Origin of the sequence: Thiorhodospira sibirica ATCC 700588 (assembly GCF_000227725.2) — a bacterium.
GTDB lineage: Bacteria > Pseudomonadota > Gammaproteobacteria > Ectothiorhodospirales > Ectothiorhodospiraceae > Thiorhodospira > Thiorhodospira sibirica.
The window spans coordinates 3,816-54,681 of the sequence record NZ_MU255057.1 but is presented as its reverse complement, the minus strand read 5'-3'; the positions used below and the strand labels follow the sequence as shown (position 1 = coordinate 54,681).

Below are 50,866 nucleotides of genomic sequence, written 5' to 3'. Positions count from 1 at the left end.
AATGGCGAACGTTGAGGATGGGTGTTTCATCGGGGATCCGGTCACCAAGGCGCAGACCTGCAAATCGGCGCAGGCTCTCGATTTCGTAGAGCGCGTCTTCCATCCCCGGATCACTGAGGTTGTAGAACCGCTGCATGCAATGAATCCGGAGCATCATCTCCAAGGGATATGGAGGACGGCCAACGCGCCCCTTGGAGTAATGCACCTTGAGCTTCTTGACCAGCACAGACCAGGGAATGTGTCTGTCCATTCGCTCAAGGAACAGCTCACGTCGCGTCTTGCGCTTCTTATTCTGGGACTCAATGTCAGCAAAGCTCATCTGATCCATGGGGCAAATCTTACCACCTATCAATTTACTCACGGGCACGAAAAGCCGGCAGCGGCAGGTCGTTTTGCAGACAGCGCATCAGGTAGCGCAAGCCACGTGTGAACCACGAAACCAGGCTGCGGGCAAGCTTGCGGAAGCTCCAGAGGTTCGGATCGTCCTGTGCTTGGTTTTTTTCGAGCGGGGTCGGAGGGTGACACGCCTGTTCGCGCCCAATGCGCACACACCCATACATCGCCAAGGCCATGATCAACACCCGGCGTTCCAAACGATCCGCAGGGCGCAGGTGCGAATCCCCCCAAGCCAAACTCCTCGCCCCCTTGAACGTCGGAGAACATCGGCTCGATGCCCCACCAGTACGCGCGCCCGGGTCGGAATCGCATCCATGGCAATCATCCACGGCTCCGGATGACCGGATTCATGCACAATTCCCAGGTGGGTCACCACCCCAGAGGCGAACAGGCGCACACCCGGAAAATATCCTTCCCGCACACCCTTGGCCAAATCCCCGGTCGTGGTCTCCGCCACGCCGGTGTCCACCCGCAGATTCCCCTTCAAGCGCAACCGGTAGCCCCATTCGTGCGCATGCAACCACGCGAACAACGCCGCCGATGGGTAGAACCGATCCGCCAACAGCAGCACCCGCGCCCCAGCCGGCAGCCAAGCCAACACCGTCTCCAGGAGGGCTTTCTGGCCCGCACAGCCGATGTTCGCCGCGCCTTGCCTGGCCCACCAAACCAACGGCAACGCCCGCTCGCCCACGCGCAAGGCCAACACCAGCAACGCCATCCGATCCCCCAAATCGGTTTGATCCAGACTCAGGCACACCGTCTGATCGTGACGGGCCGCCTGCGCCAGTTCGGCCATCGCCAACGGCTGCATGATCTCGGTTGGACACACCAACGGGTTCTTCAGCAACCGTCTCAACCACTGTTCGCGCATGTCTTGGCGCTCGGTCTCCAGCGGCAACACATTGCTCAACTCCACCGTGTTGGCGGTTTGCGCTTCGATCATCGCTCCGACCACCAGCGACAGTTTCCTCACCACCGTCAGGCGCAGCCCCGGATGCGGCTTTGCGCAGTCCACGTTCCACCTCTTCTGCCAAGTGTTTGATGCTTCCCATGCCCTCCCCCATGACCTCAGTTCAGCCAACCCTCAAAGTTTGCCATAAAAGTGATAGGTGGCAAGGCACATCACCTTTGACCTGAACCGTCTGAACCAAGTCAGCCTGATCATGCAAGGCGGCGAGGGCTTACCGATGACGCAAACCCATTCTAAGAACCGTCAAGCTCCACTATGGCCCGATCCATTTACGGCAACTGTTCCTACAATTGATCCAGCAAATTGATGCCTTCGCCGGTGATGCCGCTCTGCTGCAAGCCGCCGGTTTCAATGATCAGGTCTATCGTTTATTAGCGATGGCCTTACAGCCGGAAGTGTTCCTGAAGCAAACGGATTATCTAGCGGCGCAGCGCGTGGACACCCTGGCGGCTTTTGAGCGCTATGTTGAAGAACATCTTCAAAAACCTGTGGCGCTGACCGAAATCGAGCGGATGCTCGGCGTTTCGGCGCGTGCTCTGCAATACGCCTGCCTCAAGCGCCACGGCTGTTCGCCGATGGCGTATATCCGCAACCGCAAACTGGATTATTCCTACCAATACTTGTTGCAGAGCCAAAACGATATCAATCTCGCCAAACTCTCAGCGGAATTGTATTTTTCCATTCAATCCAAATTTTCCCGCTATTTCCGCGAACGCTACGGCGTTTTGCCGTCGGAATTCATGGCCAGTCGCAGCCAGAAAAAATAGCAACGTGCCAAGCAACACTACTCAAGCATTGACCCAAAAAAACACGCAATTTCGTTTTTTGTGTAAGCGGATTTCGTTTTAGAGGTATATCAAGAACCCACCAATCAATAGACTGGCTCCCTTGATTTTTGTCATCGATCTGGAGCTTTGATATGCACACCCCAAACCACCCCATTTCACTGCATGCCGTTGATCAGGAAGTCATTGTTATTGATGCGGTGCTGAGCAACGAAGCATCACTGCTGGATGCACTGCCCCTTGGTGGTTATGTGCACCTACTGGATGACACTGCCGATGCCATCACCCAACTGGCAGAAATTGTGGCGCACTACCCCGGCTTAAAAACACTGCACTTAATCAGCCACGGTGCACCCGGTGCTATTTTTTTAGGCCATCACACCCTGTGTTTGGATACCCTCCCACAACACACCCACTTGCTGGGAAGCCTGCGCCAGTCTATGGCACCGGATGGCGAATGGCTGATTTACGGCTGTGAAGTCGCGCAAGGCGATACCGGTCGTGCGTTGGTAGCCGCATTACAAACCAAAACCGGCTTGAAGATTGCCGCCGCCAGCCACAAGGTGGGGCACACGGATTTAGGTGGTGATTGGGTGCTGGATGTGATGCCAGCCACCTTGCACAGTCAGCCACTGGCGTTAAATGAATGGCGGGGGGTGCTTAATGGTGGCCCTGAGTTGGATTTGGATGGTTTTGATACGCCAGAAATCACCAGTTATGAAGTGAATTACATGGCGGACGCTCGCCCGAACTTTCATGACCTTGCATTCTTCACACATTCTGTCGAAGAAGCCAATAGCCGAGGGCTGACTCATTACGGCGAATTGCGGATCAGTTTTGATAAAACAGCTTTCACGGATGAACATGATGAGTTGTTAAAACTGGGTGAGGTAACGCTGACTTGGAACGCAGGAGCTACCGAAGCAACTGGAAGCGACATCGCTTTCACAGTGGGCAGTGACGATTACTTGTATTCCATTGCCGTGGTGGGTGATATTGCGACCATCACCTTCAAAGGCGATGGTGGAAGCCTGACAGCTAACCAGGTTGAATTCATTCTCGACAACATTTACTACACCAACACAAAGCAATTCCCAACCGGCGGCAATCGTATTTTTACTCTGAACTTGACCGATTCACTCAATCAGAATCCAGCAGAAACCACTTTTACCGTACTGTTTGGGCAGCAGGCAACGCCGCCAACGGTGGATTTGAATGGCCCCGGCAATCAGATGGGGGGTGACAGAGGGCATTTGGCACACCATCAACTTCCAAACTGCTACGGATGCTATGACGTTCACGGCATCCAACACCGTCAACATTCCTGACCTAAATCCAGCAGACCGGCTGGGAGAGCTGAAAGTCAGCTTTACCTTAGCTAACTTTGTCGATGGCAACAGTGAATCCTTGGGTATCGCCAGCACCCTTGTTACGATAGTCAGCAACCTTGGCACCACTTCGGCCACTTCTTCGCCTGTAAATTTCCAGGCAGGTGGGCACAACTTCACTTACTGCTCCTAAAAACCTAAACAAAGTTGCTTATGCGATTTTTAGGCACTTCGCTCTCCGTTGATAACACCCTTGCGGGCGAGCAACTGGAGTCCTGGTTGAGCAGTCCCAACCGAATGGCCGGTCAACACCGGCAACATGGGCGGTTTCAGCCGTCGAAACCCAGCTTGCGCCATAAAAGTGGCCTCGGCGTTCATCCTGAACAGAGAACAACTTTGCGATTCGACTTCGACCCCGACCATGGAACGCGAAACCTTCGCGCTTGTAGATAACCTATCTACAGTAGGAAATTTTGATGAAGAATGAAGAAAAAATCAAGAACTGTTTTTTGCTCCATCAGCGTCACGGGCGGTGTCGCCACCGTCACTTTTGTTGAGCAGGGCCAAACCGGTGTCATTGCCGGACAAGCCGAGGCGCTGCGGGCACCCCCACAGGCAACGACCGCCTTTTCGATGTCAGATTGTTTGAGCAAACCAACCAAAGCGCCAGCGATTTGGCACGGTTCACGGTGGTGTTTCCGGATACCACACCGCCGGTGTTCCAAAGCGCCGAAACCAGCAGCGATGGCACCAAGATCATCCTGACTTATAACGAAAACCTGATGAATACAGTTGGCGGCAAGCCCGCTGCAAGCACCTTCACAGTGCTGGTCGATGGTCAGGAACGCACAGTTACAAATGTTGTAGTCACAGGCATGACAGTTGAGTTGACGCTGGTGAGTCCGGTTACTGAAGGTCAAAGTGTAACCGTCGCCTACACAGACCCTACAGCCGGAAATGATGCAAGTGCTATTCAGGATTGGGCAGGTAATGATGCGGTATCGCTGCCAGCAACGCCGGTTACTAATAATGCACCTACCCCTTTAACCCTGGATTTGAACGGCCCGGCAGCAGGTGTTAACCGCACCGTCAATTTTGACCCGGCTCCAAATGCCATGACCTTCACCACAGGCATCAATGATAAAAATGCCTTGGGAGGACAACTGGTGGGTGAACACCAAATCGAGACCTTTGGCAAGGTAGAGATTGTTTTCAACAAAAACCACTTCACCGGTACCGACTCGCTCACCCTCTTTGATAGTAGCAACAACACCAATCCCATTGCCATTAACAACATCGGTGGTTTGACTTGGCCGGCAAGCGGGCAGACGAATGTCGCATTCACGCTGGGCGGTGAAAGCTTTGGTTATTCGCTGTTCAGCACGGGTAGCGGAAATTGGACGCTGGTGCTGAACACCGCCAACAGTACCATCCCCATGACCTCGGCCAGAGTGGAGTTGTTGCTGGATGCGCTGGTTTACTCAAACACCGCTTCTCCTGCACCCACCTCCGGCACCCGCCCCTTCACGGTCAAGCTGTATGAACCCGGTTTGAGTAACGTACATTCCACGGCCAACCTCACCGTGGACTTTGCGCCCGCCGACACCACACCACCAGTACTCCTAAATGCGGAAACCAGCACCGATGGCACTCGGATTTTCTTAACCTATGATGAGCTGCTGGATGCAACCCATACCGCAGCATCCGGTGATTTCAGTGTGATGGTGGGCGGGGGTGCCTTATCCCGTCGATAGCGTTAGCGTAATTGGCTCTACGGTTGTTCTTACACTGGGAACGCCCATTCCATACGGTGAATCCGTTGCAGTGTCCTACACCGACCCAACCGCAGGCGATGATCCAAACGCTACCCAAGACTTAGCAGGCAATGATGCCGCAACCTTTCAGGCTTTGCGCCCATGTGCGATCATCCGCATCCGCCCCACGGTCAAGCCAATCTGCCAATGCTTGCCCCAGTGCATTTAATGTTTGCCGCTCTCCAGCGAGTCGTTCGACGATGATCCAGTCATTCCAGGGCACATGCAAACCCCAGTCAGGATTATCAATATCGCTGTTGGGTAGCCGGTAATGGAGTGTCGGGCGGGCGTTGACACGCTCATCAGTGACCACCTGCCTGACACGTTCGGCATCCAGATAGGCAAACAGCGGCAGTAAATCCAGCGCCCGGTTGCGCGTAGGATTGGCAGCAAGATAGTCGTCGATCAACTGATCCTGCGAGGGCCAATAGCCCGGATCAATCACGTGACGCAGGTAGTCCCTTGCAAAAGGATCGGCAAAAAAGGTCAGGCGGCGTGTCCAGTCCACAGCACAGCGTTGACTTAACCAATCAGACAGCAACAAAAATGCTTTGAAATACCTTACGATGACCGATGTTTCCAAGCTGGGCAACTCAGGATTAAATTGCAGCCCAAAGGCATGCAATGGGTGGTCGTGGGTACCGCAGGCACCCGCATCACGCAAGGCTTTAATTAGCGCTTCAACTTCGCCAAGACGCTCCAGTGGCAACGGTGGACTGATAATTTCCAGCGGAACGAGTGGCTCGGACACGCGAAGCAACAGATGTTCGATGGTATCCTCAATCGTCTCACTCAAATCCTCGCTGTTACGGTCGCGCCGTCCCAGTCTTTTTAGCAGAGCAAAGTCGATCTCAACCCGCCAGTCACCGGCAGGATCGTTGCAAATGCGCGCATCATAGCGCCCGGTATGCTCAATAGTCCCGTTGATTTGATCAGCAACCAGCGCAATGGCATCGGCTAAAGATAGGCCGTTAAACTCGATTTCTATGCCAACGCGACGAGGTTGACCCTCATCAGTAACTAGGTTTGGCGGCATGCGTAGGTAAGCAGTTCTCATTATTCCATCGCGGCGAGCGCAACCATCATGCACAGCACGATCAATCGGCCCTGTTCGCGTCCTCCATTTATAGTGAGTGATTTCAAAAGTACAGGCTTTTTTCCTGAGATGTTGCCTGACGGCAGTGATCTTTAATACCGACAAGCAAAGTCCGGAGAATATCCGGACCTTATTGCTTAGCAATCGATCAAGATACGGGCGAAATGGTCGGCGTGTGGTTATGGATACGGCCATTTTTAATCACCTTCTCTGAATGACACCGCATGGCTTTTTACGCTTTAGAACCCATCACCTCTATATCTTACCCCATTCAACACTACCATTTGGAGAGCTACCCGTTTTTAAACCACTAGCTCAAAGGCATTGAGCTGTTCCGAGGCACCCTTGAAAAATTTTTGCCTGCCCCTATCTAAGCGCTAACCGGGGATGTCAGAGCGGTATCGTGGCGATGCCGCTTGTCGCAAAAACAGATGATATTCCCAGTCAACACAGTGTTTATTGAGATATTTCAAGAGGTGATTACCATGACGATGATGCGCTATGAACCTTGGAGTTTGATCAATCAACTGACTCGTGAACTGGACCGGGTTTACAGCGGTAAAGGCGGCGCTGAGGAAAGTGCTGCAACCAGCGATTGGGTGCCAGCAGTGGATATCCGCGAAGAAAAAGATGCCTATATTCTCTATGCCGATGTCCCCGGTGTCGATCCCAAAGCCATTGAGATCCACATGGAAAACGGGATATTGAGCATCAGTGGCCAACGCAGCTATGAAAATGTCGAAGAAAAGGAAAACTTCAAGCGGGTCGAGCGGGTCAGAGGCAGCTTCTATCGCCGCTTCTCCTTGCCGGATACTGCCGATGCGGACAAAATCAGTGCCCGCAGCACCAACGGCGTTTTAGAGGTGCGCATTCCCAAACAGGAGAAAATCCAGCCTCGCCGTATTCAGGTTGAAGGATAAACATAGCAATACCGACAATGCCGGGCAAGCCATCGCTTGTCGGCACCAAAAAACCAAAAACGTGCAAGATCGGCGGGCGTTACATTGGCGCCCGCCGTTTTTAATGCGGATAAAACGATCGGATACTTTTATGCCAACGCGGGGAAGCGCTGGCTAAGGCAGCTGATGATTTGTGCTTGTACCTGTGCCAGGGGCAGGTTGGCGTCAATGCGGATGATGCGGTGGGGTTCGGCGTGGGCGCGCTGTTGGTAGGCGGCTTGCACGCGGGCAAAAAAGGCCAGGGTTTCCTGTTCAAAGCGATCCGCCGCTGCGCGCTTTTGGGTACGTTGCAACGCCGTGCTGACCTCGGCATCCAGCCATAGGGTGAGATCCGGACGGAGCGGGCCTTGTACCCAGTCTTCCAGGGTTTGAATGCGCGCCAGGGGAATTCCCCGCCCACCGCCCTGATAGGCATAGGTTGAGTCGGTGAAACGATCACACAACACCCAGGTTCCCTGGGCCCGCAGGGGTTCGATGGTGTGGCGCAGGTGCTCGGCACGGGCCGCAAACATCAACAGCAGTTCGGTATCGGCATGCATGGCCGGGTAATCCGTAGACAACAGCAAGCCACGCACCGCCTCGCTAAGCGGCGGGCCGCCGGGTTCTCGCGTGGTGACGACGCTGACGCCACAGCGCTGCAAGTACTGCTGCACCCCTGCAAGGTGAGTGCTTTTGCCAACACCTTCAATGCCTTCCAGAGTGATCAAGGGTGCAGTCATGCCGGATTCGCCTAAAGGGTTTGTTAAGGTCTGTGGTGCCGTCAAGTCCGCCCACCAATGTGTGAAAAGGCCATCATTTAGGCATAACCACTGCTTTGCAGGCGCAGTTCCCAGGAGCGAATTTCTTCGCGGGTGTAATCCAAAACCTGCCGGCTGGCGACTTCACGATGCTGATCAAGCAATAATCCGCCCAGTTCATCAGCCAGTTCCTCGGCACACACGAGCATGGCATCAAAGGCCATGACCCCATCCCAAGGCCCCGGCAGACGTAAGATCAAGGCCAAGCCTGGGGTGGTGAAGGTGGCCATTTCGTAGGGATTGAGCGCGCCCGGTTTAACCATGCTGGCGACACTGAACAAGGTCATGCGCTGCTGGTGATGCTCGACCATGCGATGAAAAATGTTCATCTCGCCATATTCCAGCCCTTGCTGGCGCAACACTCGCACAATATCCGCACCATGAAAGTGTGCGGTCAAATGGGCACTGACATGCAGCGCCAGAATCTTTTCCGGCTCTTGTCGCGTGATACCTACGGTGGGCGCTTTTCCGATCTCTCGCGGGGGTGGCGAAGGCGCAAGGGGTTTGCGCCCTGGTGTCGGTGCGACAGGGTCAGGGGTTGCGGCTTTAGGCTTCACCTTGGCGCGGGCCTTGATCTGGATTTTGATGGCGGGCGCATCGGGATCTGTCGCCGCCGGTGCCGGATTCGCTGCGGCCCTGACGATCGGCGCAGCCGCGCTTTCGTCGGCATCAGAGCGCCGTCGTCGCCCCAAGATGGAAGGCTTGGATTTAGCCGTCACCGGTGCAACCGGTTCTGGCTCCCGCTCAAGCGGAGCATCGCCCAGCACCGGCTCACGCCGCCCGTCGCTGGCCTTGATGTGGACTTGTGCGCTTTCGTCAGCTGCAGGCAACGCCGCATCGTCATGCTCACGTTTTTCTTTTACACGGCGCAACCAGCCCACCAGATAAATGGCAGCCATGATCAACAGGCCAATGCCCAGCAAGAGCCAACGTAGGGAAGAGTCCATATACCACCTGCTATCAACAATCTCAAAGCCACAGGGCTTTTGGTCTTTGAATACGAAAAAAATCCCACCGGCGGTGGGGGATAAGCGGCTAGCATTGTACTGCCCGCCACAATCTGCGCATCCGCGCCAGCTGCATTCTAGCCATGCCATCTAATGCGCCGCAACAAAAATCCCTTCGCTGTCCATGATCTGACCAGCGCGCTGATAAAGGCACGCACGGTGTGTCAGGGCGCCTGCTCCGCGCACAGTGGTACAAAGCGGGCTTGCAGCAGGTGCGCCAGTGCATGGGGATCAAGCTCAAGCTGTAAACCTCGGCGACCGGCGCTGACGAAGATCGTCGAAAAATCCTGGGCCGAGTGGTCGATATAGCTTGGCAGGCGTTTTTTCTGACCCAGCGGACTGACCCCGCCGAGCACATAGCCTGTGGTGCGCGAGACCAGTGTCTTGTCGGCCATGCCGGCCTTTTTCGCCCCGGCAGCGCGGGCCAAGGATTTGAGGTTGAGCATGGCGGCGACCGGCACCACAGCCACCGCCAGTGCCGCAGTATCGAGTTGTACCACCAAGGTTTTGAATACCCGCACGGCGGGCAGGCCGAGTTTGTCGGCGGCCTCTTGCCCATAGGCCTGAGTGGCCGGATCGTGGACGTATTCGTGCAGCGTGTAGGGGATGGCTGCCTTGTTGAGTTGCACGATGGCTGGTGTCATCCGCTTTGCGCGAGAAACCCCGGCCTTTAAGCCGCCCGTCTCGCTTCCTCCGTTTTGGGTTGAGGTTGAAAGGTGTAACCATAGCCGTCAGCGCGCTGCACCACACGACAATGGCGGTGGGAAATACCCTGAACCACGCCGTGCGCGGTCTGGATATTGAAACTTCCTGATGCGCGTACCGCGACGCGCCCGCTATGGGTTCCTGCCTTTTTGCCCGTCGCAACCTGGGCAATGACACGATCCCCCGTCTGAAACCCTTTAATGCGTTTCTGGCGGGTCAGGTAGCCACGCGGGAAGCCAAAGCGGGAGAGCAGGGTGCGTTGATAGCTGCCGCGCCCGGTGGCTTTGATAGCCAACGCGGGTCTGTTCCAGCCATGGAGCGCGTCTATTTCACCCACGCAGGCAGCATCCAGTGCATGGGTTTTGGGTATCTCTAGGCGGCGGCGGTTGTATTTGGTGCGCCCGCCCGATCCGGTAGTTACGGGTAAGCCCGTTGCTTTGAGATGATTGAACAACGCCCAGCGAGTGGCATTGACGGCAGCGGCATCTTGCAACGGGGTTTTGACATGGGTCTGAATGCGGCGCAGCACTGACGGCCTATCTTTAAGATAGACATCAATGTCTTGATTGCCTTTCTGTTGATTACAGTGGGTGCAAGCCAGCGTGAGATTGCTAACACGATCTGATCCGCCTTTGCTGCGCGGGATAATGTGTTCAATTTCCAGCGGGACATCTTTTGCACCACAATAAGCGCAGGTGCGATGCCATTTCTCCAACAGATATTCGCGTAGTTCATAACCAGCCAGTTCACCTTGCTGATACTCAACCCCGCTGATTTCCGGTGTTTGCATGGCTTGAGTATCGAAGCGCACCAGCTCTTGACGGATGCAGGTGAGCGGTGCCAGCCGTTGCAGGCGTTTTACCCAACTCAGTGTTGTCTCCAGGCGATGCCGCAAGCTAGGTGGTAGCCAGCCTTTAGGTTTAGCGCGATTAAGGAACCGCGGCGCACGATAGCGGGTTTTGCGATTGCGGCGGTTACGGCGTATGGCACGGCGTGCGGTCAATGCGTCACGGATGGCAGCGCCGCGATGGGTAAGTTCACCCAACCAAAGCACGACTGCTTCGCTGCGCACTTCGCCGGTATCAGGGTCTATATTTTCTACTTCACGCACCAACGCCAGGCCGGTCGTTTTGCTACCCGGATCAAGCTGCAAGCGCAGGGGTTGCGCCGTCCCGCCGATGCGGTCTTTTAGGCGGATGGTGAAGGGATGCAACCGCACTACCACGGCACGATTGCGCTGTAAGAGCAAGCGCGCCCGCTTTTCTGAGCAGGGCATCAGCGGTTGCTGCTTTTTATCTAAAACAAACACGGCCATCGTATTCTCCCATATCAATACCCTTACGGGCCTAGTGACGAAACCTTGCGGCTCGCTCCCCTCGGGCATGTGCATCACCGGCTCCCGCTTGCGCGGCGGCTAAAACCTTCGGCGTTTTACCTTTCGCCAGCATGATCCCAACCTTCCAGAGTCCGGGACTGAGGAAGCATCCCGGAGTGGGTCTTAACGACCTGTGATGCACGTAGCGGGTTTGCACCGCTTGCCCTGGTCAACCGAGCTTGCTTTCACCTGCCTGCGTCGCGGCAGGCAGGCAAGCTCCGCCCTTTAGGGCGGGGTAGTTGACCCGCTTTTCCGTGTCAGGCCAGCGCCATGTCGGCGGCTTCGTTGATGTCTACCGTGACCAGACGTGATACGCCCGGTTCGTGCATGGTGACGCCGATGAGTTGTTCGGCGAGTTCCATGGTGGCTTTGTTGTGGGTGATGAAGATGAATTGCACTTGGGCCGACATTTCGCGCACCAGCTTGCAAAAACGCCCGACATTGGCTTCATCCAGCGGGGCATCGACTTCATCGAGCATACAAAAGGGGGCCGGATTGAGTGAGAAGATGGCAAAGACCAGGGCCACGGCGGTCAGGGCTTTTTCACCGCCAGACATCAGGTGAATGGTGGACAGGCGCTTGCCGGGGGGGCGCACCATGACCGCCACACCCGTGGTCAGCAGGTCTTCGCCGGTCATTTGCAGGTGTGCCTGGCCGCCGCCAAACAGACGCGGGAAGGTTTCCTGAAAGCGTTGGCTGACCTGCTCGAAGGTGTCACGAAAGCGGGCACGGGTTTCCCGGTCGATTTTCTGGATGGCGTTTTCCAGGGTTTCCAGGGCTTCATGCAAATCTGCATATTGCGCATCCAGATAGGTCTTGCGTGCGGCTTGCTCTTTATATTCCTCAATCGCGGCCAGATTGATGGCGCCCAGACGCTGGATTTTGGTGCCCAGTTGTTCCACCTTGAGTTGCCAGTCGGCAATGGTGGCCTGCGGGTCTAAGGTTTGCAGGAGTGTATCCAGGGTAAATGCGGTTTCGGCCAGTTGTTCTTGCAGGGTCTGGCCGCGTACGGCTATCTCCTGACAGGCCATGCGCAAGCCCTCAAGGACGCTGCGCTGTGTCTCGACCTCGGTTTCGGCAGTGGTGCGCTGGCGTTCCAGGGTGCGCAGCTGTGCCTCAATCCCTTGTACCGCTGCCCGCGCCTCATTGAGGCTACGTTCCAGGCTGACATGCTGGCTCAGCAGCTCGTCTAGTTGTTGCGCTTGCAGTTGTTCGGCCTGCGCGTGTTCTTCGCTAAGCTGCTCACTCAGGCGGTCAAGCTGTGCCTGCAGTTGTGCGGCCTGGGCCTGCAAGCGTTGCAGGTTTTGCGCGGTGGCCTGATGGGCGCTGCGGCTGGATTCTAGCTGCAAGGCCAGCTGATGGAACTGCTCGCGGTGCTGCTGGGTATTGGCGCGCGCCATGCTAAGGCGCTGGCTGAGTTGCTCTTTTTGCGTTTGCAAGGCGCTGCGCTGATGGCTGAGTGTTTCCATTTGGGTGACGGCGGCATTGCGGGCGTAGGTGGCCTCCTGCAGACTTTCCAGGGCCTCGCTGAGGCTTTCTTGCAGTTCCTCGCGCTCATCATTCAGGCTTTGCAGGCGCTGCTGCATTTGTTCCAGGCGGCTGTGACGCTGCTGCAGCTGGCTGTTGAGTCCGGCCAGCTGATGATGTGCCTGATTGATCTGGAGTTGTAGCTGTTCGCGGCTGGTCTCCAGGCTTTGCTGCTGGGCGCGGGCCTGTTCGAGGGTTTCTTCCAGCGTTTCCTGTGCGGCGTGCAGGCGGCTCAATTCTGCTTCCAGCGCTTGAATCTGTTGTTCCCGCGCCAGCAGCCCACGATGCGCATCGTGGCCCCGCGCTACCCGCAGCCAATCATGGCCAAGCCACAGACCATCCGGGGTGATCAGGGATTGTCCCGGTTGTAACGCCGGGCGAAGCTTTTTGGCCTGATGGACATCGCTCACCGTATAAATCCCATTCAGCCAGGTGGCGAGCACTGCCGGCCCTTGGGTCTGGCTGAGCAAGGAAGGGGTCTCAAAGCTGGCCGGTGGGGCGCTGAGCGATTCGCGCTGGCGCGGTTCAGCGGTGCTGGCCACCGCGCTTAGGCTGCCTTGTTCCAGATCATCAAGCGCACCGAGCAGCGTGTCGAGCTGGGTCACGCACAAAGATTCCAGATAATGCCCCAGGACCATCTCCAGCGCGGCTTCCCACATTGGCGGGACGCGAATCTGCTGCCCCAGACGGCTTGCCGTTTCTAAGCCATGACGCTGCAGCCACGGGGTTAGCTGCGCATCGCCCAGCCCCAAAGCAGCCTGTTGCAAGGTGTGCAAGGACGCCAGACGTCCGCGTGCCTCTTGTCCCTGACGGCGGGTATCATCCAGGCGCTGACTGACGGTCGTTGCCCGGCGGCGTTCATTGTCCAGACTGTCGAGCAGCGCTGCCAGTTGTTCATCCAGCTGCGTTTGCGCCTCGGCGGCCTGTTCTACCCGCGCCTGCAGGGCATTGATTTCTGCCTGTACCGCCTCGGTGTGCAGGGCCTGGCCTTCATCGTGCAGACGCTGTAGACGGTTTTTGGCCTGATCAATCTGGCGCTCCAGTTGTTCCATGCGCGCCCGTTCCACTTGGGCCACCCGCGCCGGTTCAGCGGCCTGTTCATTGAAGGCATCCCAGCGGTGTTGCCATTGATCCATCTCGGCCTGGGCATTTTCCAGATGTTCTTGCAGTGTTTCCATACCCGCCTGGGCCTGGGCATGGGCGGCGTCTAGCTGGGTGATCTGTTGCTGCAAGGCTTCCAGCCGTGTCTGATCCTGGTTGCGATGCTGCTCAACCGCCTGCAAGGCCGCCTCGGTCTGCTGCTGTGTCTGCAATTGCTGTTCGTGCAGTTGCCGGGCATGTTGCACCGCTTGCTCGGTGCGGGCCAGCTCGGTACCTACGGCATAGTAGCGTCCCTGGATGTCGGTATAGACCTCGTTGGCCTCCACCAGCGCCGCCCGCTGCTTTTCCTGCTCGGCTTCCAGGTGGCGCTGCTGGGCCAGTGCGGCATCCTGCTTGGTCTGCTCGCTTTGCAAGGTGCGCTGTCGTTCATCGGCCTCATGCTGCAGTGCCTGCAGGCGCAAGGCCAGCAGTTCCGCCTTGGTGCGCCGCTCTTCTTCTTTGAGCACGGTAAAGCGTTCGGCGGTGCTGGCCTGGCGTTGCAAATGCTGTAATTGCTTGCCAACCTCCTCGCGCACATCATTGAGGCGTTCAAGGTTTTCGCGGGTATGCCGCATCCGGTTTTCGGTTTCCCGGCGGCGTTCTTTGTAACGCGAGATACCCGCCGCCTCTTCCAGATACACCCGCAATTCCTCCGGACGGGCCTCAATCAGGCGCGAGATCATGCCCTGTTCAATGATGGCGTAGCTGCGCGGCCCCAGTCCGGTGCCCAAAAAAACGTCGGTAATATCGCGGCGGCGGCAGCGCGTATGATTCAAAAAATACTGTGATTGCCCGTCGCGGCTGACCTGACGGCGAATGGATATCTCACTGTATTGCGCATAGGCCCCGCCGAGGGTGCCGTCGCTATTGTCAAAGATCAGCTCAATGCTGGCCTGTCCGACCGGCTTGCGGGAGGCCGAGCCATTAAAAATGACATCTTCCATGGAGTCGCCGCGCAGATTCTTGGCAGAAGACTCCCCCATCACCCAGCGCACTGCATCAATGGTATTGGATTTGCCGCAGCCATTGGGGCCGACAATGCCGACCAGATTGCTTGGCAGGCTTAGGGTGGTCGGATCAACGAAGGACTTAAAGCCGCTTAGCTTAATCTTGCTCAGACGCATCAGTAGGCAGGCTTAGGACGTAGCACACGGCGACCTTTCGAGAATGCAAAAGGCGTGGGGGTAGGGATTGCGTTCATCGGCGGGCTGCGGCTCACAGACGATTTCCTGCCAGGTGTCATCCAGCGGCGGAAACCAGGTATCACCATCTTCAAAGCCATGCGCAATGCGGGTCAAATAGATACGCTGCGCAATCGACAGGCCCTCTTGATACAGCTGCGCACCGCCGATGATAAACACCTCCTCGGCCGGGGCTGCCTGTCCCAGCGCCGCCGCCATCGAAGACACAAAATGACACCCAGGCACAGCGTGGCGCTCCGGGTGGCGGGTAATTACGATATTTTTGCGTTCCGGCAAAGGCCGCCCGATGGACTCAAAGGTCTTGCGGCCCATGATGATCGGCTTGTGCAGGGTCAGGCGCTTGAAATGCGCCAGATCGTTGGGCAAGTGCCAGGGTAATTGATTACACCGACCAATCAACCCGTGACAATCCATCGCCACCACGAGGGCGATACGGGGAGCCTGTGTGTCATCGGAGTTATGCATAAATAAAGGTATCGTTGACCGCCAAAATTTTGATGAAATAGCCTGACATTACACGGCAATCGGCGCTTTGATGGCCGGGTGTGCCTGATAGTGCTGCAAGCTGATATCGCTGTATGTAAAGGCAAACAGATCCTCCACCGCCGGGTTGAGCACCAGCTGTGGCAAGGGGAAAGGCTCGCGGCTCAGTTGTTCTTTGACCTGGGTGAGATGGTTTTGATACACATGCAGATCGCCGAAGGTGTGGATAAACTCCCCGGCTTTTAAGCCGCAGACCTGGGCCATCATCTGCGTCAGCAGCGCGTAGCTGGCGATATTAAAGGGCACTCCCAGAAAAATATCGGCGCTACGCTGGTACAGCTGACATGACAGCCGCCCATCCGCCACATAAAACTGAAACAGCGTATGACACGGCGCCAAGGCCATGCGCCCCTGTTTGACATTTTCTTGCGGGCTTAAGCGTTCATCGGGCAGATCGGCGACATTCCAGGCACTGACCAGGAGGCGTCGTGAATCGGGGCGTTCACGAATCTGCTGCAGCACCGCAGCGAGTTGATCGATGGTCTCCCCCTGTGGGGTCGGCCAGGCGCGCCATTGCCGTCCGTAAATCGGCCCCAGCGCACCATGCTCATCCGCCCAGGCATCCCAGATATGCACGCCGTGCTGTTGCAGGGTTTCTACCTGCGTCTCCCCGCGCAAAAACCACAACAGCTCATGCACCACCGCCTTGAAATGCACCTTTTTGGTGGTCAGCAGGGGGAATCCCTGCGCCAGATCCATGCGAATCTGCCGCCCAAAGACACTGTAAGTCCCAGTGCCGGTACGATCCGCCTTAAAGCAGCCTTTATCCAGCACATCACGCAATAAATCCAGATAAATGTTCATGGTTAACCGACCTTTGAGGAGGGTAAGGTCGTTGGCGTGCGGCCTTTGTGATAGGCCCACCACAAAAGCGCCACCCCGGCCAGCATCATCGGCAGGGTGAGCAACTGCCCCAAGGTAAGCCAGTTCCAGGCCAGATAGCCCAGATGCAGATCCGGCTCGCGCACGAACTCAACCACAAAACGAAACAGCCCATAAGCCAGCAAAAATAATCCGGATACCGCACCTAAGGGGCGCGGCTGGCGCGAAAAAATCCATAAAATGGCAAACAGCGCCAGCCCTTCAAGCGCGGCCTGATAAAGCTGTGAGGGATGGCGCGGCATCCAGTCAGCCGCCGGGAAAATCATCGCCCAGGGAAGCTCTGTGGTTTTGCCCCATAGCTCGCCGTTGATCCAGTTGCCCAAACGCCCGGCACCCAAACCGATGGGAATCAAGGGGGCGACAAAATCCGTCAGGCGCAAAAAAGGGATTTGTAAATGACGCGCATAGGCCCAGGCCACCAGCAGCACTCCCAAAAGCCCGCCGTGGAAGCTCATCCCGCCCTCCCATATGCGCAGAATGATCCACGGCGCTTGCCAAAAGGCGTCAAATTGATAAAACAGCACATAGCCCAAGCGCCCGCCCAGAATCACCCCCAGCACCCCATAAAACAACAGATCGCTGATTTTTTCCGGCGGCAGCGGACTAAAGGGCGCTTGGGCACGGCGATACCCCAACCACCAAAAAGCGAGAAAGCCCACCACATACATGATGCCATACCAGTGAATTTGCACCGGCCCGGCAGCAATAGCAATGGGATCGATAAACGGATGCGTCAACATAGAATGTATCTTAGAAAAGCCTGACAACTCAGGAGAAGTGGATGGGCCGCCGGCCAGTCAGCGTTAGCGCACACAGCGGCGCGAGAACAACACAGACACACTGCCAGCAAGGCCGTACTCACCGGCGCTGGACTGATTGCACCGTTGAGTGGCGAAAATTTTGCCTGATTCAGACAGGCTTTGTCCAATGCTTGCATGGCCGTGGTGGGTGTCGGTGTCTGGCGTATGGCCCAAGCTATCCTTGGATGCGTGGAGCAAAAAACAGTTCTTGATTTTTTCTTCATTCTTCATCAAAATTCCCTACTGTAGATAGGTTATCTACAAGCGCGAAGGTTTCGCGTTCCATGGTCGGGGTCGAAGTCGAATCGCAAAGTTGTTCTCTGTTCAGGATGAACGCCGAGGCCACTTTTATGGCGCAAGCTGGGTTTCGACGGCTGAAACCGCCCATGTTGCCGGTGTTGACCGGCCATTCGGTTGGGACTGCTCAACCAGGACTCCAGTTGCTCGCCCGCAAGGGTGTTATCAACGGAGAGCGAAGTGCCTAAAAATCGCATAAGCAACTTTGTTTAGGTTTTTAGGAGCAGGCAATCTAAGGCATAATGCGCGGGTACTGGCCGCTGGCTGGCCAGTCCCCTTCAGCCTTGGAATCGAAGTGTAATGAAACGACGCCATCTCCGCCTTAGCCTGATTACGCTGCTTGCACTGGTCTTGATAATGCTCAGTGTCTGGCAGTTGTTGCGCCCTTTTCAGGCCGTTTCCATAGAATATTTTAGCGTGGGCCAGACCCCGATCACGCTGTTTGCGCCTGAGCCTGCTCCACAGCAGGCCCCGGTGGTGATCATTGCCCATGGTTTTGCCGGTTCGCAGCAGTTGATGCAGCCCTTTGCCCTGACCTTGGCGCGCAATGGCTACCAGGCGCTGAGTTTTGATTTTCCCGGTCATGGACGCCATCCCGTACCGATTGCCGGGGAACTGGCCGATTATGAGGCGCGCAGTCAGATGCTGGTAGCGGCCTTGACGGAAGTGGTGGACTTTGCGCAAGCGCTGCCGGGGGGTAATGGTGAGCTGGCCTTGGTGGGTCATTCGATGGCCTCGGATACGGTGATGCGCTATGCCAGCGAATACCCTGCGAAGATCAATGCCACCGTCGCGGTTTCGCCCTTTTCTGATCACAGCCGCCATGATGCCCCGCGTAATCTTTTAGTGGTGTATGGCGCCCTGGAGCCGCAGGGGTTGCAAGATCTGGGTGCAGCGGCCGTCGCCCATGCCACCCCTGATGGGCAGGTGCAGGCGGGTATCACCTACGGTGATTTTACTGAAGGTACGGCGCGCCGTCTGGCCTTGGCCAATGGCGTAGAGCATATTGGTGTGCTGTATAGTCCAGTCGCTTTGCAGGAAACGCTGGATTGGCTTAATCAGTCGCTGACCATCACCCCTGGAGATGGCTTTATCGACCGGCGCGGGCCGTGGCTGCTGCTGCTGTTGATGGGGCTGTTGCTGCTGGCGCGCCCTTTGGCAACCTTATTACCCAAGATTGCGCGTACGCCGTTGGGCAGTGGCGTGGATCGCTGGCGGGTGTTCTGGCCGCTGGCCCTGCTGCCGGCGATTTTTACCCCGCTGATCTTGTGGCCCTTGCCCAGTGTGCCGCTGCCCATTCTGATTGGGGATTATTTATTCCTGCATTTTGCGCTGTATGGCGCGCTGACCTGGCTGGGTCTGTTGTGGGCGGGCAAACTGCGCCAAGGGGTCTGGTTCAGCCGCCGCCGTCTGGTAGGCGCGATGTTGGCTGCCGGGGCTTATGTCACCTTGTCGGTGGCCTGGGTGATGGATACCTTTGTCGCCTCGTTTATGCCGATTCCGGAACGGCTGTGGCTGGTGATCGTGCTGTTCGGCGGCACTTTTTTGTTTTTTGCTGCCGACGAATGGTTTACCCGAGGCGCGGTGACCTTGCGCGGGGCCTATGCCTTGACCAAGGTGCTGTTTGTGCTGTCCTTGATTGCGGCGACTCTGCTCAGCCTGGAAGAACTGTTTTTCTTGATCATCATCATCCCGGCGATGGTGCCGTTTTTCATCGTGCATGGCCTGTTCAGCCGCTGGGCCTATCGACGCAGCTATCATCCGCTGGTCGGGGCCTTTGCCAATGCGCTGGCCTTTGCCTGGGCAATTGCCCTGACCTTCCCGCTGGTCGCCCGCTAAGGCGCATATTCTGATGGCTCAGCTTTTGCGCGCTACCTTGGTGGTCGGCGGGATGACCCTGATTTCGCGCCTGTTTGGCTATGTGCGCGATATGGTGCTGGCGGTCAATTTCGGCGCCACCGGGGCCACCGATGCCTTCTTTGTGGCTTTTCGCATTCCCAATTTTTTGCGCCGCCTGTTTGCCGAAGGGGCCTTCTCGCAAGCCTTTGTGCCGGTGTTTGCCGAGTACAAGACCCGTCATGGTCAGAATGCCTTGCGCGATCTGATTGATCACGTCAGCGGGATGCTCACCCTGGTGCTGTTTGTGATCACCGTGCTGGGGATGCTCGCAGCGCCCGTGTTGATCATGATCTTTGCGCCGGGCTTTTCCGGTGACGATGGCCGCCGCGAACTGGCCATTGAGATGCTGCGCATTACCTTCCCTTATCTGTTGTTTATCTCCCTGACCGCGATGGCCGGGGGCATTCTCAATAGCATGGGGCGCTTTGCCGTACCCGCCTTTACCCCGGTGTTTTTGAATCTCTCGCTGATTGGCGCGGCGCTATTCGCTGCGCCCTGGTTCAGCGAACCGGTCAAGGCCCTGGCCTGGGGGGTGTTTATCGCCGGGGCGGTACAGCTGGGTTTTCAAATCCCCTTTCTGCTACGTCTGGGGCTGTTGCCTCGACCCCGCTTGCGCCGCGCCCATGCCGGGGTGCGCAAGATCATGCGCCTGATGCTCCCGGCGATTTTTGGCTCCTCCGTGGTGCAGATCAATCTGCTGATTGACACCCTGATCGCCTCCTTTCTGGTGGCGGGCTCCATTTCCTGGCTGTATTTTTCCGACCGCTTTGTGGAACTGCCACTGGCCATTTTCGGCATTGCCATTGCCACGGTGATTCTGCCGCGCTTGTCGCATGAGCATGTCAGTGATGATCCAAAGGCGTTTAGCCGTACCTTGGACTGGGCACTGCGGCTGGCGGTGCTGATAGCCATCCCGGCGGCCTTGGGCCTGATCCTGCTGGCTGGCCCGATTCTCGCCAGCCTGATTCAATATCAAGCCTTCACCGCCTTTGATACCCGGATGGCGGCGCTTTCACTGATGGCCTATGCGCTGGGCCTGCCCGCCTTTATCTTCATCAAGGTACTGGCCCCCGGTTTTTACTCTCGCCAAGACACCAAAACCCCGGTCAAGATCGGCATCATCGCCATGCTGGCCAATATTGCGCTGAATTTTGCCATTGTAGTGCCGTGGGTCTGGCTAGAAATTCCCGGCGCACACGCCGGACTGGCCTTAGCCACCGCATTATCGGCCATGCTCAACGCCGGGCTTTTGCTAGGGTTGCTCTATCGGGATCGGATCTACCAACCGCAGCCGGGCTGGCGCCGCCTGGGGCTGGCCGTTGCCTTGGCAGGTCTGCTGATGGCCTTGGCCCTGTGGTGGCTCAGCCCGCCACTGGCACAGTGGGGACTCTGGCCCGCCTGGCAGCGCGTCGTCACCTTGTTTGGCCTGATCGGACTGGGCGCACTGAGCTATCTACTCACCCTGCTGCTGCTTGGCCTGCGCTGGCACGAATTCAGCCCCCAGCGCCTCGAATCCCCCACACATTAGATAGTGTCGTCACAAGATATCAGTTCAAAGCGCCCGGCAACGGATTTGTGCAGTGGCCACAAAGGAGGCGGTATTTTTTGCGGTAGCCCTGCATAATGTAGTGGGAAGTCCTCACCGCCCTACAAACCCTCGGCCTCGCCCAACACGACGGCACCCACTGGTTCTAACCGTGGAGCGCCGAGTTGTACTCGGCAGGTCGGGCAACCGGAACATGGATTAAAAACCAGCCGAGTAAAACTCGGCGCTCCCGCTTAGAAAGACTCTCCCCCTGCCAAGGGGGAGTCCCGCCGCCGGCGGGGAGGGGGTCAAAATCACCCATAACCACCCCGCCCCTGACGGGGCACCCCTCCTTCAAAAGGAGGGGAGTTTTTTGAGGCGGCAGCTGGAGCTGTGCGTTCCCGGTGCGGAGCTGGCGCTCCCTGCCGTTTATGGCATTAACCGAAAGTGATTGACTTGGGCGTTAAGCTCGCTGGCCAGATGCGACATTGTTTCACTGATTTGGGCAATATGACTAATGGCCTGACTGGTGTGTTTGCTGGCGCTGACCATTTCGCGCAAGGCAATCGTCACCTGGGTATTGGCGGTGCGCTGTTGCTGTGAAGACAGGGCAATTTGTTGTGCAGCGCTGTTGCTTTCATGGGCGCTGTGCAGCAGGCTTTCAAAGTGGGTGGCGCTGTGCTGCATGGCGCTTAGACCGGCGCCGATGGTTTCAACGCTGCGCTGTGAATTGATTTCCAGGCGGGCAATGGCCTCTTGGACATGTTCAATTTTTTGCTCGATCTCATGGGCAGATTGGCTGACATTATCCGCCAGGCGGCGAATTTCACTGGCAACCACCCCAAAGCGGCGTCCTGAATCGGTGGTGTCTGCAGCCTCCAGGGCGGCATTAAAGGCAATCAGTTTGGATTGATCGGCAATGGCATGGATGATGGACATGATTTTGCCAATTTCGTTGGAACGCACCCCCAAGCTCACGATGTCGTGTAGATTGGCTTGGCTGTCTTGCTGAATCATCTGCATTTTATCCATGACTGACTGCAGCCCCTGCTGACCGTCCTGGGCGTTTTGATAGGTGTTGTCGGAGATTTTGGCCAAGACGCCAGCATGTTCCGCTACCTGTGAAGAGGAGGCTGACAACTGCTCCATGGTTGCGGTGATTTCGGCAATGGATGAGGAGGTCTGAGTGGAGGTGGCTGCCTGGTCTTTGATGGCGGTGGCGATGGACTGCGCGGAATCATCCAGGGCTTTGGCGTGTTCCATAAGCCTGGCAACCAGTTGGTGTAACTGGATGCGCATGGTATCGGCAACCTGGGCTAGATCGGCGATCTCGTCAGCTTGGCTGTCCTGGATGGGGATGCGTAAATCGCCTGCAGCAATTTCGCGCATGTTCCGCGCCAGTTTCTGGGTACGCTGCTGAATATTTTTCACCATCATGAAGGTGAGCAGGATACCAAAGGCCAGCAGCCCCACGGTGACGGTAATGGCGGAATTGCGCACCTGCTGCAGGGTGGTGATGTAATGGCTGCGATCTTTGGCCAGTTCAATGACGCCAATGGCCTGGCCAGAAAAATCATGCACCGGCATCACATACACCGCCAGCGCCTGCCCGTTGATCTGCTCCTGAATGAATTGCTCCTCGCCGTGCAATGCCCGCCGCAGTCGAGGTGGATCGAGCAGGGGTTGGGCATGTGCCGAGGTGGCGAAGGTGTGTATCTCTTGGGCGGTGATTAAGTGCAAGGCGGCATCTACGCCGCGCTCGGTTGCAAATTGGCTAAAAAAATCCTGCCCCAACGCCAAGCCAAACTCCACGCTCCCCAAGTGCTGCCCCTGTTGATCGTACACCGGCACCACACTACGCATCCCCAGACCGGCGACGCCCACTTCCAGACCGGTGATGGTGCGTTGTTCCTGATTGGCTTTGACCACGGTGGCGCGAAAGGAAGATAGATCATCGCCAAAGCGGGTTGGCATGTGCAAGCGTAGAAAGGAGGTGGCGGGCGGGGTGTGAAACTGAAACTGCTCTAAGCCAAAACGCTGTTGCAGCTGCGTAAAGACCGGCAGCAGCATATCGCTCAGCGCCTGCCGGTCACCGGCCGCAAAAGCAGCTTGAACCCTCGGCTGCTGGGCAATGCTGTAAGCCAGCATTTCCCCGGTGCGCAGCTGGCCATGCATCCGATGGCGGATGTCCTGGGCCAAGGCCTGTAGTTCGCGCTGTTCTGCCTGGCTTATGATGGTGTTGAGGCTGCTGAGGTTAAGCACCGTCAACAGACCTGCACCCAGCACAAATAGACCCAATCCCAGACTGATTTTCCCCAATAGGCGCATTTTATTCAGCATTGCTGGAGTTTACCCATCAAATTGCGCGTCCCTGCACAGCATGATATGCGGCGGATTTGCGGTTTTGCGTGAGGTCAATCGTGTCTTGCCGCTCAGCCGGTTTTTTTCAGCCAGTTGCGGGCATTGCGAAACAGGCGCAGCCACGGGCCATCATCGCCCCACTGCGGCGGATGCCAGGAATATTGCACTGTGCGAAATACCCGCTCGGGATGGGGCATCATGATGGTGACGCGCCCGTCACGACTGCACAGGCCGGTAATGCCCAAAGGCGAGCCGTTAGGATTGGCCGGGTAGTGTTGCGTGGGTTCGCCGCCGTGATTGACATAACGCAGGCTGACCAGATGTTGCGCCAGGGCATGGGCGGCATCTTCAGGCTGGGCAAATTCAGCCCGCCCTTCGCCATGTGCCACCGCCACGGGCAGTTTGGAGCCTTCCATGCCGCGCAACAGCACCGACGGACTTTCCAGAATTTCGACCATCGACAGGCGTGCCTCGAACTGCTCGCTGCGATTGGCGACAAAGCGCGGCCAGTGATCCGTACCCGGAATCAGGGTGTGCAGCTGGGAGAGCATCTGACAGCCATTGCACACACCGAGGCTGAAGGTGTCCGGGCGGGCAAAGTAGCGGCTGAACATCTCGCGCAGTTGCGGGTTGAGCAGAATCGACTTGGCCCAGCCCCCACCGGCACCCAGCACATCCCCATAGGAAAAGCCACCGCATACCGCCAGACCGCGATAGTGGGCCAGATCCACGCGGCCGCTGAGCACATCGCTCATATGGACATCCACCGGCTCAAATCCGGCCCGTGCAAACGCCGCCGCCATCTCAATCTGCCCGTTGACCCCCTGTTCGCGCAAAATCGCCACCGATGGCTTGCGGGCTTTGAGAATCCACGGCAAGGTGATGTCTTCTTGCGGATCGAAGCTTAACACCGGGGACAGGCCAGGATCGTCGTTTTCATCCAGGGCGTCAAAGGCTTCTTGCGCGCAGCGCGGATCATCGCGCAGGCGCTGCATCTGGTAGCTGGTCTGCGCCCACAGCCGCTGCAGGCTTTTGCGTTCGGCGCTGTAAAACACGCTGTGACCGATGAAAAAGCTCAGGCGCTGGGTCTCATTTAAGGTGCCGATGACGTGGCTGTGATGGCTCAGATCGGCTTCACGCAACAGGGCCAGCACCTCTTCGGTGTCGCTATGGCGGACCTGCAAGACCATGCCCAGCTCTTCGCTAAACAATGCGGCAATGGGATCATTGCCCAGATCGTCTAAATGAATATCCAGCCCGCAATGCCCGGCAAAGGCCATTTCACAGACACAGGCCAGCAGACCGCCATCAGAGCGGTCGTGATAGGCCAGCACCAGGCCCTCACGGTTCAGCTCCCACAGGGCTTCCAGACTGCGTTTGAGCATGTCGGGATCATCCAGATCGGGCGGATAATGGCCCACTTCGTTATAAACCTGCGTCAGTGCCGAGGCGGCAATGCGGTTACGCCCCTTGCCCAGATCAATCAGGATCAGGTCGGTATCGCCACAATCGGTGCGCAGTTGTGGCGTAAGCGTGTGGCGCACTTCAGCCACCGGCGCAAAGGCGGACACCACCAGCGAAACCGGCGCGGTCATTTCGCGGCTGTCCTCATCCACCGTCCACACGGTTTTCATCGACAGCGAATCCTTGCCTACCGGGATGGCAATCCCCAGCCGGGGACAAAGTTCCTCGGCGACGGCGCGCACCGTATCAAACAAGGCGGCATCCTCACCCGGATGACCGGCGGCGGCCATCCAGTTGGCGGATAAACTCACCCGGCTCAGCGTGTTGATTGGCGCTGCGGCCAGATTGGTCAGCGCCTCGCCAATGGCCATGCGTCCGGAGGCCGCCGGATGCACCAGGGCAATGGGGTGACGCTCGCCCATCGCCATGGCCTCGCCGCTATAGTGCCAATAATCGGTCAGGGTCACGGCCACATCCGCCACCGGCACCTGCCACGGGCCGACCATCTGATCACGCGCCACCAGGCCCGTGATGCTGCGATCGCCGATGGTGATCAAAAAGGTCTTGGCAGCCACACTGGGCAAAGACAACACCCGCTGCACCGCCTCGGCAACCTCAATGGCCTGCGTGTTAAATCCCGGCTTGCTGAAGGTCTGATGCTGCACCTCGCGCAGCATTTTCGGCGGTTTGCCAAATAAAACCTCCATCGGCAAATCCACCGGGCGATTGGCAAACAGATCATCGCTAAGGTGCAACACCTGCTCCTCGCTCACTGTGCCGATGACCGCAAAGGGGGCGCGTTCCCGCGCGCACATGGCGCTGAACCGTTCCAGTTTATCGTGGGCAATGGCCAGTACATAACGCTCTTGCGCCTCGTTGCACCACAACTCCATCGGTGACAGCCCCGGCTCATCGCTGGGAATATCGCGCAGCTGTATGCAGCCACCGCGTCGGGCGTCATGAATGATCTCCGGCACCGCGTTGGACAGCCCTCCGGCGCCCACATCATGAATCGACAAAATGGGATTATCCGCCCCCAGCGTACAGCAGCGATCAATGACCTCCTGACAGCGGCGCTGCATCTCCGGATTACCGCGTTGCACCGAGGCAAAATCCAGCGCTTCGGCACTGCTGCCGCTGGCCATCGACGAGGCCGCACCGCCGCCCAGACCGATCAACATCGCCGGGCCACCCAGCACTACAATGGGCGTCCCCGGCGGTAAAGCCTGCTTGTCGACATGTTCAGCGCGCAGACTGCCCAGCCCACCGGCAATCATGATCGGCTTGTGATAGCCGCGTAATTGGCTGCCAAAGGCCCCCGGCACCAGGGCTTCATAAGTGCGAAAATAGCCCGCCAGGGCTGGACGGCCAAACTCATTATTAAAGGCTGCGGCCCCAATGGGACCCGCCAGCATGATCTCCAGGGCGCTTTCGATGCGTGCCGGACGGCCATAATCCACCGTTTCCCAGGCGTGAACAAAGTCGGGGATGCGCAGATTCGACACCGCAAACCCGGTCAGCCCGGCCTTGGGCTTGGAACCCCGTCCGGTCGCGCCCTCGTCGCGAATCTCACCGCCAGCACCGGTGGCCGCCCCCGGAAAGGGGGAGATAGCCGTGGGATGGTTATGCGTTTCCACCTTCATCAAAATCGGCAGATCCAGCGCCTGCTGGCGATATACCCCATCGGCCTCCGGCATGAAGCGATAGCCATGATGCCCCTCAATCACCGCCGCATTGTCTTTGTAGGCCGACAAAATCCCCGCGGGATGACAATGGTGGGTGTGGCGAATCATGTCAAACAAGGAGCGGCTCTGGGCCTGGCCGTCGATAATCCAGTCGGCATTAAAGATCTTGTGGCGGCAGTGCTCCGAGTTGGCCTGGGCAAACATCATCAATTCCACATCCGTGGGATCACGCCCCAGGGTTTCATACGCCTGCGCCAGATACTCGATTTCATCGGCAGACAACGCCAGCCCCATGTCCTGATTGGCCTGGTGCAGAGCCTGGCGGGGCTGCTCGCCCAAGGCAATGGTGGTCAGCGGACGGGGTTGATGGTGAGTAAACAGACCCTCGGCCTGTGCCACGTCCGGCAAAACGCTTTGGGTCATGCGATCATGCAGACAGGCCGCGATGGCCTGCCACTGTTGGGCGGACACATCGGCTGCGCCGCTGAGCCGGTAGGCGATACCGCGCTCAAGGCGCGCCACGCTACCGACCAGGCCGCAATGATGGGCAATTTCGGTGGCCTTGCTGGACCACGGCGACACCGTGCCCAGCCGTGGCACCACGAGAAAATACGGACCCTGTGCGGGCAAGGTGGCGGGTTGGCCGCCATAGTGCAATAACTGCTCCAGGCGCGCAGTGGCCTCCTGAGACAGCGCAGACACCCCCGCGCTCAGTTCGACAAAATGCTCAAAACGGGCGTTGAGGGCCACAACGTCCGGTGCTACGGCCTGCACGCGCTGCAACAAACGCGCTGCACGAAAAGCAGACAATGCGCCACTGCCTGAAAAGATCAGCATGGATGACCTCGTTGGGGCAAGCGCCTCATGCGCTCACCGGTTAAATGCCAAAATCCACTGCGTTCGACCCTGAACGCAGCCACAAACCCATGATCAGTGACGGAAATGCCGCATCCCGGTAAATACCATCGCGATATCATGCTCATCGGCTGCCGCAATCACCTCGGCATCCCGCATCGAGCCACCGGGTTGAATCACGGCGCGGATACCGGCCTGATGCGCGGCATCAATGCCATCACGAAAGGGGAAAAAGGCATCCGAGGCCATCACCGAACCGGCCACCTCCAGCTTTTCATCCGCCGCCTTGATCGCGGCAATGCGCGCCGAATACACCCGACTCATCTGCCCAGCGCCGATGCCGATGGTCTGTTCATCACGCGCATAGACAATCGCATTGGATTTCACAAACTTCGCCACCTGCCAGGCAAACAGCAGATCACGCAACTCAGCCGCCGTAGGCTGACGCTGGCTGACACATTGCAGATCAGCCGCCTCCACCCTTCCCAGATCACGCTCCTGCATCAACACCCCGCCGTTAATCCCCCGGTATTCCCAGTGGCTTAGGTCGCTGGATGGCGCGTTCAGCGCACCGCAGGCCAACACCCGGACATTGGCCTTGCTCGCCAGCACCGTGCTGGCCTCGGGCGTGATGTCCGGGGCAATGATCACCTCGACAAACTGGCGTTCGATGATCGCCCGCGCCGTGGCCTCATCCAGCGGCTGATTAAAGGCAATGATGCCGCCAAAGGCCGAAGTGGGGTCGGTCTGGTAGGCCCGCTCATAGGCGCGCTGCAGGCTCTCTGCCACCGCCACGCCGCAGGGATTGGCATGTTTGACAATCACACAGGCCGCTTGAGTAAACTGCCGCACACATTCCAGAGCAGCATCCGTGTCAGCAATATTATTAAATGACAGCGCCTTGCCCTGTAGCTGGCGCGCTGTTGCCACCCCCGCACAGGACGGCGAGAGGTCGGCATAAAAGGCCGCCCGCTGGTGCGGATTTTCACCATAGCGCAACACCAGGGCACGCTCATATTGCAGATTCAGCGTGCGCGGGAAATCCTCCCGATTGCCACACGGCTCCATGCTGCTCAGATAATTCGCCACTGCACCGTCATAGGCGGCGGTATGTGCAAAAGCCTTGACCGCCAGGTGAAAACGCAGCGCCTGCGGCAGACCCTGATGTTCATCCAGATGTTGTAACACCGCCGCATAATCCTCCGGATCAACCACCACCCCGGTAAAGCTCTGATTTTTCGCCGCTGCCCGCACCATCGCCGGACCGCCGATGTCGATGTTTTCAATCGCCTCCTCCAGGGTGCAATCGGGCTTGGCCACCGTCTGGATAAAGGGATACAGATTCACCACCACCAGATCAATCGGCGCAATATCATGCTCACGCATCACCGCATCATCCACATCATAACGGCCCAAAATCCCTCCGTGGATGCGCGGATGCAGCGTCTTCACCCGACCATCCATGATCTCGGGAAAGCCGGTATGACTGGAGACCTCAGTCACCGCAATCCCGGCCTCAGACAACAGGGTCGCAGTCCCCCCCGTGGATAAAATCTCAACCCCACGCGCCTGCAAGGCACGGGCAAAGTCAGTGATACCGGTTTTATTGGAAACGCTCAGCAGCGCACGTCGTATCGGAAGCAATTCAGCGGTCATGACGCTCTTTAGGATAAGGTTTGCAAAGAATGATGAGACTTAAGGATAGAGCGATCTATTGTAACAGGAACACGCGGCAAACACGCGCCCGCTGATGTCGGGCCTTGCCACCTATCACCTATAAGTCAGCGTATAGACCTGCCTGTCACATCATGAACTCATCAGCCTTGACCCCGGTGCGCTGTTTCAACGCAGCCCTGATCTCGTCCAGGGTGGCCGTCGGGCTGGCTCCATTTTTGTAAACACCCTCTGTAGTGATCTCAAGTCAATGCGCAGTTTTTGAGCAGTTATCACCCTGCCTGGGCTATACTCAAGAAGACACCTTCGTTGACATGGGGGCTATTCATAATGCGGTTTTTATACACCATGGCGGGCTTTGTGATTGTGGTACTCAGCATCCTGTCCAGTCCGCTGCGTGCGCTGGATCTGGGGCAAGGCAATGCTGCCTTTACGCACTTGCCACAGTATCAGTCCTATCTGCAAAACCACGACGATTCCCTAATGACGGAATACGGCGGCGCGGTTCCACATGACAAGCATGATGGCATCAACCCCTTGCCGCAGGGCTATCGTCATGCCCAGCCTTATCTGAAAAACCTCTGGCTGGGGTATCCCTTCAGCTATGAATATAAATGCGCCCGTGGGCACACCTTCGCCATCAAAGACCTGACGCATATTGATCGGGTGAATCGCTAAAGCGAGCAAGCCGGGCTGCCTGCCACCTGCTGGAACTGCAAAACCAACACCATGCCGCAACTGCTAAAACACTACGGCGAAGGTTTTTGGGCCTCGAATTTCCATGATTACCGGCAGATGCACGACGCCGATCACCACACCATCGGCTGTACCAATTGCCACGATCCGCAGCAGCAAATGCGCCTGACCATCACCAGTGTGCCCCTTGATGAGGCACTCAAGCGACAGGGCCGTGACTGGCGTCAGGCTTCGCATCAAGAGATGCGCTCTTTGGTCTGTGCGCAATGTCATGTGGAATATTACTTTGAAACCCGCGAGCACGGCGTGGCTGCAAAACCGCATTTTCCGTGGGACAAGGGCATGAATCCTGAAGATATTTATCAGTTCATGGCCGACGGTCAGCCAGATCGCGATGGCTTTGCCGGACAGTTTGCGGACTGGATCCATGCGGTCTCCAAAAGTCCGATGCTCAAGGCGCAACACCCTGAATATGAAATGTTTCATGACAGTATTCATGCTCAGGCCGGAGTATCCTGTGCTGATTGTCACATGCCACGCGTGCGTAACGGGCCGGTGGTCATTACCTCGCATCACTGGACCTCGCCACTGCGCAGCGAGCAGATGATCCAGTCGGCGTGCCTTGGCTGCCATCAGGATCAAACGCCTGCTTTCTTGCGATCCCGCGTGGAATATCATCAGAAGCGCGTCTGGCGACAGTTGAATATTGCCCAGGAAAAATCAGTACGCGCCCACGAAGCGGTGCGTTTGGCGATGGAATATCCCGGCCTCGATAAGGCGCTATTGGCCCAAGCGCGGGAACATGTGCGCAAGGGGCAATGGTTTTGGGATTATGTGGCTGGGCCTCAGTGGCATACTGATCGTTGGGTTACTGGCAGGCATGAGCACCGCCGCCCATAAATTCACCACCCAGGATGCCTTTTGCGCCAGCTGCCATGCCTACGAAAAAACCGCCTGCAACATCTGCGCTATGTGCAACAACACTGACGGGCCTGGAAAAACATCGCCACGGACAGGGGATATTTCAAGCTTTTTAAGGCGCCGGGTCCACTGCCGGGGCGGGGGCGCGTTGCAGCAACATTCCCGGATGGGTGCGCAGGTCTTCGCTGAAGGCATGGAGGTTGTCGGTAACGCCGCGCAGGTTTTCCAGGATGGCGGCGACATCGCCTTCATGGGAGATTAGCGTGCGTTCCGCCTGTTGCATGACCCGCTCAAAGCCTTGCAGGGCCTGGTTGAGGCTATTGATGGACTCATTGAGCTTGGGGTTTTCGCTCAAGGTGCGAAAGTTTTGCACGGCGGCCTGTAATTCTTTGGGAACCGCTTGCAAGGCCGGTGAGGCCAGCAGGGTGTTTAATTGTGCCCCGGCCTGATTAAGCTGGGCAGCCACGCCGATAAATTCGTTGCTGAGGCGTTCTGGATTAAAGCCGCTGACCAAACCATCGAGGTTTTCCAGCAGTTCGTTGAGATTGCCCAGGGTGCCTTCAATATCAAAGCCTTCCAGGCGCCGCAGGATCCCCTCGGCCTGTTGCATGAAGTGGCCAACGGTACTGGGGGCGGAAGGGATGTAGTAGTCATAGGGTTGCCAGTCAACCTCCAGCACCGGGAAGGCGTTGGGGTCGAGAAAATCCAGCTCGAGGAAATTCAGGCCGGTGACCCCCATGCCGGTGATGCGCACGCGCAGGCCGCGATCAATATAGCTTTGCAGCGCCTTGGCCTCAGTAAATTCGCCCATTGCCCCCAATAAATCGCGACGCACCACGGTTTGCACCATCACATATTGACGCCGCTCAATCAGTGGCAGGTCTTGCTGGTAGCGGTTGTAGCTAAAGCCGATATGACTGATCTCGCCAATCTTTACCCCACGCAATTTCAACGGTGCGCCGATATCCAGCCCCTGCACCGAGCTGTCGAAATAGGTTTCCAGCACCAGGGTGGGGCGCAGCAGGGCGCCCACGCCGAGTAATACGAGGATGGCTACGCCTACCCCGATAGACGACAGAATAAATAGCCCTAAACGGAAATAATTAGCTCGTGAACTCACGCATGCTGCTCCTGACCTAAGCGTGGATTGAAAAATTGTCTGACCCAGGGATGGGTGCTGGTATCGCGCAGGGTGGCGGGGTTCCCCTCGGCGACAATGCCTTTGGTTTCTTTGTCCAGCATAATCACCCGATCGGCAATGGTGAAGATGCTGGCCAGTTCATGGGTGACGATGATAAAGGTGATGCCCAGGGTTCGCGCCAGGCGTAGAATCAGTTGATCCAGCTCGGCTGAGGTAATGGGATCAAGGCCGGCTGAGGGTTCATCGAGAAACAACACCGCCGGGTCGAGTGCCATGGCGCGGGCAATCGCTGCGCGTTTTTGCATCCCGCCGCTGATCTGTGAGGGCATGTGCTGTTCAAAGCCTTGCAGACCGACCAGCCCAAGTTTCATGCGCGCAATCAGCTCACGCGCGGCCAGCGGCAGTTGGGTGTGCTCCTCCAGCGGCAGGCAGACATTCTGCAGCAAGGTCATGGAGCCAAACAGCGCCCCGCTTTGATACATCACGCCGATATTGCGCAACACCTCGCGCCGCTTGTCCTCCGCTTCATCATGGCCCATATCCTGACCATTGATGCGAATCTGTCCCGCCAGAGGCGCATACAGGCCGATGATGTGCTTGAGCAGGGTGCTTTTGCCGCTGCCGGAGCCGCCGAGAATCACAAAAATCTCGCCACGGGCGACGCGAAAGGAGACCTGATCGAGCAGAATGTGCGTGCCAAAACCGATGCGCAGGGCATCGACCTCAATAACCGGTGAACTTGACGTGGCCTTTGGCCTTGGTGTGGATGCGGGTGTTGACACTTAGATCCCTAAATGGAAAAACAAGACGGCGAACAAGCCATCCGCGATGACGATCAAGATGATGGCGCTGACCACCGCACGGGTGGTGGAAATGCCTACAGCGGCGGCGCCAGTGCCCGTTTGCAGGCCATACAGACAGCCCACCCCGGCGACCAGCAAACCAAATACTGCCGCTTTGAACAAACCCCCGAGAAAATCATTCAAGGCCAGCGCGGCCGCGACCTGATTAAAGTAGGTGGTGAGCGGCACATCAAAACTAAGCATCACCACCGCCCCGCCGATCAGGCCGATCATGTCCGCAAAAATGGTCAGCAGGGGCGCAACAATGACCCCGGCCATGATGCGTGTGATTACCAGAAATCGCACCGGATCAAGCCCCATCGTGGTCAGGGCGTTGATCTCTTCATTGACTTTCATGGTGCCGATCTCGGCGGCAAACGCCGAAGCTGAACGCCCTGCCAATAAAATCGCGGTCATCAACGGCCCAAGCTCACGAAACAGCGATAAGGCCAATAGATTAGCGACAAAAATCTCGGCCCCAAACTGGCGCATCGCAATCGCCGACTGAAAGGCCAGAATCACCCCTAGCAAAAAGGCAATCAGCGCCACAATCGGCAGGGCTTTGACGCCCGCCTCTTGCATGATGGCGAAGGCATCGTTCCAGCGCACACTGCGCGGATGACGCAGCGCATACATCAGCGCCGCGCTGCTATGCCCCACAAACAGGATATGGTCATAAAGATGCTTACCCACATCATGCAGCGAGTCACTCCATCGCTGGCGCCAGGAGCGCTCCGGATTGGCCGGATTCACCGGCTGGGCCAGTTGATTAAGATCGAATTGCGCCAGCAAGCGGCTTGCTGTTTCCGGGAGGTTTTCCAGGCGCACCGGCGCACCGTCCTGGCGCGGCTGGATCGTCAGATCAATCAGCAAGCCAATCCCGGCACTGTCGCAATACTCAAGCCGTGAGCCGTCCACAATGATGGTCGTATCAGGATGGCGTTGCAGCAGTGCCTGCGCCTGTGGCCAGAGTGCTGCAAGGGTGTAGACATCCAGATGTCCTTCGAGAAAAACCCGCAGACCGGAAGGCTCGGGCTGGGCGCGCAAGTGCGCTGCAGGGCGTGTTATGCTCACAAGCTCAGCAAGTCCCGTCTAAATGCGTGGAATGGCGATGGTAATGCGTGTCCCACGGCCTTCCTCTGAAGTAATCCAGAAGCGTCCGTCAAACTCTTTGGTAATCAGATAGGCCTTGGTCAGGCCCACACCCGCCCCCATGGTCGGCTTGTCTTTGGTGTTCTTGGCGCGATAGCCATAATCCACCACCTGCTCAATCTCATCGGCGGGAATCCCCCGTCCAGTATCCTCAATCACCAGACGCAACTCACGGCCATCATCCAAAAGCCCCATCAGGATATTACTGCCCGGCGGTGAATATTTGCGTGCATTGGCCAGCAGGTCGCGCATCACGTCTTTGAAGACATCCGGCAGACTGATCATCGGGCTATCCACGCTTTGCAGGCGAAGCATCACCAGATAATCGTTATCGCCGCGTGCGGCGGGGTTGTAAACCACGCGAAAGGCTCTTTTGCTGTTGCGCTGCGTGGCGGCAAAGAAGTTCATGAACTCTTTTTCCAGATCGTGAAGGTTATAGCTCAGCCAGCCAGCAGGCTTTTGCAAGCGCTGGCGGATTTCTTCGATGCGCTGGCGCAAAATATCGACAATGGAATCAATGTTTTGTGAAGAATCCTTGACCTCTTGCACCTTGGACAGCTGAGGATACTGATCCAGCAGCCGATCCCGTTCAAAGTGGATGAGGCTCAAATTTTCCTGGAGACTGTTAATCTGTTCGAGAAATTTAGGCTTGTCCGTCAACGAATCCTTGATGCTCATACACAGCTCAATGCTCTTGCTAAGGGCATTTTTTTTATCGGAAACGATTTCCAGCAATTGCAGCTCCAGCGCAAGAATATTGATGATATTCAAAATGCTGTGCATGCTGATAAAAAAATTGGCCTCCGCGCCAAGGTGTAACTGCTTGGTAATTTCGACTTGCATTTGAGACGATCTCGGTTCGTTGAATAAAAGCAGGATAGATAGGCGCATCGACACAACGTGATGGCACACCTACCGCCCTGAGAACCGGCAACGTGCCAGCCCCCCGCACGACATCACATACGCCAGTGGCTACCTGTTGCCAGCGACATTAAAGTCAAGCCTTTTACCTGCCACCCGCAAAGATATTGCCGCGATGTTGCGTGTTATTGTAGAAGACTTTGAGCCGCTTCTAAAGGATAGTGATGCTTGCATGGACGATTGAGCCGGTTAAAACCGGCTCAAAACTGCGCTAGTCCAAACCTAGCGCCAAGGATGCCGCGCTTTTAGCGCTCGGTGTGGGTGTTGGGTATTTTGTGAGCGGAGGATTGCTGGCAGGGCTGGGATGAGGACGGGCGGTCGCAGCCAGCGGCGCATTGGCAGGTGCCTGTGCGTATCCGCCGCCAGCGTAGCAGCAGCCAAAGACAGGCGATAAGTACAACGCCAGCCATCAGCAATCCTTCCAGCCAGCCGAGTGCAGGTGGCTGAAGCAGGGGCGTGGTGTCCATCAGTGGATGTCCTCCTCAGTGGGCGTGTGTCGGTTCAACGGGCGGCCTTGGGCGGGGCGTGGGCCAGAGTCCGATGATCAACAGCAGCGCCAGGGTGAGCAGCCAGAAGGCCATCATCATCTGCACCGCATCCAGGGCAAAATGGACGCCGGTGGTATAGATGGCGCTGGCCACCAGCAGGCCCAGCACGGTCGGGAAGATCACCGAAAAAACCATCCAGCCGGTGGAGGCCGTCTGGATGCGCACCATGATGGCAGTGGCCAGACAGGGGGGGTACAGGGCGAAAAAGATGATCAGGGATAGCGCCACCAGCGCAGCATCAGCATGTTGCATGGCTCCCCCCATCCGTTGCTCCAGGGTCTGACTGCTGCCTTCTTCGGCCTGGAACAAGACCCCCAGCGTGGCTACCGAGCTTTCTCGGGCGGCAAAGGAGCTGAGCAAGGCGACGTTAATCTTCCAGTCAAAACCGGCCGCCTGCGTTACCGGCTCCAGGGCCCGGCCAACACGCCCCAGCAGGCTGTTGACAATGCGGGTTTCCTGCATTTCCAGACGCACCATGCGCCGTTCCTGATCCAGGGTGCGCAGGCTACGTTGCATAGCCCGCACGTCCCGATCTCCGCCGCCGGGGCGAATGAATGCAAAATATTCGGGGTAGCGACTTTGAAAACGCTGATCCAGGGCGGCAATCGCCTCGGCATTTTGCAGATTCATGCGACGGGCACGGTATTGCGCGGCAAGATTGAGCGCGGTGAGCAGGTAGTCGGCATCCTGAAACCGGGCGGCATGCGGATTGTCTGCAATTTCGGCATAAAAGGTCTGTAAGGCGCTGTTGGCGCGTTGTTCAAAGGCGGCGCGTTCGTCTGCTGACAGACCGGGCAGGTTCAGTAATACAAAAATCACCACCGCCACCGCCAGCACCACCGTTCCCACTTTTTTGACATACAGCCAGGTGCGCTCCAGCGAACGGCGTACCACGCCTTGCACGGTGGGCAGATGATAGCGCGGCATCTCCATGACAAAGGGCACGGTTTCCAGCGGACGCAAGATGGAAAAGGTGAGCAGGCGTGCTACCAGCAGGGCCACCATCACGGTAATGGTGGCGATAAAAAACATCATCAGGGCCTTGTGCTCGACAAAGAAGATGCTGATGAGCAGGGTATACAGCGGCACCTTGGCCAGGCAATTCATATACGGCACGGTGAGAATGGTGGCCAGGCGCGCCCGGGGGTCGGGAATGGCGCGGGTGGCCATCACGCCGGGCACGGCACAGCCTCCGGCAAATACACCGCCCAGAATAAAGGGCAGGGTTGATTGTCCGTGCAGGCCGAAACGGTGCAGGATACGGTCCAGAATAAAAGCAATGCGCGCCATGTAGCCGGAATCTTCCAGAATCGCAATCAGCGCAAATAAAATCAGAAAGATCGGCACATAATTGAGCAGGGTGTTGACGCTATCGACCAGCCACAGGCTAAAAGAGCGGCTTAGAGGGTCATATAAAAATCCGGCGGCAGGGAGCCATTCGGCCAGCTGGTTGCGAATGCCCGACAGTAGCGGCCAGGTGTAGTGGGTCAGCTCATAGCCTTGCACAATGGAGGCGTAATAAATCAGATACACGGTCGCCAGCAATACCACCGGCGCAATGGCACGATGTAACAGGACCCGATCCACCCGCTCAGAAAACGACACCTTGGGCGGCCGGGCCGAGGCGATGCAGGCGGCCTCAATCTCGCGGGCATGGCGGTCGCGCTGAATGATGATGTGATCTCCCACGCTGATGCCCTGCTGTGCGGTGAACGCGGTGGCCTGTTGTTTGATCTCCGCCAGCAGCGGCGCGGCAGCCTCCTTAAGCTGGCTGTGCAGCTGCGTTTGCAATTCCTGATCGCCTTCCAGCAAACGCAGCACCCGCCAACGCGAGGCCATCTGTGCGGGCAGGGCCTGTTGTATGGTGCGGATAGCCGCTTCCAGCGGGCCATAATCGGGCAGGTATGGTGCCTCGGTGTGTCCCTGTTGCAGGGTGTGTGCCATGCACTGCTTGAGCTGCTCCAGCCCCTCGCCGCGTCGCCCCACCGTCTCGACCACCGACACACCCAGTAATTCGGCCAGGCGCCTGGCATCCACGGCCTGCTGATGGCGGCGCGCCACATCACTCATATTGAGCACACACACCAGCGGCAGCCCCATCTCCAGCACCTGCAAGGTCAGCGACAAGGAGCGGCGCAACTGTGAGGCATCCAGCACATTGACGCTCAAGCGCGGCGGCGAATTTAGCAGATACTGGCGCACCACTCGTTCCTCCGGTGAGAACGCCGTCAGGCTGTAGGTTCCGGGTAAATCCACCAGGGGCAGGCGCTGCGTGGCCAATTTCAGATAGCCAGTCTTTTTCTCGACCGTGACCCCCGGATAATTGGCAATATGCTGGCTTAAGCCGGTTAATTCATTGAATAGGGTCGATTTACCGCAGTTGGGCTGGCCAATCAGGGCAATGGCGGGGGCATCAGGAGCGCTCATGGAGATTTTGCTTAGCGTTGGGAGAGTAAATACATCGTAAAATGAGAATCAATAGCTATTTTGTCATTAAAAAAGAGCGACAGGCCTGCTTAGGGGCTTGTCGCTCCTTCTTTATAGCCTCATCAATCAAGGAGAGGCGCTGGACATGGCGAGGTTTTCTGTCACCAGAGCGGCTTCGCTGCACAGGCAGACATGAATGTAGCTGGCCTCCTGGCGGCGGATCGCGATAAAGCTGTCGCGCTCCCCCACCCGCAGCTCCAGCGGATCGCCCAGCGGGGCCATCCGCACCATCTCCACCTGTGCACTGGGTAATAAGCCCATATCCAGCAGGCGCTGGCGCACCGCGCCTTGGGCGGTAAGGCGCACAATGCGACACGGGTGTCCTTGCGGCACACGATCCAGAGTGTACTCAGCGCAGCTCATGGGCCTGCACCCAGATCACTGCCTCATGATGCAAGGGCTCGCCTTTGTGCTCGGTCCCCTCTGGACTCAGATCGACGGCAGCAAATCCCCAAAAACCGGCATGTGGCACCGTGAAATAGAAAATTCCCTGTGCATCGGCCCGTGTCACAAACGTCTCAAAGGCCGGCGAGGGAAATTGCAGGATGCCCTGAGGATTTAAACGGTTTGCGTCTAAGACCACCGGATGATTCATAAACTCCACCTCAATCTCGGCCCCTGGCACCGGCTCGCCCTGATACAGTACCTGGGCGCTGAACAGCATTCCGGCATACAGCGCATAGGGCTTGGTCAGCGGCACAATTTCCGCCGTCAGCCCCAACGGTTCATCCCAGCCTGAAGGAACGCCGCCGCGATTGACAATGGTTTTGGTGAATTGCTGGATATAACCTTCGCCTTCTTCATGGTACGGCGCAGGCACCAGGGCAAAGAGGTAATCGCCATTGCGCCGCACCGGGACCTGTGCCTCGAAGGCCTTGCCCTGATTATGCGCACCATTCCAGGTGATGGGCTTGAGGGTGCTCAACAGATCAGTTTTCTCCGTCTGATGCACCACGAAAAACTGCTCTGGCGTGGCCATATCCATGACCGCGCCATTGCCCGCCGGATGGGTGAACACCAGCTTGAATGGCAAAGTGGCCGGGGCGGCGTGATTGAGTTGTGGGGTGTAGAGCAGTTGAAAATGTGCCAGTACCGGATGAGCCAAGGTCAGACCCACCATTGCACAAAGACCGACAAACAGCGTGCGTATCACAATAAGCTCCTGATTTTAAATATCAATTTAAGGAAGAATTTGACTGCCGGGGATCTGGATACGATGCCCCTCTCCGCCGTCAAACAAAGCGCTGTACTCGCCTTCAGGCTTATCGAACTCAAACTCGCTAAGCGGATTGAGCTGCCCTTCCAGCAACACATTGCCCTGCGCATCCAGCACCCGGACGGGCACTCCCGCAGCCGATGAACCATCGGAAAAGCCCCCCTCACACAGCACGGTACCATCGGCATTGTCATAGCAGGCAAAGGAGGGGGTATGTGCCAGGGCACTTGCCGAAAAACCAAACAGCGACAGCATCAATACTATACGTAATTTCATACCTTATCTCAAAAGTTCATAAATTTAACGGGAATCGGTTGGCTAATTTATAAACCAAATGAGAATCGTTTACAATCAATCTTTTTTGATCCAGCACAGCATCAAGCACGCAGGAGCGCATCAATGCGGTCAGTCTTGTTGTGTTGCCAGTTGCGGCGTGTAGATCTGGATCCCGTTGGCGCCACCGTGTTTGGCGTGGTACATGGCGATGTCTGCATGGCGCGCCAGGATGTCACTTTCGGTTCCATGCTCAGGGTAGATGGCGATGCCGATGCTGGTGGATATGCTGAGTGTTAATCTATTGATAATAAATGGTTGTTCCAGCGCCTGGCGAATATTTTCTGCCACATTCACGGCATGCTGGATGCGCCGGATATCGGGAAGCATGACGATAAACTCATCGCCGCCGATGCGTGCCACCATGTCGGTTTCACGCACTGTGTCCAGCAGCCGCTGGGCCGCCTGCTGCAACACCAGATCGCCGACGGCGTGACCGTGGGTGTCATTGATCGGTTTGAAACGGTCCAGATCGAGAAACATCAAGGCGAGCATCCTGCCGTTTTGTCGGGCATGGGCCATGGCGGGCTCAAGTTGCTCAAACAGCAAGACCCGGTTAGGCAGGCTGGTCAAGCCATCATAATGCGCCATACGCATGATTTTAGACTCGTTAAGCTTGCGTTCGGTCACGTCATGCGCAATCCCCAGCATACCGATGATAGTGCCGTCTTTGTCGAGCAGCGGTGAGGCATTGGTGACATGCCAGCACCAGCCGGCGGTCTTGTGCTGTACCCGATACTCCAGGCCGCTTTGCTTGCTGCGGGTTGCGAGCACCCGCTCAAGAAACATCTGGCACTGCGGCAAATCATCTGGATGGACAATGGTTGCAAAATGACATCCCAGAAAATCTTCCGGGGAAAACTCCAAAATTTCTGCAATATTTGGCGAGATGTATTGAAAAAAACCATCTAAACTTAGAGTGTAGATAATGTCATTGGCATCTTCAACAAAGCTACGAAACTTCTCTTCATTGAGGCGTAACTGTGCCTCAGTCGCCTTGCGTCGGGTAATATCACTCCAGGCGATATGTAACACCGTCTGTTGCTCGTATTGAATGGCTGTTAGTATGAGCAACACATCAAGCGGCTGCTCGTCTGCACGCACGCAATGCCATTCACATTCATAGCCTCCCTGCATCAGTGTTTGTTGTTGCATTTCTCTGGTATGGTCGGTAGATAGCCGCCCATCCGGTTGGATTAAGGGTGCAAAATCAGTCAATGATCGATTAATCAGTTGTTCAGGGCTGCTTAGGTGAAACAAGGCTAAGGCAGATCGATTAGCAGCGGTGAAAACTCCAGCCTGATTCAGCAGCGTTAACGGTTGTTTGGAGTCTTCAAACAGAATGCGAAAGCGACGCTCGCTGGCGGCGAGGATTTGTACCGCACGTTCCTGAGCCATCACGATCAGCCCAAGAGCTATCAGGATGTTGGCAAGCAAAACGCCCTGAAAGGTGATGGTTTGCGTGGCATTGCTTTGTAAAACGCCGATTGTATTGCTCATGCCGCCCATTCCAGTTGACAGCATGCGCAACCCAAGCAGAAAAAGCCCGGCAATCAGGCTTACCACAATAATAATCTGACCTCGACCTGAAGGGTCGCCACGATTGCGGAGCACAATCAACAAAAGCAGCACGACCTGACATGACAAGACGATGGCAGCAAAGAAGACTCGCTGCTGAAAATTATCCAGCAGTGGTATGAGGCCGATCAATGTGACCGGTAAGGGAATCCACAATACCCAAGGTGGCAGTTGACAGCGACGATTGTAAAACTCTTGTAGTCCAATAGCGATCAGGATGAGCCAGATGGCTAACATTGAGTTGGAGAACAACAGCAAGGTTGGATGCCCTGTCTGACCTTGCCATATAAATCCTAGATAGCCTAAGGCATTGGCCAACATTGCCAGCGACCATAACCACATGGCATGGTGTCCTGGACGGTCAGCCATTGATGCCATCGCGATGGCTAGCAAGATATTCGTCAGCGCGATGATAAGAAAGAGTGTTGGTATATCCACTTAAATCTTAATCTCTTTGGTCATTGGCATCTTCGACAAAGGTGCGGAATTTTTCCTCGTTGATGCGCAGCTGGGTCTCAGTGGCCTTGCGCTGGGTAATGGTAATGTCGTTCCAGGCGATATGCAAAAGCGCTCCTTCTTCGTACTGGATGGCGGTGAGAATCAGCAGCACATCGAAAGTCTGTCCATCGGTGTGTAGAAGATAGTGCCATTCGCATTCATGCCCGCCCTGGCTCAGGGTCTGTGTGCGCATCGCGGCGGCGGATGACATCGAGGGCTGACCATCGGGTTGCTGCGGGGGCGAAAAATCCTTCAATGCCCGACCGATCAGCTGTTGCGGTTGTTGCAGATGAAATAATCGGAGCGCCGCTGGATTGACGGTCGTAAAGAGCCATCACGATCCATCAGGGTCAGCGGTTGGCGTGACGCTTCAAACAGAATGCGGAAACGGCGTTCGCTGGCGGCGAGAATCTGCTCGGTGCGTTCCAGTGTCAGCACAATCACACCCAGCGCCAGCAAAATCATGGCCAGCAGGCCCGCCTGAAAGGTCAACACCTGCAGGGCATTGCTTTGGAAGATGCTGGACATGTTTTCCAGCGCCCCCAGAAATGCCATCAGGGCGCGGATACTGAGCAGGATTAGCAAAGCCAGCAGACTGATGATAATGATGAGGTATCCACGCCCTGGCGTCTCCTGCCGATGGTGCCACACCATAAACAGCAACAGTAAAACCTGGCAGGAGAGGATAAGCGCGACCACCACAACCCGCCCCTGAAAGTTTTCCAGCAGTAACAGCACCCCGACCAGCATAATCGGTAGTGGCAGCCACAGCAGCCCACGCGGCCAGGCGTGGGCGTAAAATCGCTTAAATCCCTCACCGACCAGCGCCAGCCAGGCACCGATCAGCAGATTCGAGATCAGCAATAAAACAGGATGGCCGCTGTGCGCATGCCAGATAAAACCCAGATAGCCACCGGCATTGACCAGCGCCGCCAGCGCCCACGGCCACATGGCATCGTTTTCGGGACGATCCGCCATGGCCGCCATCCCACCGCCAATAAGACGTTGGTCAATGCGGTGATCAGAAACAGTGTCGGGATATCCATACGGGCGGCTCAGTCGTTGTGATTCCATCATCCGTTCCATCATCTACCTAAACCGGTTCAGAGGTATAGGCGCTGCCACGCTGTGAAACCGGATTGACAGGCCTGGCGAGCAGGAAACACCGTCAGGTCAGCGCAAGCGCATTATATTCAAATGCTGAGCTGATAACTATCGGCATTAGCTCAACAAAATGGGAATACATAAGGGCGCCTCGAAAAACCTCGGCCCCCGTTGAGTGATAAAATGACATCGTAGTGAAACCTGCCATAGCCGATACCAATAAAAAAACTCAAAAGTCCATAAATTTAACAGGAATTCCAGCGCAGGAAAGCCACAAAAAAAGCGACACCCTGCAGGTGTCGCTTTTTGCAAAAATACCCCGAAAACGGCCTCTACAGACCAGCCGATCAGGAGAGTCCTACTTTGACCATCTTGCGGCGCAGGAAGGCAATCTGGCTTTGCAGTGGCAGGTTTTTCGGGCAGACATCCTGACAGCCGAGCAGTGACATGCAGCCAAATATGCCATCATCGTCGCCGATCAAGTCATAAAAAGCCTCATCGCTGCGCTGATCACGCGGGTCCAGACGGAAGCGGGCGATGCGGTTCATGCCAACCGCGCCGACAAAGTCCTCGCGCATCTGCGCCGTTCCGCAGGCGGCAACGCAGCAACCACACTCAATGCAGCGCTCCAGCTCGTAAATGGCCTCGGCCAGTTCCGGCTCCATGCGGGCTTCCAGGCGCTTGATGTCTACGCTGTCGGTGCTGTGAATCCAGGTTTGCAGGCGTTCGCTCATGCTGCGCATCCATTTGCCGGTATTGACGGATAAATCGCCAATCAGCTCAAAGAAGGGCAGCGGGGCCAGGGTAATCTCCGGCGCCAGGGTGTGGGTCAGGGTCCGGCAGGCCAGCCCAGGACGCCCGTTGATCACCATCGCGCAACTGCCGCAAATCCCGGCGCGGCAGACAAAATCAAATTGCAGCGAGGGGTCTTGGTGTTCACGCAGATCATTGAGGGCCACAAACAGGGTCATGGCCGGGGCTTCTTCCAGCGTAAAGGTCTGCATGTGCGGCACGCTGGCAGGATCTTGCGGGTTGTGGCGCAAAATCGAGATTTTCAGGGTGCGCGGCGGCTGCTGGGCTTCAGTGGGATTGACGGTACTCACGACAAGGGCTCCGAAAGGCGTTCGTTTCTACCCCGACAGGATTCGGGTAGCAGGTGTTCATAGGGCATCAGGGCCTGTTGCAGACTGAAGCGGTCGCTGTGTTCCTTGCGCCTGGCTTCGACTTCGGCCTGACGGCGCTCGGTATCGGGGTGATCAATGTGGTTGCGTACTCCGTAGCCACGAAAGCCTGGCGGCAGTTCCATACTCATCACGTCCAGATCTTCATAGCTGAGCGTGGGCAGGGTGTCGTTTTCATCCTTCCAGCTGGCCAGGGTCCGCTTGAGCCAGTTTTGATCATCCCGCTGCGGATAGTCTTCACGCGAGTGTGCGCCCCGGCTTTCAGTACGCGCCAGTGCGCCGTAGGCCACGGTCAGTGCCACTTTGAGCATCTTCTGGATACGGTAAGCGGCTACCAGCTCAGGATTGGCGCCGCTGGCATGACAGCGCAGGCCAATGTTACGGCTGCGCGTGAGCAACGCTTGCAGCTCGTCCACGGCGGTCTGTAATTCCGGCCCGGTGCGGAAGATGCCAACTTTGTCCATCATGATGGATTCCATCTGCCGACGCAGGGCAAAGGCATCTTCATTGCCAGTGCTGTTGAGCAGGGTGTTCAGCTTGGCGCTTTCGCGCTGATAGAATTCACGGATCAGGCCAGTGGAGAGATTCAGCTCACTGTCCGGGGAATCACAGAAATCGGCAATGAATTCCGAGACAATCATCCCTGAAACCACCGTCTCGGCCACCGAGTTGCCCCCCAGGCGATTGAAACCGTGCATATCCCAGCAGGCCGCCTCACCACAGGAATACAGCCCCTTGAGGTTAGGGCTTTCGCCGGTGTGCTGGGTGCGTACCCCGCCCATGGTGTAATGCTGCGTCGGGCGCACCGGAATCCATTGCGTGGCCGGGTCAATGCCGAGGAAATATTCACAGATTTCCTTGACTTCGCGCAGGTTTTTCTCAATATGCGCCCGGCCCAACACGGTGATATCCAGCCATAGATGATCGCCGTAGCGCGATTTAACCCCTTTGCCCTTGCGCATATGTTCGGTCATACGCCGTGACACCACGTCACGCGAGGCCAGCTCTTTCTTTTCCGGCTCATAATCGGGCATGAAGCGATACCCATCCACATCGCGCAACAGCCCGCCATCACCACGACAGCCCTCCGTGGTCAGAATACCGGCGGGGATAATCGCCGTGGGATGAAACTGCACCGCTTCCATATTGCCCAGCGTCGCCACGCCGGTCTCCAGCGCCAGCGCCGCGCCAATGCCTTCGCAGATGATGGCACTGGTGGAAACCTCATACAGCCGCCCATAACCGCCGGTGGCGATGGTGGTGGCCTTGGCAACGTAGGCCGTCAACGCGCCGGTGATCAGGTCACGCACAATCGCGCCATAGCAGCGCTGCCCGTCATGAATCAGGGCCAACGCCTCCTGCCGCTCTATCACCGGAATAGCGTAGGCAATCGCCTGATCGCCCAGGGCATAGAGCATGGAATGACCGGTGCCATCAGAGGTATAGCAGGTACGCCACTTTTTCGTGCCGCCAAAATCACGCCCGGTAATCAGCCCGTGGGCCTCGGCCTTTTCGCGGATGGTCACCTTCTCGGCATTGATGATGGACTCACGCTCACCCTGCTGCACCCGACTCCACGGCACGCCCCAGGCGGCCAGCTCGCGCACGGCCTTGGGCGCGGTATTAACAAACATGCGCACCACCGCCTGATCGGCACCCCAGTCGCTGCCGCGCACGGTGTCTTCAAAATGCACGTCTTCGTTATCGCCCTCGCCCATGGTGCTGCTGCCCAGACTGGCCTGCATCCCCCCCTGAGCGGCTGCAGAATGTGAACGCTTGGCCGGAATCAGGCTTAAGACAATCGCCTCATGGCCACGGCGTTTCACCCCCACAGCGGTGCGCAAACCGGCAAGTCCGCCGCCGATTACCAATACATCGGTATAAACAATATTCATTCTAATCTGTTCCTACGTCTTGACCGGATGGCTCAACAACAGCATCAGACGCCAGCGGGGCGTCAACCTCAACCGCAGAATCCACCACGCTGGGCGCTGTTGTGTCTGGGGCTGCACTCTGGGCAGCAGGAATCAGTGCCTGAGGAGTAGGGGCTTGCGTCTGCCGCTCCCAACTGGGGACATACCGCTGACCGTAATTATCGCGATTATCCAGACCCACCTTGATATAGGCCGCCAGCGTCGCCAGACCCAGCACCAGGAAAAACACCGTCACTGCCCACTTGGCCTGCTTGAGGCGACGGCGCGTCGCTTGTGCATCCTTACCCTCAAACCAGCCCCACTTCACCGCCAGACGATACAGCCCAATCGAGGCATGCAGCTCAACGGCCAGCAACAGCAACAGATACAAAGGCCACATCCAGTCGGTCACCATACGATCCCCGGAACCATAAGGGTCGATGGTGTGCGGCTGCGTCATCATGATGTAAAGATGAATGGATACCATGAAAAACATGGCAAAGCCGGTGAAGACCTGAATGAACCACAAATTGGTGTCATCGTGGCGCAGGCTCTTCATGTGGCGGCGGAAGGTGCTGTACTGACGATAATTGGCGGGAAATTTACGCATCGCCAGACCGGCATGTGCAATCAAAACCGCAAACACACCGGCTGCCGCAATGGTTACCAAAATGGGGTAAGGCTGACCAAAAAAATGATAGCCTTCAAAGAACTTCGCAACGGTATACATCGCATCTTTGCCCAACAAGATCGAGGCCACAAAAAACATATGCAGCCACATAAACAGCGCCAGAAAAAGCCCCGTGGCGCTTTGCCAAAAATCAAGCCGGGCAGGTAGCTTGCTTTTCAAAGGCGTAGGCTTTGCCGACGCATCGGCCAGGTCAGTTGTTTTACTCATGCAAGACCTCTAGTCCGGGGAGAGGGGGAGGATAAAATCCGGGCAAAGGCGTGAATTATAGCGATGCGTAGCAAAAATGTGCAACTGCAACAAAAGCCCCAAATCCTGCCATTGATTTAACCCACCGGCCCATGCAGGCCAAATTCACCTGATTTTGTTGGAGCAAAAAAAAGTTCTTGATTTTTTCTTCATTGTTTATCAGAATTCTCCATTGTAGATAGGTTATCTACAAACGCGAAGGTTTCGCGTTCTATGGTCGGGGTCGAAGTCGAATCGCAAAGTTGTTCTCTGTTCAGGATGAACGCCGAGGCCACTTTTATGGCGCAAGCTGGGTTTCGACGGCTGAAACCGCCCATGTTGCCGGTGTTGACCGGCCATTCGGTTGGGACTGCTCAACCAGGACTCCAGTTGCTCGCCCGCAAGGGTGTTATCAACGGAGAGCGAAGTGCCTAAAAATCGCATAAGCAACTTTGTTTAGGTTTTTAGGAGCAGGCGTTAAACAAATCCGGCAGCGGTTGCGTCAAAATCGTGTGTATGCGACAGACAAAGGCGAATTTACCTAAATGTCACGGTGATTGTCGGGTTGTCTACACATGCCAACAGGATGCGCTGCTGATTTTGCCCTGACAAACTGCGGGGTATCTGCATAAGGCATATATCTTGCATTATGTTTTTGGTTAAACCATCCGCATGCCGCCAAGGGGATACCGCTGTGACGATGTTGAGCGAAGAGCAGTTACTGCGATATATGCCATTTGTACTGCGTTGTGAACAGGAGCTGCAGCATTTGGGAAGCTGGTGGCAGCATGTGGCCTTGGTAGGCAAAATCAATAGCTTGCAGGTGGCTAAAACCCTGCTCGATGAGATGGAGATGACCCAGCAGCGTTTTCAGGAACTGCGTCAGCAGTTGGTGGAAAATCTGGCACAGGAAAAGATCCGCAAGCTGAATCTGGATCTGGGCAGTCGGGCGCAGGTGGCTATTGATATCCTGGTGCGCAATCTGTTTGAACGCACGGCGGATGTCGGTTTTCTCGCCACCGACGGGGATATTCGTGCCTTCCTTGATCCGGCAGCACCACACCCTCCCAGCGCAGAGCAAATCCATGAGCGCTTACGGGCTTATACCGCCAAATACAGCGTTTATGATGAGATCATTATCATCGACGCCCATGCCCAGCTTCGCGCCCACCTCAATGAACACAATCCACTGCCCCCCATCCTCCATGATCCGCTGCTGGCTCAACTGGCCAGTGCACAGGCGCCGCCTTATCTGGAAATCTTTCGCCCCTCGGATTTGCAGCCCCTGCAACGCCACGCCCATCTTTTTGCCGCCCGCATCACCGCCACCGACGATACCCATTCCCCCTTGCTGGGGATTTTGTGTCTTTGTTTTCGCTTTGAGGATGAAATGCAAGGCATTTTCGCCCATTTGGCGCAACAAGATACCCTGATAGCGATTCTGGATGAAAAAAATGCGGTGATTGCCAGCAATAATGAAACCCTGTTGCCATGCGGGGAACGTCTCAGGCCCGCCTTGCCGGGTCAGTTGGGACTGGTGAGCTACAAAGGTAAGGAATATATGGTGCGCACGGCGACAACCAGTGGCTATCAGGGCTATGTGGGGCTTGCCTGGCGTGGCCACGTCATGCAGCCCTTGCATTCGGCCTTTGCCGATGAGGCGAGCAGTCCTCTGGATCAGGATAGCCCTCTGCTGATCCAGCAGGTATTGCACGATGACACCCTCACGCACATCAGCCAGGCAGCGGCGCGGGTCACCGATGATCTCACCCTGGCGGTGCTCAATGGACAGATCATTTCCGCCAAACAGGATGCCCAGGAATTTATGCCCGTGCTCAATGAAATCCGGGGCATAGGACACAAAACCCGCGAGGTCTTTGATCGCTCCATCCACAGCCTGCACCGTACCCTGCGCGACACCCTTCTGGCAGATGCCTCGTTCCAGGCCTCGCTGGCCGTTGATATTATGGATCGCAATTTATACGAACGCGCCAACGATGTGCGCTGGTGGGCACTGACTCGCCGTTTTCGCGAAATTTTTGCACAGCCCGAAAGCCTGCACGCCCAACGCCAGGAATTGGAAGGAATTTTAAGCTATATCAATCAGCTGTATACGGTTTATACCAACCTGTTTCTATTTGACCTGGACGGTCATGTGGTCGCCGTATCCAATCCCGCGCAGACACCGCTGGTAGGAACACGCCTGCCTGCCGAAATGCCCATTGCCAAGGCCCTGCATAACCAGGACCCGCAACAATATGTGGTCTCGGCATTTATGCCAACAGTGCTGTATGAACACCAGCCAACCTATGTGTACATGACGGCCATCCATGCCCCCGATAGTGTGGAAACGGTCGGCGGCATCGGCATTGTATTTGATGCCACACCTCAGTTTCAGGCCATGCTCAACGACGCACTCCCACACGATGCGCAAGGCATCGTCACAACCGGCGCCTTTGGCTTCTTTGTAGAACCTGGCGGACAGATCATTGCCAGTACGCATGAGCACCTGCCCGTCGGCGAGCGGCTGGCACTGGAACCGCACCTGCTACGCCTGAAAAATGGCGAACGGCGAGGCTCAATGATTACCTTTCAGGAGCAGTCCTACGCACTGGGGGCGGCCATGTCGCGAGGCTATCGTGAATATAAAACCACCAATGATTATAAAAACGACATCATCGCGCTGATTTTCATTCCAGCTTAGGCAGCCGATTTTGGAGCAAAAAACAGTTCTTGATTTTTTCTTCATTGTTTATCAGAATTCTCCATTGTAGATAGGTTATCTACAAACGCGAAGGTTTCGCGTTCTATGGTCGGGGTCGAAGTCGAATCGCAAAGTTGTTCTCTGTTCAGGATGAACGCCGAGGCCACTTTTATGGCGCAAGCTGGGTTTCGACGGCTGAAACCGCCCATGTTGCCGGTGTTGACCGGCCATTCGGTTGGGACTGCTCAACCAGGACTCCAGTTGCTCGCCCGCAAGGGTGTTATCAACGGAGAGCGAAGTGCCTAAAAATCGCATAAGCAACTTTGTTTAGGTTTTTAGGAGCAGTCGATGGGATGATGTTTCATGGCGGGGAGTTTGGCGGGCTTGGGAGGCTGGGCAATGCCTGCTGGGAGCGCGCAGCCCCTGGGAGCGCGGAGTACCCGCTACGCATAAAAAACTCCCCTCCTTATCAAGGAGGGGTGCCCCGTAGGGGCGGGGTGGTTCTTGACCCCCTCCCCGCCTGCGGCGGGACTCCCCCTTGGCAGGGGGAGAGTCTTTGGGCCGGGCTAAAAAGTAACCAAAAGGGGGTAGACAAAGGAATTTTTTTGCAATGCGTGGAGCGCCGAGTGGCACTCGGCCTGTCGGAACACAGACACGGATTCAAAACCAGCCGAGTACAACTCGGCGATCCGGGGGGGGGTAGACAAAGGGATTTTTTTGCAATGCGTGGAGCGCCGCGTGGCACTCGGCCTGTCGGAACACAGACACGGATTCAAAATCAGCCGAGTACAACTCGGCGATCCGGGGGGGTAGACAAAGGAATTTTTTTGCGGTAGGGTTTGCCACTGTCACGGGAGTGTTAGCGCACTTACCCGTGTAAAGCCCCGACTGATAGAGAGTCGAGTGCACCAGTGACCGGCGTATTGTAGCAAAGTCTTGCCTGTGATGCTGCCCGGTGCTGGCGATCCCCGCTCAATCCAGTCGGTGGTCTCCGTTTCTTGTGTTTGGAGATTACCGCGATGTCTGTAAAGTTTGCTCAATCCCCGACGGAAATCCTTCAATGGGAGCGCTTGGTCATTAGTGATCGGCGTTTGTCTCATGCGGTGGTGCGGGTGGCGACCCGCCTGGTTTTGTTTGTGAATTCGCAAAGCGGTCTGGCCTGGCCCTCACTCAAAGCCTTGATGGATAAATCACAAACCTCGCTCAGTACGGTGAAGCGGGCGATCCGTCAGCTTAAAGCCTTGGGCTGGGTGGCGGTGATTTCGGGCAATGCCCGCCGGACCAATCGCTATCGGATGGTGTTGCAGCCCTTGCCCGCTGATTCGCTGACACCGTCAGTACCTGATACCGCTCCTGTGGCAACGCCCCCCGCGCCGGTGCAGACAACTCCGCCGCCACAGACCCCCGCCCCGGTGAATACAGCCCCGGTGCAAGCCCCCGCACCTCCACCCGCCTCCCCACCAGCCACGCCGATGAGCCATGACCGCGCCGCCTATCTGCCCACCCCGCGAAGCTGCACCCCTGAAGAAATCGTTGCGCTCATCGAACACTTCAACCGCACGGCCCACACCTGCCTGCCCACCACCCCCGGCACCGACACTTACCGCACCGTGCGCCAGGCCCTGCAAC

The 50,866-nt window shown here is 56.9% G+C and carries 39 protein-coding genes and 1 pseudogene; 10 read left to right on the top strand and 30 right to left on the bottom strand.

Translation table 11 applies throughout. The features are described 5' to 3' along the window. The 3 genes from THISIDRAFT_RS13740 to THISIDRAFT_RS13735 all read right to left on the bottom strand — a co-directional run. A partial coding sequence (locus THISIDRAFT_RS13740) for a transposase (protein WP_246585432.1) occupies nucleotides 1–328 on the bottom strand: 328 nt, incomplete at its 3' end. 25 nt (nucleotides 329–353) lie between these two features. Next, complete coding sequence (locus THISIDRAFT_RS14995) at nucleotides 354–581, bottom strand: hypothetical protein (protein ID WP_246585431.1); 228 nt, start codon at nucleotides 579–581, stop codon at nucleotides 354–356. Beyond that, nucleotides 575–1,411: a transposase gene (locus THISIDRAFT_RS13735; RefSeq protein ID WP_246585430.1), complete on the bottom strand. Its 837-nt coding sequence runs from the start codon at nucleotides 1,409–1,411 to the stop codon at nucleotides 575–577. The genes THISIDRAFT_RS14995 and THISIDRAFT_RS13735 overlap by 7 nt, the downstream gene beginning before the upstream one ends. Before the next feature lie 245 nt (nucleotides 1,412–1,656). Between THISIDRAFT_RS13735 and THISIDRAFT_RS13730 the strand changes: the two genes are divergently transcribed. Further along, nucleotides 1,657–2,133, top strand: a complete 477-nt coding sequence (locus THISIDRAFT_RS13730) for a helix-turn-helix domain-containing protein (protein ID WP_006788850.1) — start codon at nucleotides 1,657–1,659, stop codon at nucleotides 2,131–2,133. A gap of 152 nt (nucleotides 2,134–2,285) precedes the next feature. After that, a complete protein-coding gene (locus THISIDRAFT_RS13725; RefSeq protein WP_006788849.1) occupies nucleotides 2,286–3,479 on the top strand; it encodes a DUF4347 domain-containing protein in 1,194 nt (397 codons plus the stop codon). Nucleotides 3,480–3,937: 458 nt separating this feature from the next. Here the strand turns inward: THISIDRAFT_RS13725 and THISIDRAFT_RS13720 are convergent, their stop codons facing one another. Further along, on the bottom strand, nucleotides 3,938–4,132 hold the full coding sequence (locus THISIDRAFT_RS13720) for a hypothetical protein (RefSeq protein WP_139064087.1): 195 nt from the start codon (nucleotides 4,130–4,132) through the stop codon (nucleotides 3,938–3,940). On the opposite strand from THISIDRAFT_RS13720, the gene THISIDRAFT_RS13715 reads away from it, so the two are divergent. Beyond that, nucleotides 4,121–5,233, top strand: a complete 1,113-nt coding sequence (locus THISIDRAFT_RS13715; RefSeq protein ID WP_006788548.1) for a SwmB domain-containing protein — start codon at nucleotides 4,121–4,123, stop codon at nucleotides 5,231–5,233. The two genes, THISIDRAFT_RS13720 and THISIDRAFT_RS13715, sit on opposite strands and share 12 nt — an antisense overlap. Further along, nucleotides 5,214–5,462, top strand: coding sequence for a SwmB domain-containing protein (locus tag THISIDRAFT_RS15420; RefSeq protein ID WP_083824665.1), 249 nt, complete (start codon nucleotides 5,214–5,216; stop codon nucleotides 5,460–5,462). The genes THISIDRAFT_RS13715 and THISIDRAFT_RS15420 overlap by 20 nt, the downstream gene beginning before the upstream one ends. On the opposite strand, the gene THISIDRAFT_RS13705 is transcribed toward THISIDRAFT_RS15420, so the two are convergent. Then, nucleotides 5,355–6,584 carry an amidoligase family protein gene (locus THISIDRAFT_RS13705; protein ID WP_139064086.1) on the bottom strand — a complete coding sequence of 410 codons (1,230 nt, stop codon included), beginning with the start codon at nucleotides 6,582–6,584 and terminating at the stop codon, nucleotides 5,355–5,357. The genes THISIDRAFT_RS15420 and THISIDRAFT_RS13705 overlap by 108 nt on opposite strands. A gap of 290 nt (nucleotides 6,585–6,874) precedes the next feature. On the opposite strand from THISIDRAFT_RS13705, the gene THISIDRAFT_RS13700 reads away from it, so the two are divergent. Continuing rightward, a complete protein-coding gene (locus THISIDRAFT_RS13700; protein WP_006788546.1) occupies nucleotides 6,875–7,309 on the top strand; it encodes an Hsp20/alpha crystallin family protein in 435 nt (144 codons plus the stop codon). A gap of 128 nt (nucleotides 7,310–7,437) precedes the next feature. On the opposite strand, the gene tmk is transcribed toward THISIDRAFT_RS13700, so the two are convergent. The 8 genes from tmk to lgt all read right to left on the bottom strand — a co-directional run bounded on the left by tmk (nucleotide 7,438) and on the right by lgt (nucleotide 17,266). After that, a complete protein-coding gene (tmk, locus tag THISIDRAFT_RS13695; protein WP_006788545.1) occupies nucleotides 7,438–8,067 on the bottom strand; it encodes a dTMP kinase in 630 nt (209 codons plus the stop codon). A 77-nt stretch (nucleotides 8,068–8,144) separates the two neighbouring features. Continuing rightward, on the bottom strand, nucleotides 8,145–9,092 hold the full coding sequence (gene zipA / locus THISIDRAFT_RS13690; RefSeq protein ID WP_006788544.1) for a cell division protein ZipA: 948 nt from the start codon (nucleotides 9,090–9,092) through the stop codon (nucleotides 8,145–8,147). 224 nt (nucleotides 9,093–9,316) lie between these two features. Further along, nucleotides 9,317–9,796: a Cys-tRNA(Pro) deacylase gene (ybaK, locus tag THISIDRAFT_RS13685; protein ID WP_006788543.1), complete on the bottom strand. Its 480-nt coding sequence runs from the start codon at nucleotides 9,794–9,796 to the stop codon at nucleotides 9,317–9,319. A 26-nt stretch (nucleotides 9,797–9,822) separates the two neighbouring features. Further along, on the bottom strand, nucleotides 9,823–11,172 hold the full coding sequence (gene iscB, locus THISIDRAFT_RS13680) for an RNA-guided endonuclease IscB (RefSeq protein ID WP_040853187.1): 1,350 nt from the start codon (nucleotides 11,170–11,172) through the stop codon (nucleotides 9,823–9,825). Nucleotides 11,173–11,489: 317 nt separating this feature from the next. After that, nucleotides 11,490–15,023, bottom strand: coding sequence for a chromosome segregation protein SMC (gene smc / locus THISIDRAFT_RS13675; protein WP_006788541.1), 3,534 nt, complete (start codon nucleotides 15,021–15,023; stop codon nucleotides 11,490–11,492). A 12-nt stretch (nucleotides 15,024–15,035) separates the two neighbouring features. Then, nucleotides 15,036–15,566 carry a dihydrofolate reductase gene (locus tag THISIDRAFT_RS13670; protein ID WP_006788540.1) on the bottom strand — a complete coding sequence of 177 codons (531 nt, stop codon included), beginning with the start codon at nucleotides 15,564–15,566 and terminating at the stop codon, nucleotides 15,036–15,038. 48 nt (nucleotides 15,567–15,614) lie between these two features. Continuing rightward, nucleotides 15,615–16,448 carry a thymidylate synthase gene (locus THISIDRAFT_RS13665; RefSeq protein ID WP_006788539.1) on the bottom strand — a complete coding sequence of 278 codons (834 nt, stop codon included), beginning with the start codon at nucleotides 16,446–16,448 and terminating at the stop codon, nucleotides 15,615–15,617. A gap of 2 nt (nucleotides 16,449–16,450) precedes the next feature. Continuing rightward, a complete protein-coding gene (lgt, locus tag THISIDRAFT_RS13660; protein ID WP_006788538.1) occupies nucleotides 16,451–17,266 on the bottom strand; it encodes a prolipoprotein diacylglyceryl transferase in 816 nt (271 codons plus the stop codon). 657 nt (nucleotides 17,267–17,923) lie between these two features. On the opposite strand from lgt, the gene THISIDRAFT_RS13655 reads away from it, so the two are divergent. Next, the gene (locus THISIDRAFT_RS13655; RefSeq protein ID WP_006787959.1) at nucleotides 17,924–19,462 is read left to right on the top strand and encodes an alpha/beta hydrolase; all 1,539 of its coding nucleotides are present in this window, start codon (nucleotides 17,924–17,926) and stop codon (nucleotides 19,460–19,462) included. A gap of 13 nt (nucleotides 19,463–19,475) precedes the next feature. Beyond that, nucleotides 19,476–21,050: a murein biosynthesis integral membrane protein MurJ gene (gene murJ, locus THISIDRAFT_RS13650; protein WP_006787960.1), complete on the top strand. Its 1,575-nt coding sequence runs from the start codon at nucleotides 19,476–19,478 to the stop codon at nucleotides 21,048–21,050. 426 nt (nucleotides 21,051–21,476) lie between these two features. On the opposite strand, the gene THISIDRAFT_RS13645 is transcribed toward murJ, so the two are convergent. From THISIDRAFT_RS13645 to purH, 3 genes are all read right to left on the bottom strand, one after another. Then, on the bottom strand, nucleotides 21,477–23,387 hold the full coding sequence (locus THISIDRAFT_RS13645) for a methyl-accepting chemotaxis protein (protein WP_006787961.1): 1,911 nt from the start codon (nucleotides 23,385–23,387) through the stop codon (nucleotides 21,477–21,479). 92 nt (nucleotides 23,388–23,479) lie between these two features. After that, nucleotides 23,480–27,394 carry a phosphoribosylformylglycinamidine synthase gene (gene purL, locus THISIDRAFT_RS13640; protein ID WP_006787962.1) on the bottom strand — a complete coding sequence of 1,305 codons (3,915 nt, stop codon included), beginning with the start codon at nucleotides 27,392–27,394 and terminating at the stop codon, nucleotides 23,480–23,482. 93 nt (nucleotides 27,395–27,487) lie between these two features. Beyond that, nucleotides 27,488–29,068: a bifunctional phosphoribosylaminoimidazolecarboxamide formyltransferase/IMP cyclohydrolase gene (gene purH / locus THISIDRAFT_RS13635; RefSeq protein WP_006787963.1), complete on the bottom strand. Its 1,581-nt coding sequence runs from the start codon at nucleotides 29,066–29,068 to the stop codon at nucleotides 27,488–27,490. Nucleotides 29,069–29,416: 348 nt separating this feature from the next. Between purH and THISIDRAFT_RS13625 the strand changes: the two are divergent. After that, nucleotides 29,417–30,682, top strand: a pseudogene (locus tag THISIDRAFT_RS13625) (ammonia-forming cytochrome c nitrite reductase subunit c552). Between the two features lie 133 nt (nucleotides 30,683–30,815). Here THISIDRAFT_RS13625 and THISIDRAFT_RS13620 read toward each other — a convergent pair. From THISIDRAFT_RS13620 to THISIDRAFT_RS13555, 14 genes are all read right to left on the bottom strand, one after another. After that, entirely contained in the window at nucleotides 30,816–31,823 is a 1,008-nt protein-coding gene (locus THISIDRAFT_RS13620) for an MlaD family protein (RefSeq protein WP_006787966.1), read from the bottom strand. Continuing rightward, complete coding sequence (locus THISIDRAFT_RS13615; protein WP_006787967.1) at nucleotides 31,820–32,626, bottom strand: ABC transporter ATP-binding protein; 807 nt, start codon at nucleotides 32,624–32,626, stop codon at nucleotides 31,820–31,822. The genes THISIDRAFT_RS13620 and THISIDRAFT_RS13615 overlap by 4 nt, the downstream gene beginning before the upstream one ends. After that, nucleotides 32,627–33,760, bottom strand: a complete 1,134-nt coding sequence (locus THISIDRAFT_RS13610; protein ID WP_006787968.1) for an ABC transporter permease — start codon at nucleotides 33,758–33,760, stop codon at nucleotides 32,627–32,629. It lies immediately after the preceding gene. A gap of 18 nt (nucleotides 33,761–33,778) precedes the next feature. Then, on the bottom strand, nucleotides 33,779–34,681 hold the full coding sequence (locus THISIDRAFT_RS13605; RefSeq protein WP_006787969.1) for an ATP-binding protein: 903 nt from the start codon (nucleotides 34,679–34,681) through the stop codon (nucleotides 33,779–33,781). Nucleotides 34,682–35,241: 560 nt separating this feature from the next. Beyond that, the gene (feoB, locus tag THISIDRAFT_RS13600) at nucleotides 35,242–37,734 is read right to left on the bottom strand and encodes a ferrous iron transport protein B (RefSeq protein ID WP_006787971.1); all 2,493 of its coding nucleotides are present in this window, start codon (nucleotides 37,732–37,734) and stop codon (nucleotides 35,242–35,244) included. Nucleotides 37,735–37,860: 126 nt separating this feature from the next. Continuing rightward, entirely contained in the window at nucleotides 37,861–38,157 is a 297-nt protein-coding gene (locus THISIDRAFT_RS13595) for a FeoA family protein (RefSeq protein ID WP_006787972.1), read from the bottom strand. Further along, nucleotides 38,144–38,947 (bottom strand): DUF4198 domain-containing protein, encoded by an 804-nt coding sequence (locus tag THISIDRAFT_RS13590; protein ID WP_006787973.1) that lies wholly within the window; start codon nucleotides 38,945–38,947, stop codon nucleotides 38,144–38,146. Before THISIDRAFT_RS13590 ends, THISIDRAFT_RS13595 begins: the two co-directional genes overlap by 14 nt. Before the next feature lie 27 nt (nucleotides 38,948–38,974). After that, nucleotides 38,975–39,286, bottom strand: coding sequence for a hypothetical protein (locus tag THISIDRAFT_RS13585; RefSeq protein WP_006787974.1), 312 nt, complete (start codon nucleotides 39,284–39,286; stop codon nucleotides 38,975–38,977). Between the two features lie 129 nt (nucleotides 39,287–39,415). Then, nucleotides 39,416–41,359: a diguanylate cyclase domain-containing protein gene (locus THISIDRAFT_RS13580; protein ID WP_139064055.1), complete on the bottom strand. Its 1,944-nt coding sequence runs from the start codon at nucleotides 41,357–41,359 to the stop codon at nucleotides 39,416–39,418. Between the two features lie 7 nt (nucleotides 41,360–41,366). After that, nucleotides 41,367–41,687, bottom strand: a complete 321-nt coding sequence (locus tag THISIDRAFT_RS13575; RefSeq protein WP_246585440.1) for a hypothetical protein — start codon at nucleotides 41,685–41,687, stop codon at nucleotides 41,367–41,369. Continuing rightward, nucleotides 41,687–42,496 carry a hypothetical protein gene (locus THISIDRAFT_RS13570; protein ID WP_040852709.1) on the bottom strand — a complete coding sequence of 270 codons (810 nt, stop codon included), beginning with the start codon at nucleotides 42,494–42,496 and terminating at the stop codon, nucleotides 41,687–41,689. The genes THISIDRAFT_RS13575 and THISIDRAFT_RS13570 overlap by 1 nt, the downstream gene beginning before the upstream one ends. 374 nt (nucleotides 42,497–42,870) lie before the next feature. Further along, nucleotides 42,871–43,626 (bottom strand): fumarate reductase iron-sulfur subunit, encoded by a 756-nt coding sequence (locus THISIDRAFT_RS13565; protein WP_006787978.1) that lies wholly within the window; start codon nucleotides 43,624–43,626, stop codon nucleotides 42,871–42,873. Further along, nucleotides 43,623–45,599 (bottom strand): fumarate reductase flavoprotein subunit, encoded by a 1,977-nt coding sequence (locus tag THISIDRAFT_RS13560; RefSeq protein ID WP_006787979.1) that lies wholly within the window; start codon nucleotides 45,597–45,599, stop codon nucleotides 43,623–43,625. The genes THISIDRAFT_RS13565 and THISIDRAFT_RS13560 overlap by 4 nt, the downstream gene beginning before the upstream one ends. Before the next feature lies 1 nt (nucleotide 45,600). Beyond that, nucleotides 45,601–46,515 carry a fumarate reductase cytochrome b subunit gene (locus tag THISIDRAFT_RS13555; protein ID WP_006787980.1) on the bottom strand — a complete coding sequence of 305 codons (915 nt, stop codon included), beginning with the start codon at nucleotides 46,513–46,515 and terminating at the stop codon, nucleotides 45,601–45,603. A gap of 748 nt (nucleotides 46,516–47,263) precedes the next feature. On the opposite strand from THISIDRAFT_RS13555, the gene THISIDRAFT_RS13550 reads away from it, so the two are divergent. Next, entirely contained in the window at nucleotides 47,264–49,237 is a 1,974-nt protein-coding gene (locus THISIDRAFT_RS13550; RefSeq protein ID WP_246585429.1) for a cache domain-containing protein, read from the top strand. A gap of 1,019 nt (nucleotides 49,238–50,256) precedes the next feature. Further along, on the top strand, nucleotides 50,257–50,866 hold a 610-nt coding region (locus THISIDRAFT_RS15085), incomplete at its 3' end, for a helix-turn-helix domain-containing protein (RefSeq protein ID WP_221914054.1).

What these genes read in the sequence shown, in the direction of transcription:
- THISIDRAFT_RS13605 (WP_006787969.1), bottom strand. Translation starts at nt 34,681, where the DNA reads ATGCAAGTCGAAATTACCAAGCAGTTACACCTTGGCGCGGAGGCCAAT.
- tmk (WP_006788545.1), bottom strand. Translation starts at nt 8,067, where the DNA reads ATGACTGCACCCTTGATCACTCTGGAAGGCATTGAAGGTGTTGGCAAA.
- lgt (WP_006788538.1), bottom strand. Translation starts at nt 17,266, where the DNA reads ATGTTGACGCATCCGTTTATCGATCCCATTGCTATTGCTGCCGGGCCG.
- THISIDRAFT_RS13705 (WP_139064086.1), bottom strand. Translation starts at nt 6,584, where the DNA reads ATGGCCGTATCCATAACCACACGCCGACCATTTCGCCCGTATCTTGAT.
- zipA (WP_006788544.1), bottom strand. Translation starts at nt 9,092, where the DNA reads ATGGACTCTTCCCTACGTTGGCTCTTGCTGGGCATTGGCCTGTTGATC.
- iscB (WP_040853187.1), bottom strand. Translation starts at nt 11,172, where the DNA reads ATGGCCGTGTTTGTTTTAGATAAAAAGCAGCAACCGCTGATGCCCTGC.
- THISIDRAFT_RS13655 (WP_006787959.1), top strand. Translation starts at nt 17,924, where the DNA reads ATGAAACGACGCCATCTCCGCCTTAGCCTGATTACGCTGCTTGCACTG.
- smc (WP_006788541.1), bottom strand. Translation starts at nt 15,023, where the DNA reads ATGCGTCTGAGCAAGATTAAGCTAAGCGGCTTTAAGTCCTTCGTTGAT.
- THISIDRAFT_RS13670 (WP_006788540.1), bottom strand. Translation starts at nt 15,566, where the DNA reads ATGCATAACTCCGATGACACACAGGCTCCCCGTATCGCCCTCGTGGTG.
- THISIDRAFT_RS13555 (WP_006787980.1), bottom strand. Translation starts at nt 46,515, where the DNA reads ATGAGTAAAACAACTGACCTGGCCGATGCGTCGGCAAAGCCTACGCCT.
- THISIDRAFT_RS13585 (WP_006787974.1), bottom strand. Translation starts at nt 39,286, where the DNA reads ATGAAATTACGTATAGTATTGATGCTGTCGCTGTTTGGTTTTTCGGCA.
- THISIDRAFT_RS13550 (WP_246585429.1), top strand. Translation starts at nt 47,264, where the DNA reads ATGCCATTTGTACTGCGTTGTGAACAGGAGCTGCAGCATTTGGGAAGC.
- THISIDRAFT_RS13725 (WP_006788849.1), top strand. Translation starts at nt 2,286, where the DNA reads ATGCACACCCCAAACCACCCCATTTCACTGCATGCCGTTGATCAGGAA.
- THISIDRAFT_RS13570 (WP_040852709.1), bottom strand. Translation starts at nt 42,496, where the DNA reads ATGATGGAATCACAACGACTGAGCCGCCCGTATGGATATCCCGACACT.
- THISIDRAFT_RS13645 (WP_006787961.1), bottom strand. Translation starts at nt 23,387, where the DNA reads ATGCTGAATAAAATGCGCCTATTGGGGAAAATCAGTCTGGGATTGGGT.
- THISIDRAFT_RS13560 (WP_006787979.1), bottom strand. Translation starts at nt 45,599, where the DNA reads ATGAATATTGTTTATACCGATGTATTGGTAATCGGCGGCGGACTTGCC.
- ybaK (WP_006788543.1), bottom strand. Translation starts at nt 9,796, where the DNA reads ATGACACCAGCCATCGTGCAACTCAACAAGGCAGCCATCCCCTACACG.
- murJ (WP_006787960.1), top strand. Translation starts at nt 19,476, where the DNA reads ATGGCTCAGCTTTTGCGCGCTACCTTGGTGGTCGGCGGGATGACCCTG.
- THISIDRAFT_RS13665 (WP_006788539.1), bottom strand. Translation starts at nt 16,448, where the DNA reads ATGAACATTTATCTGGATTTATTGCGTGATGTGCTGGATAAAGGCTGC.
- THISIDRAFT_RS13700 (WP_006788546.1), top strand. Translation starts at nt 6,875, where the DNA reads ATGACGATGATGCGCTATGAACCTTGGAGTTTGATCAATCAACTGACT.
- purH (WP_006787963.1), bottom strand. Translation starts at nt 29,068, where the DNA reads ATGACCGCTGAATTGCTTCCGATACGACGTGCGCTGCTGAGCGTTTCC.
- purL (WP_006787962.1), bottom strand. Translation starts at nt 27,394, where the DNA reads ATGCTGATCTTTTCAGGCAGTGGCGCATTGTCTGCTTTTCGTGCAGCG.
- feoB (WP_006787971.1), bottom strand. Translation starts at nt 37,734, where the DNA reads ATGAGCGCTCCTGATGCCCCCGCCATTGCCCTGATTGGCCAGCCCAAC.
- THISIDRAFT_RS13595 (WP_006787972.1), bottom strand. Translation starts at nt 38,157, where the DNA reads ATGAGCTGCGCTGAGTACACTCTGGATCGTGTGCCGCAAGGACACCCG.